The 57,671-nt window shown below is 46.3% G+C and carries 53 protein-coding genes and 1 tRNA gene (2 of these 54 running past the window's edge); 21 read left to right on the top strand and 33 right to left on the bottom strand.

The features are described 5' to 3' along the window. Window positions 1-256 carry the final stretch of a DOMON domain-containing protein gene (locus ACZ2XM_RS11000; RefSeq protein ID WP_490588828.1) on the top strand. The gene continues 671 nt to the left of window position 1, outside the view, so only the last 256 of its 927 coding nucleotides appear in the window; the start codon falls outside the window, past its left edge; it ends in the stop codon at window positions 254-256. Window positions 257-424: 168 nt separating this feature from the next. Here ACZ2XM_RS11000 and ACZ2XM_RS10995 read toward each other — a convergent pair whose 3' ends face one another. Then, window positions 425-1,138, bottom strand: coding sequence for a M23 family metallopeptidase (locus tag ACZ2XM_RS10995; RefSeq protein WP_490588829.1), 714 nt, complete (start codon window positions 1,136-1,138; stop codon window positions 425-427). A 289-nt stretch (window positions 1,139-1,427) separates the two neighbouring features. Further along, window positions 1,428-2,150, bottom strand: a complete 723-nt coding sequence (locus tag ACZ2XM_RS10990; RefSeq protein WP_490588830.1) for a CHAP domain-containing protein — start codon at window positions 2,148-2,150, stop codon at window positions 1,428-1,430. 242 nt (window positions 2,151-2,392) lie between these two features. On the opposite strand from ACZ2XM_RS10990, the gene ACZ2XM_RS10985 reads away from it, so the two are divergent. After that, window positions 2,393-2,911 (top strand): hypothetical protein, encoded by a 519-nt coding sequence (locus tag ACZ2XM_RS10985; protein ID WP_490588831.1) that lies wholly within the window; start codon window positions 2,393-2,395, stop codon window positions 2,909-2,911. 289 nt (window positions 2,912-3,200) lie between these two features. On the opposite strand, the gene lpxC is transcribed toward ACZ2XM_RS10985, so the two are convergent. From lpxC to ACZ2XM_RS10920, 13 genes are all read right to left on the bottom strand, one after another. Further along, the gene (lpxC, locus tag ACZ2XM_RS10980) at window positions 3,201-4,094 is read right to left on the bottom strand and encodes a UDP-3-O-acyl-N-acetylglucosamine deacetylase (RefSeq protein ID WP_490588832.1); all 894 of its coding nucleotides are present in this window, start codon (window positions 4,092-4,094) and stop codon (window positions 3,201-3,203) included. 330 nt (window positions 4,095-4,424) lie between these two features. Then, entirely contained in the window at window positions 4,425-5,591 is a 1,167-nt protein-coding gene (ftsZ, locus tag ACZ2XM_RS10975) for a cell division protein FtsZ (protein ID WP_490588833.1), read from the bottom strand. Window positions 5,592-6,147: 556 nt separating this feature from the next. Continuing rightward, a complete protein-coding gene (gene ftsA, locus ACZ2XM_RS10970) occupies window positions 6,148-7,425 on the bottom strand; it encodes a cell division protein FtsA (RefSeq protein ID WP_490588834.1) in 1,278 nt (425 codons plus the stop codon). Window positions 7,426-7,781: 356 nt separating this feature from the next. Further along, window positions 7,782-8,690 carry a cell division protein FtsQ/DivIB gene (locus ACZ2XM_RS10965; protein ID WP_490588835.1) on the bottom strand — a complete coding sequence of 303 codons (909 nt, stop codon included), beginning with the start codon at window positions 8,688-8,690 and terminating at the stop codon, window positions 7,782-7,784. Between the two features lie 609 nt (window positions 8,691-9,299). After that, window positions 9,300-10,214, bottom strand: coding sequence for a D-alanine--D-alanine ligase (locus ACZ2XM_RS10960; RefSeq protein WP_490588961.1), 915 nt, complete (start codon window positions 10,212-10,214; stop codon window positions 9,300-9,302). A gap of 197 nt (window positions 10,215-10,411) precedes the next feature. Beyond that, window positions 10,412-11,893: a UDP-N-acetylmuramate--L-alanine ligase gene (gene murC / locus ACZ2XM_RS10955; RefSeq protein ID WP_490588962.1), complete on the bottom strand. Its 1,482-nt coding sequence runs from the start codon at window positions 11,891-11,893 to the stop codon at window positions 10,412-10,414. A 108-nt stretch (window positions 11,894-12,001) separates the two neighbouring features. Next, the gene (murG, locus tag ACZ2XM_RS10950; protein ID WP_490588836.1) at window positions 12,002-13,093 is read right to left on the bottom strand and encodes an undecaprenyldiphospho-muramoylpentapeptide beta-N-acetylglucosaminyltransferase; all 1,092 of its coding nucleotides are present in this window, start codon (window positions 13,091-13,093) and stop codon (window positions 12,002-12,004) included. Window positions 13,094-13,471: 378 nt separating this feature from the next. Then, the gene (locus ACZ2XM_RS10945; RefSeq protein WP_490588837.1) at window positions 13,472-13,915 is read right to left on the bottom strand and encodes a DUF2147 domain-containing protein; all 444 of its coding nucleotides are present in this window, start codon (window positions 13,913-13,915) and stop codon (window positions 13,472-13,474) included. Window positions 13,916-14,361: 446 nt separating this feature from the next. Beyond that, a complete protein-coding gene (gene gshB, locus ACZ2XM_RS10940) occupies window positions 14,362-15,327 on the bottom strand; it encodes a glutathione synthase (protein ID WP_490588838.1) in 966 nt (321 codons plus the stop codon). A gap of 54 nt (window positions 15,328-15,381) precedes the next feature. Then, window positions 15,382-16,047, bottom strand: coding sequence for an orotate phosphoribosyltransferase (pyrE, locus tag ACZ2XM_RS10935; protein WP_490588839.1), 666 nt, complete (start codon window positions 16,045-16,047; stop codon window positions 15,382-15,384). 154 nt (window positions 16,048-16,201) lie between these two features. Next, the gene (locus ACZ2XM_RS10930) at window positions 16,202-17,155 is read right to left on the bottom strand and encodes a hypothetical protein (protein WP_490588840.1); all 954 of its coding nucleotides are present in this window, start codon (window positions 17,153-17,155) and stop codon (window positions 16,202-16,204) included. Window positions 17,156-17,530: 375 nt separating this feature from the next. Continuing rightward, complete coding sequence (locus ACZ2XM_RS10925; RefSeq protein ID WP_490588841.1) at window positions 17,531-18,379, bottom strand: NAD-dependent epimerase/dehydratase family protein; 849 nt, start codon at window positions 18,377-18,379, stop codon at window positions 17,531-17,533. 70 nt (window positions 18,380-18,449) lie between these two features. Continuing rightward, entirely contained in the window at window positions 18,450-20,528 is a 2,079-nt protein-coding gene (locus tag ACZ2XM_RS10920) for an Lnb N-terminal periplasmic domain-containing protein (RefSeq protein WP_490588842.1), read from the bottom strand. Window positions 20,529-20,713: 185 nt separating this feature from the next. Between ACZ2XM_RS10920 and ampD the strand changes: the two genes are divergently transcribed. From ampD to ACZ2XM_RS10900, 4 genes are all read left to right on the top strand, one after another. Next, on the top strand, window positions 20,714-21,337 hold the full coding sequence (gene ampD / locus ACZ2XM_RS10915; protein ID WP_490588843.1) for a 1,6-anhydro-N-acetylmuramyl-L-alanine amidase AmpD: 624 nt from the start codon (window positions 20,714-20,716) through the stop codon (window positions 21,335-21,337). Window positions 21,338-21,369: 32 nt separating this feature from the next. Beyond that, window positions 21,370-21,888 (top strand): hypothetical protein, encoded by a 519-nt coding sequence (locus tag ACZ2XM_RS10910; RefSeq protein WP_490588844.1) that lies wholly within the window; start codon window positions 21,370-21,372, stop codon window positions 21,886-21,888. Window positions 21,889-21,990: 102 nt separating this feature from the next. Then, on the top strand, window positions 21,991-23,541 hold the full coding sequence (gene murJ / locus ACZ2XM_RS10905) for a murein biosynthesis integral membrane protein MurJ (RefSeq protein WP_490588845.1): 1,551 nt from the start codon (window positions 21,991-21,993) through the stop codon (window positions 23,539-23,541). Window positions 23,542-23,555: 14 nt separating this feature from the next. Continuing rightward, window positions 23,556-24,146 carry a hypothetical protein gene (locus tag ACZ2XM_RS10900; protein ID WP_490588846.1) on the top strand — a complete coding sequence of 197 codons (591 nt, stop codon included), beginning with the start codon at window positions 23,556-23,558 and terminating at the stop codon, window positions 24,144-24,146. Between the two features lie 180 nt (window positions 24,147-24,326). Here the strand turns inward: ACZ2XM_RS10900 and ACZ2XM_RS10895 are convergent, their stop codons facing one another. Next, window positions 24,327-24,866 carry a GNAT family N-acetyltransferase gene (locus ACZ2XM_RS10895; protein WP_490588847.1) on the bottom strand — a complete coding sequence of 180 codons (540 nt, stop codon included), beginning with the start codon at window positions 24,864-24,866 and terminating at the stop codon, window positions 24,327-24,329. A 177-nt stretch (window positions 24,867-25,043) separates the two neighbouring features. On the opposite strand from ACZ2XM_RS10895, the gene ribF reads away from it, so the two are divergent. After that, on the top strand, window positions 25,044-26,087 hold the full coding sequence (gene ribF / locus ACZ2XM_RS10890) for a riboflavin biosynthesis protein RibF (RefSeq protein ID WP_490588848.1): 1,044 nt from the start codon (window positions 25,044-25,046) through the stop codon (window positions 26,085-26,087). A gap of 185 nt (window positions 26,088-26,272) precedes the next feature. Here the strand turns inward: ribF and ACZ2XM_RS10885 are convergent, their stop codons facing one another. The 4 genes from ACZ2XM_RS10885 to ACZ2XM_RS10870 form a co-directional block, all read right to left on the bottom strand. Beyond that, on the bottom strand, window positions 26,273-26,512 hold the full coding sequence (locus ACZ2XM_RS10885) for a DUF2789 family protein (protein WP_490588849.1): 240 nt from the start codon (window positions 26,510-26,512) through the stop codon (window positions 26,273-26,275). Between the two features lie 329 nt (window positions 26,513-26,841). Further along, complete coding sequence (locus ACZ2XM_RS10880) at window positions 26,842-27,825, bottom strand: malate dehydrogenase (RefSeq protein ID WP_490588850.1); 984 nt, start codon at window positions 27,823-27,825, stop codon at window positions 26,842-26,844. A gap of 359 nt (window positions 27,826-28,184) precedes the next feature. After that, complete coding sequence (locus tag ACZ2XM_RS10875; protein ID WP_490588851.1) at window positions 28,185-28,985, bottom strand: T2 family ribonuclease; 801 nt, start codon at window positions 28,983-28,985, stop codon at window positions 28,185-28,187. A gap of 884 nt (window positions 28,986-29,869) precedes the next feature. Next, window positions 29,870-31,936 (bottom strand): lytic transglycosylase domain-containing protein, encoded by a 2,067-nt coding sequence (locus tag ACZ2XM_RS10870; RefSeq protein ID WP_490588963.1) that lies wholly within the window; start codon window positions 31,934-31,936, stop codon window positions 29,870-29,872. 771 nt (window positions 31,937-32,707) lie between these two features. On the opposite strand from ACZ2XM_RS10870, the gene miaB reads away from it, so the two are divergent. Continuing rightward, entirely contained in the window at window positions 32,708-34,204 is a 1,497-nt protein-coding gene (gene miaB, locus ACZ2XM_RS10865; RefSeq protein ID WP_490588852.1) for a tRNA (N6-isopentenyl adenosine(37)-C2)-methylthiotransferase MiaB, read from the top strand. A 26-nt stretch (window positions 34,205-34,230) separates the two neighbouring features. Here the strand turns inward: miaB and ACZ2XM_RS10860 are convergent, their stop codons facing one another. From ACZ2XM_RS10860 to ACZ2XM_RS10845, 4 genes are all read right to left on the bottom strand, one after another. Beyond that, the gene (locus ACZ2XM_RS10860) at window positions 34,231-35,013 is read right to left on the bottom strand and encodes a LysE family translocator (protein WP_490588853.1); all 783 of its coding nucleotides are present in this window, start codon (window positions 35,011-35,013) and stop codon (window positions 34,231-34,233) included. A 164-nt stretch (window positions 35,014-35,177) separates the two neighbouring features. After that, on the bottom strand, window positions 35,178-36,419 hold the full coding sequence (gene argE, locus ACZ2XM_RS10855; protein ID WP_490588964.1) for an acetylornithine deacetylase: 1,242 nt from the start codon (window positions 36,417-36,419) through the stop codon (window positions 35,178-35,180). Window positions 36,420-36,558: 139 nt separating this feature from the next. Next, a complete protein-coding gene (locus ACZ2XM_RS10850; protein ID WP_490588854.1) occupies window positions 36,559-37,041 on the bottom strand; it encodes a nucleoside deaminase in 483 nt (160 codons plus the stop codon). A 422-nt stretch (window positions 37,042-37,463) separates the two neighbouring features. Then, entirely contained in the window at window positions 37,464-38,117 is a 654-nt protein-coding gene (locus tag ACZ2XM_RS10845; RefSeq protein WP_490588855.1) for a UPF0149 family protein, read from the bottom strand. A 430-nt stretch (window positions 38,118-38,547) separates the two neighbouring features. On the opposite strand from ACZ2XM_RS10845, the gene ACZ2XM_RS10840 reads away from it, so the two are divergent. Together ACZ2XM_RS10840 and ACZ2XM_RS10835 are read left to right on the top strand one after the other, a co-directional pair. After that, a complete protein-coding gene (locus tag ACZ2XM_RS10840) occupies window positions 38,548-38,988 on the top strand; it encodes a hypothetical protein (protein WP_490588856.1) in 441 nt (146 codons plus the stop codon). A 93-nt stretch (window positions 38,989-39,081) separates the two neighbouring features. Beyond that, entirely contained in the window at window positions 39,082-39,456 is a 375-nt protein-coding gene (locus ACZ2XM_RS10835) for a cell division protein ZapA (protein WP_490588857.1), read from the top strand. Window positions 39,457-39,609: 153 nt separating this feature from the next. Here the strand turns inward: ACZ2XM_RS10835 and ACZ2XM_RS10830 are convergent, their stop codons facing one another. The 5 genes from ACZ2XM_RS10830 to ACZ2XM_RS10810 form a co-directional block, all read right to left on the bottom strand. Next, a complete protein-coding gene (locus ACZ2XM_RS10830; RefSeq protein ID WP_490588858.1) occupies window positions 39,610-39,885 on the bottom strand; it encodes a hypothetical protein in 276 nt (91 codons plus the stop codon). Window positions 39,886-40,027: 142 nt separating this feature from the next. Beyond that, complete coding sequence (gene glyS / locus ACZ2XM_RS10825) at window positions 40,028-42,154, bottom strand: glycine--tRNA ligase subunit beta (RefSeq protein WP_490588859.1); 2,127 nt, start codon at window positions 42,152-42,154, stop codon at window positions 40,028-40,030. Between the two features lie 136 nt (window positions 42,155-42,290). Then, complete coding sequence (locus tag ACZ2XM_RS10820) at window positions 42,291-43,049, bottom strand: hypothetical protein (protein ID WP_490588860.1); 759 nt, start codon at window positions 43,047-43,049, stop codon at window positions 42,291-42,293. A gap of 99 nt (window positions 43,050-43,148) precedes the next feature. After that, window positions 43,149-44,159: a glycine--tRNA ligase subunit alpha gene (gene glyQ / locus ACZ2XM_RS10815; protein ID WP_490588861.1), complete on the bottom strand. Its 1,011-nt coding sequence runs from the start codon at window positions 44,157-44,159 to the stop codon at window positions 43,149-43,151. A 296-nt stretch (window positions 44,160-44,455) separates the two neighbouring features. After that, on the bottom strand, window positions 44,456-44,668 hold the full coding sequence (locus tag ACZ2XM_RS10810; protein WP_490588862.1) for a PspC domain-containing protein: 213 nt from the start codon (window positions 44,666-44,668) through the stop codon (window positions 44,456-44,458). 572 nt (window positions 44,669-45,240) lie between these two features. Between ACZ2XM_RS10810 and nadR the strand changes: the two genes are divergently transcribed. From nadR to ACZ2XM_RS10795, 3 genes are all read left to right on the top strand, one after another. Further along, window positions 45,241-46,383: a multifunctional transcriptional regulator/nicotinamide-nucleotide adenylyltransferase/ribosylnicotinamide kinase NadR gene (gene nadR / locus ACZ2XM_RS10805; RefSeq protein WP_490588863.1), complete on the top strand. Its 1,143-nt coding sequence runs from the start codon at window positions 45,241-45,243 to the stop codon at window positions 46,381-46,383. 138 nt (window positions 46,384-46,521) lie between these two features. After that, a complete protein-coding gene (pnuC, locus tag ACZ2XM_RS10800) occupies window positions 46,522-47,271 on the top strand; it encodes a nicotinamide riboside transporter PnuC (RefSeq protein WP_490588864.1) in 750 nt (249 codons plus the stop codon). A gap of 159 nt (window positions 47,272-47,430) precedes the next feature. Continuing rightward, window positions 47,431-47,883, top strand: a complete 453-nt coding sequence (locus ACZ2XM_RS10795; RefSeq protein WP_490588865.1) for an Mpo1 family 2-hydroxy fatty acid dioxygenase — start codon at window positions 47,431-47,433, stop codon at window positions 47,881-47,883. Window positions 47,884-48,037: 154 nt separating this feature from the next. Here the strand turns inward: ACZ2XM_RS10795 and ACZ2XM_RS10790 are convergent, their stop codons facing one another. Both ACZ2XM_RS10790 and ACZ2XM_RS10785 read right to left on the bottom strand, forming a co-directional pair. Then, window positions 48,038-48,829, bottom strand: a complete 792-nt coding sequence (locus tag ACZ2XM_RS10790; RefSeq protein ID WP_490588866.1) for a glucose 1-dehydrogenase — start codon at window positions 48,827-48,829, stop codon at window positions 48,038-48,040. A 359-nt stretch (window positions 48,830-49,188) separates the two neighbouring features. Next, a tRNA-Gly gene (locus ACZ2XM_RS10785) sits at window positions 49,189-49,263 on the bottom strand. 483 nt (window positions 49,264-49,746) lie between these two features. Here ACZ2XM_RS10785 and ACZ2XM_RS10780 point away from each other — a divergent pair. From ACZ2XM_RS10780 to ACZ2XM_RS10765, 4 genes are all read left to right on the top strand, one after another. Then, a complete protein-coding gene (locus tag ACZ2XM_RS10780) occupies window positions 49,747-50,571 on the top strand; it encodes a M48 family metallopeptidase (RefSeq protein WP_201498765.1) in 825 nt (274 codons plus the stop codon). A gap of 271 nt (window positions 50,572-50,842) precedes the next feature. Continuing rightward, window positions 50,843-51,160, top strand: coding sequence for a BolA family protein (locus ACZ2XM_RS10775; RefSeq protein WP_490588867.1), 318 nt, complete (start codon window positions 50,843-50,845; stop codon window positions 51,158-51,160). A 169-nt stretch (window positions 51,161-51,329) separates the two neighbouring features. After that, window positions 51,330-51,689: a SirB2 family protein gene (locus ACZ2XM_RS10770; protein ID WP_490588868.1), complete on the top strand. Its 360-nt coding sequence runs from the start codon at window positions 51,330-51,332 to the stop codon at window positions 51,687-51,689. Window positions 51,690-51,709: 20 nt separating this feature from the next. After that, the gene (locus tag ACZ2XM_RS10765; RefSeq protein ID WP_490588869.1) at window positions 51,710-52,120 is read left to right on the top strand and encodes a hypothetical protein; all 411 of its coding nucleotides are present in this window, start codon (window positions 51,710-51,712) and stop codon (window positions 52,118-52,120) included. Window positions 52,121-52,297: 177 nt separating this feature from the next. Here ACZ2XM_RS10765 and trxC read toward each other — a convergent pair whose 3' ends face one another. Beyond that, window positions 52,298-52,741 (bottom strand): thioredoxin TrxC, encoded by a 444-nt coding sequence (trxC, locus tag ACZ2XM_RS10760; protein WP_490588870.1) that lies wholly within the window; start codon window positions 52,739-52,741, stop codon window positions 52,298-52,300. 57 nt (window positions 52,742-52,798) lie between these two features. Continuing rightward, complete coding sequence (locus ACZ2XM_RS10755; RefSeq protein WP_490588871.1) at window positions 52,799-53,686, bottom strand: MBL fold metallo-hydrolase; 888 nt, start codon at window positions 53,684-53,686, stop codon at window positions 52,799-52,801. Window positions 53,687-54,048: 362 nt separating this feature from the next. Between ACZ2XM_RS10755 and ACZ2XM_RS10750 the strand changes: the two genes are divergently transcribed. The 4 genes from ACZ2XM_RS10750 to ACZ2XM_RS10735 all read left to right on the top strand — a co-directional run. Continuing rightward, window positions 54,049-55,791, top strand: a complete 1,743-nt coding sequence (locus ACZ2XM_RS10750; protein ID WP_490588872.1) for a SulP family inorganic anion transporter — start codon at window positions 54,049-54,051, stop codon at window positions 55,789-55,791. A gap of 147 nt (window positions 55,792-55,938) precedes the next feature. Next, on the top strand, window positions 55,939-56,265 hold the full coding sequence (locus tag ACZ2XM_RS10745) for a protein tyrosine phosphatase family protein (RefSeq protein WP_490588873.1): 327 nt from the start codon (window positions 55,939-55,941) through the stop codon (window positions 56,263-56,265). 137 nt (window positions 56,266-56,402) lie between these two features. Next, a complete protein-coding gene (locus ACZ2XM_RS10740) occupies window positions 56,403-56,735 on the top strand; it encodes a protein tyrosine phosphatase family protein (protein ID WP_490588874.1) in 333 nt (110 codons plus the stop codon). A 291-nt stretch (window positions 56,736-57,026) separates the two neighbouring features. Further along, a protein-coding gene (locus ACZ2XM_RS10735) for a glutathione S-transferase (protein WP_490588875.1) crosses the window boundary here: on the top strand, window positions 57,027-57,671 show its 5' portion. The gene runs 114 nt beyond the window's last position; only the first 645 of its 759 coding nucleotides appear in the window; its start codon is at window positions 57,027-57,029; its stop codon lies off the right edge, out of view.

Here is a 57,671-nt window from a genome sequence, read left to right as displayed (position 1 = left end):
CCGCCAACGAGCGCATATTGATTGGCAGTTCGATATGCTGCGCAATCTGAACGCTGATGAGTCCGCGTATCCTTTAGCCCATAGCCTGAGCCGACATTTTAGTCTAGAGCTAAGCCAACTACCGGTAACGCTACTGCCGCTCACTCAGCTACACCCTTGTGTCATTCTGATGCTAGGCGAAATACCACTATATTATGCTCCGCAGCACGCACAGCCAGCAGACTTCCATAATAGAGCGCATTGGCAACCGCTTTAATTTGAGAGCTAATTCTTATAACAATTAAGTAATCTGTACTATTTATCTATAAAGAATGCCCAACTGCAAACAATACCAAGTTATTAATAATACAAAGCAAAAAACACCGATATTAATATCGGTGTTTTATTATATTCAGAGCGCTAAACAGCAGTTATAGACACGAGCCTATCTGCTAGGCGCCATAGCCAAATGAATAGTAGGGTCAGTAGGCTGGCCATTTTTGAGGACTTCATAGTGGACGTGTGGCCCCGTACAACGACCCGTACAGCCCACATCAGCAATTTGCTGACGCTCAGATACCTGCTGGCCGACGCGAACGTGCAGTTTTGAGTTATGACCATAGCGCGATGATAAACCACCACCATGGTTAATCTCAACGAATTGGCCATAGCCGCTGACCCAACCAGCACGAGTCACCACACCGCTACCCGTAGCAAAGACTGGAGAGCCGGCAGGCGCCGCCAAATCAATACCTTTATGGAATTGATTCTTACCAAATATTTGGCGATGACCGTAGCTTGAGCTCACCCGATAACCATCGACCGGACGCGCGGCTAATACCCCACGACTGCGCATAGCAATGACTTCTTGCTCACGCTCAAAATTGCTATGCTTTTCTTCAAGTTGTGACGCTAAAGACGCCAAAGCTTCTTCTTTTACTTGCGCTTGACGGCTCAGGGCTTGAATGGCAGCACTGATTTCATCCGTATTGGCTTCTGTAAAGCTCAACGAAGTCTGGGCTGGCTGCGCCGCATTGATTTGTGGTAAAGCAGGAATACGGCTAGTTTCAGATAAGCTCGTTTGTGCGACGGCGTTTACGAGTGGCAACACCGATATAGCAACGACACCTACCAAAGAACTTTTTAACCATATTTGCATAATTACTCCATCTCTTGTCAATCTTAAGTCAGCTGTCCGGCTGGCGGTAACGAACGGCTAAAAACCAGCCCTTTACCAACGAAAAACTCAGCAATAAGGGCTACTTTATGCTGAGTTTGCGACGATGACGTCGATTATATAGGAATATCATCTAAAGCTGGCGATAGTAATAAAACTACCTAGGTTGCTACAGTTATCCGTAATACTGTATCGGTATGTTTATCTAATATCTAAATATATGCACCAAACTGGTGGTCATACCCCTAGCGGCAATCGGTTGCTATAAAGCTTAGTCTTCTGCCATAGCTAGGTAAATGCCACGGTTAGACGCATCGTCTAAATAACGCGAATCGCGCCAAGTGGTATAAGCATAAGAGCCGCTGTAGGGGCTGATATCATCTTGACGGAAATCTGAAACCCAGCTTGAGCCATCAAAAATTTGGATATGACCATGACGGTGCTTGCTAGAGCGATCATAGACCACGACATCGCCTACTTGTGGTGCCATGCCATTGCTGACTTTAACAAAACCAGCTTTTGCTAAGGTACCGCGGGTAGCATATTGATAAGCTGATGGGTTTGGCGTGAATTCATAACCTGCAGATTGCAGTGCTTTTCTGACGTATTGGGCGCAACGACCGGTACTGCGAGCATGGGCGGCTCTTGAGGCACGGGCTGCAGCGATAGCAGGAGCTGAGCTGCTGCTTAATACCGCAGGGGCGCTATATTGTTGAGTATATTGCTGCTGAGTGGTTAATTTTTGCGCCAAGGTCGCTAAGCGATCTTCTTTTTGTTGGGCTTGGCTGCTTAAATTCTGAATGGCTTGAGAGATTTCATCATCGCTCGAAATACGTGAGCCATTGCTACTACCGTAAGTGCTGCTATAAGAGTAAGTATTGTTAGAAGAACCAAAGTTGGCGCTAGATTGACCCAAGGTATACGATTCAGCGGCAGCGCTAGTTTGTGCCATGCCAAGTGCTAATGCGCCTAAGATTAGTAATGCTTGCTTCATAAAATATTGCCTATGCTTTATTCAAGAATATACTTTAAATCCGATGTAGGTACTGCCTGCTGCATCTGGATAAAGTCATTAAAATACTAAAATCATGGTGTACTTATAAGAAGAGCTGGCCAATTCCCTATCAGCCGTCTTACCGCTCTCTATCCGCGTTATTAATCGTGATAGACTTACTTGCACTATACTTAATTTGCTCATTAAATCGTTTATTACGTACTGGTCTATCGAGAAGCTTTATGTCTAAAATTCCCAATCATCTTGCCACTCTTATTGATCATCAATCTGCGGCTAAGAGCGCTTTACCCAGTAATCTTGCTGCCACGCTTAAGCGTCTTATGCTCGCTACCGCGGAGGTCAAAACTATTCTAGTGGACTGCTTACCAGAAGAAATTTTAGCCAGTTGCCAGGTGGTCGCCGTAACTGAAGAAGAACTGACGCTTAGTGTGCTGTCTCAAACTGCCGCTAACCATATGCGTTATTTACAATCTGACTACGTGCGCTTACTAAGTGAAAACTCGACCACTTTTGCCCGACTTCGTAAGATGCGCATCATCGTGACTGCTACTCCTACCCATCATTTAACCCAAAAAAATAACCAAGCAACACTGGAGAATTATTCTGGAGAATCTCTGCAACCCTATAGAAACAAAGGCTTCAGCGAAACGACAAGGCAGACTATAGCACACGTCGCAAGTCATGTCATCAAAGATGAGCGCTTGAAAAAAGCGCTATTAAAACTGGCAAAAGAGGACTAACAAGATTTTTTAATTGTAATCTTATGTAAACAAGATAACAAAAAAGTAGAATTATAGGCGGGTTATAGCGGATAGTTTTGTATATTCCATGCAACTGTGTTTATCAGCGAATGGGATTAGGCGCACCACCAATGCTAGGATATTGGTGGGCTTGAAAGGGATAAACGGAAGATTTGCTAGTACGATAGGTAAGCTTATGTACTTGATTTAGGCTTTATGATGGTTTATTGCATCAGTGTTACGCAGTTTTGTATTAGTAAGGCAACATTTAGGTTGACATCTGCAGTTTTTAGCCAAAGTAAGAAATTGGACATTTTACATTGTCATCAAATGTTACAACTTGAAAACATTCTGGCGAGGCCAGTACTTTATTCACCAATTGATTGTTAAGAGCATGGCCTGATTTATACGCATTAAACTGGCCTATTATCGGATAACCAATGAGATATAAGTCTCCGACAGCATCTAAAATCTTATGACGTACAAACTCATCGCTAAATCTTAGCCCTTCGCTATTCATAATGCCCGCATCATCCAATACGATAGCATTCTCCATGCTGCCACCGAGCGCTAAGTTATGCTGACGCAATTGCTCAATGTCTTTTAGAAAGCCGAAAGTTCTAGCGCGGCTGAGCTGAGAGACAAAGTTGTCACTAGAAAAACTTAACGTAGCCCGTTGGTAATCTTTGGCAAAAGCAGGATGATCAAAATCAATCTCAAAATTTAGCTCATAACCTGTAAACGGGACCAATTCCGCCCATTTGTCCTCTACCTCTACTCTGACTGGCGCCGTAATTTCTAAAAATTGTTTCAGCTCCTCCTGCTCGCTCAATCCGGCTTGCATGAACAGCTCTACAAATGGCAAAGCACTGCCATCCATGATAGGCACTTCAGGCGCAGAGACTTGAATCAATAGATTATCAATCCCTAAACCCGCCACTGCACTCAGTAGATGCTCTACGGTGCCAATGCGTACTTCGTCTTTGACCAAATTAGAGGACATCATCGTGTCCGTCACTAACGCCGCTTGCGCAGGGATGCGTGGCGAGTTTGGTAAATCTGAGCGCTCGAAGTGAATGCCTTGATTGGGCGGTAAAGGGTGAAAGGCAAGCGCAACGGTTTTACCACTATGTAGACCAATGCCACTAGTGTGAATCGACTGTTTTATCGTGCGCTGTTTCATAGGATACCTGCTAACATTTTTTGTTACATTTATCGCTAGTGTACCATCAGCTATAGCGTAAATACCATGACAACTTAGGACCTGTAAGTTAATAACTGGGTTTTATTTTTCTTATCGCTATGATTTGACTGTTTTTTAGTAAAATATATGCCCTTTGTTAGTAGTAAAGGATAGTCTCTTCTCGCATGGGGCCTATTTACCGATAAAAACCTTATATAAGCACAGCCCTATCGCCTATAAAAAGACATAAAAAAACCAGCGATTGCTCACTGGTTTAATTATTCTACTAAAACATGCTTAGCCGCTCTAAAAATTGGCTGCTAGCGGGTCTTAGTTATTTTGCTGACGTCTTAAGTAATCTTGAATACTGTTGGTTTTCGTTGCCGCCGCAGGCTGTGCTGGTGCAGGAGCTGGGTTACCGCTAGCATTTTTCTGATTGTTTAAAGCCGTAGTATGCTGGGTAGGATCGACCGGCTTAGTGCTGGTCACAGAAGGAATAGGCGCGGCCACATCTTTCTTTTCATCTAAAGTTAAGCCCGTTGCAATAACGGTCACATGCAAGTCATCGCCCATCTTTTCATCGATGACTGAGCCGTAGAAGATATTACCATCATCAATATCAGTAATATTATCAACGATTTCACTGATTTCATTTAATTCAATAAGCGATAACGTGGCTGAAGAAATAACGTTAACAATAAGGCCTTTGGCATTCTCTAAACGCAAGTCATCAAGTAATGGTGATTTGATAGCCTTTTCAGTGGCTTGACGTGCACGATCATCACCGCTAGCACGACCGATACCCATCATTGCATGACCTTTAGCCGTCATCGCCGCACGGATATCGTTAAAATCGATGTTGATAACACCATCAGTAGCGATAGTCTCAGCAATACCTTGTACGGCATGCAATAACACATCATCTGCTTTTTTGAAGGCTTCAGGCATTGAAATGTTGCCGTAAACGCTCATAAGCTTGTCGTTAGGAATGGTAATAATCGAATCTACAAAGTTGGTCAGCTGCTCAATACCCGCTTTAGCGGCTTTAATACGACGGCCACCTTCAAATTTGAACGGCGTGGTAACGACGGCTACTGTTAACAGTTCCATTTCTTTGGCAATGCGAGCGACTACAGGCGCAGCGCCCGTACCCGTACCACCACCCATACCGGCAGTAATGAAGACCATATCAGAGTTTTCTAGCAATTGGCGAATCGCTTCTTCTTCACTCTCAGCCGCTTCACGACCTACTTCTGGGTTGGCCCCAGCTCCTAGGCCACGGTTTGCTTTAGCACCCAACTGTAATTTATTTGGAGCTGATAAGCGGTCTAAAGCCTGTCTATCCGTATTGGCACAGACAAAAGTCACGCCTTTAATGCCTTGCTGTACCATGTGCTCGACAGCATTACCGCCACCGCCGCCAACACCGAACACTGTAAAGCGGGCTTGGCCGTTATTATGAGGTTGATTGTCATCTGACATGGTGTACTTTGACATAAATTTCATTCTCCAGTTGGTGATGGTCATTAGGCAACAAGGTATTATAAACTTGTGGCCTTATTGGGTATTGCCATCAACATACAATATGGTCGATAGGGATAATAATATAATTACGAATAAGCTAGTAACTGCTTAGGCAGTCTCTGATGCTATAGCGACTAGTAATATAATCGCTAATATCCAATAACGCCTTTAAGGCGACTGCACTATGCAGAGCCTTCATCATTGAGGGCATGCTGGTCAGTGGCCGCTACTATTTATCAGCTACTAGCTATAAGTAAATACCAGATGCTACAAGTCCTTCGCGGCACCTATTCAATCTTTATTAACGAATTTTTAGCTATAAACAAGCAGTTTTAACCGGTCGCTTAGCTATTTAGCGGATAGCATAATAAAATAGTCCGCATCATACAATAGCTAGCCCCGCTCGTAAGCTTAGTTTGTTGTATTTCGCAACTAATATTTAGCCTTAAAGTAGCACTATAGGCTATAAGCGCGCAAAACTGCAACGTATCATAATTTTAAGGCCAAATTAGCGCTAACGGCCGCCCCGTTATAAAACGCGTTTCAACACATTATTTAGGCGTTGCATTAACCCGGTTACTTTACTTTGGGTTAAGGCATCCGGTGAGCTCTTTTCGCTATAACGGAACTGATCGCTCTGACTATAAAGTAAGGCACCAAACGCTGTTTGTAACTCGCGCTCATTCACTTCACTGCTCAAGCGCTTAAAAATTTCATCTTCATTATGATGATAAGCACTGATAGCGTCATGCGGATTGGTCAAGTATACCGGCATATTTAACAATTTCTTGGTGAAAGGAATGATGCCGCGTATGGCACTACCGCCACCCGCCAACACCACCCCACGGTCTAAATAGTCGAATAAACCTGCGTCAATCACTTCGCCAAATACGGCTTTGAAGATTTCAACATAACGGGCGGCAATAATTTCAGCGAGGTTATGGACATTGACGGTAATTTCGTCGGTACTGCCTACCGGTCTCACCATAATAAATTGACCTGGGTCGATACTGCTCACGTCTACGGTACCATGACGTTTTTTAAGTTTCTCGGCTTCCACCATTGAGATATTCATCTCAGCGGAAATGTCCATAGTCACCATCAAGCTGCCTTGAGCAATACAGCCCGTAAAAATCAGCTTGTTTTCTTTATAAACACACACGCTAGTTGTGCTGGCACCAATATCAACAATGCAAACACCCTGCTCGCGCTCTAATGGCATCAGGCTATATTCCGCCGTAGAGACCGCATCAAAGAGGACATGGTCGACACTGACATCACACTCTTGCAGCAGCTTCTGAATATTTTGACGGCTGGCTACCGGCATCATCATTAGATGGTACATCACCGAAATTTTATTGGCATACATACCAATAGCGTCATCGACCATAGCCTCTTGGTCATCGACATAAATGCCTTGCTGGCTGTGATGCATCAGATAATAATTGCTAGGCATGTCTTTGGTCTTCGCCAAGCTTAAGGCATTGACGATATCTTTAGTTTGTACGCGCTCATCTTCAATTATGACGTTGCCCACGCTGTTTTTACTAACCAGTTCAGGGGTAGAGAGACTCAGCCACACGCTATGTACGCGGCAATTGGCCATATCTTCAGCAATTTGAATCGCCTGACGAATCGAGCTCTTTAAACGATCCCAATGGCGAATTTGACCTTGATAAAAGTCAACGCTAGCTACCTTGCCCACGCCCATAATGCGAATGTCTGACGCAGACACAACTTGGCCAATCACTGCATAGACGGCAGAGGCACTTAAGTGAATGACAACCAGATTTTCTGTTTTTTTCATTTTAAAAGGCAAACTATTACAATTAGAAGAACCAAAAGCTATCTTTAACCACCAGTAAAAATTAAACCGTTAGTGAAAAATACGCCTTAGGGCCATTAAACTCAAATTTGAAATCAGGGGAATACTTTAGTTACTTTAATAATTGACACTTAAATAATTCGAACTTTAAAACCTAAAGCTTTAATTAAAACTTTGATTGTCAGTCAGCTCGGCCCTTAACTCGCTTAGGCGTTTGCTAAGCAGCCAGCAAGGTAAGAATATAACAGCTACACCGACCCTACTACAACTGACAGCCTTGATTGTACATTTTTCCTTACATTTGACTGTGTATCTGTGCCAAACAGCCCCTATAAAGCTTAATCTAGCACCACATCCGCATCGTTGAGCGGAACGGTGGCTTCAATACGCTCTAAATCAGGAGCATCAGCCGCTTGGGCGAGATTAGGATCACTCGCTGCTGCACTACTGGCCGCTTGATCAGCATTATCATGCCAAGTAATCGTAAAGCCATTTTTATAGCGCAAATCTACGGCTTGGATATTGTCACGCTGCTGGCTCAATTGATTGCTCAACAACTGGCTTAAATTTAATAATTTCTGCGCTGTATTTTCATTATCAACAATCACACGCAAGCCATCATCAAACCGAATCAACCAAGTCATGCGCGGGGTCAAAATAATGTCCACGACTTTAATATCTAGCGGAGCAAACCACTGATTGACTTGCTGCATCTGCTGCATAATGACAGGCGCTTGGTTTTTGCTGCCTTGCAAAGTCACCAGTTGCTGCTGCTCAGTAACTATCTGCTCTACCGGCTCGACAGGCACAAACACCTGCCCTTCTGCATCCACTAAACGTTCGGTACCGAATTTCGCTACCGCTTTTTTAGGTAAAGCCGCGACCACAATACCGCGTTGCCAATCTCTCACTAGACTGACCTCATCAACCCAAGAAAGACTAAGGGCGATGTTGCGCATCGACTGGATATCAGCAATAAAATAATTGCCTGAGGCCTGCGTGCCCATGGTTGCTTTCAAAGCTTGATATTGAGCCGCAGTTAAACCGGTAGGATCGATATAAATATTGGCATTTGGCGCGTTTTGATAGCTGCGAATAGCAAAGGCAACGCTGGCAGCAACGATAATAGCCAACAGCGCATAAACCAGATAACGACCCCAACTTGGCATCACAAAATCGCCGCGGTTGTCCGTTGTATCTGAATTAGACTGTTCAGGAAGTGCTTGGAGTGTCGTGCCGTCTACCATTGATTTTTATCGCATCAAATTTTGAAATTAAATGAAAAACTGCCTTATAGCTTTGCTTAACCTAGCCTCGATTACATGGAGCATCGACGAAATCTCTATTGTTTTATGCGCCTTTTTTATTTGCCAGTACTAATAAATGACTTATCAACACCAAAAGGCTACCAGTAGGCAATAGAAATTTAAGCTTAATATTAGCTTTAGGAAGGTGGCTTACTGAGGTACTAAGGACTAACTGAGGTGCTATTAGCAAGAACTGCCAATTTTCAGACTAAAAATAGATAGGTGTCTAGCAAGATTTAACCAATTTCACAGTGTACGTTATGGCTAATAGTAAACTTTAACTCTATTTAAAGGTACTTAGCATCCCTAAATATTATCATACTACCGTATTTCCACGGCAAACAATAGTTAAACGCTATCTCGTTAAGGGGGATTTACACAATCTTACATATTAATTTACGATTGCGTAAGCTGATAACGCCTCAGCAATGCTTAAGGCAGGTTATCGTAGGGTGACCAGTAGCTATCTCAACGTTTGCAGGACGATTAGGAAAGAACTATTAAGAGAGCTACTAGCTGTCATTATCCCCTAGCAGGCGCTCGCGATTACTATAGTGTCTGCGCCAGAATATGCCAGCATAAGGCTTCAAAATCCATGCCCTTCGCTTTTGCCGCCATCGGCACTAGACTGTGATCGGTCATGCCCGGCACGGTATTAATTTCTAGCAACCAAAAGTGACCTGCTTCGTCCTGCATGGCATCAATACGTCCCCAACCTTTCGCATCGACCGCGCGGAAGGCTGATAAACTTAACGCTTGCAGATACTTCTCTTCAGTGGCAGAGAGACCGCAAGGGATAAAGTAAGAGGTATCATTGCGGTTATATTTGGCTTCGTAATCATAAAAATTGGTGATATCAGCAGGCTCTAAGCGAATCACTGGATAGGCTTCATCATCAATAATGACGATAGTAAACTCACGGCCAGTAATCCATTTTTCTGCCATGACCACATCACCACAGGCCACAGCCATCTCATAAGCACCAGGCAGCTCATCGAGATGATTGACCTTACTCATACCAATACTAGAGCCTTCGTGCACCGGCTTGATAATCAGCGGTAGACCCAAAGTATTCACAATTTGCTGCCAATCCGTATCCGCCGTTAATAAGGCGAATGGAGCGGTCGCAATACCACAGCCTTGCCACAATTGCTTGGTACGCACTTTATCCATACCAATCGCTGAGGCCAAGATGCCAGAGCCGGTCTGCGGAATCTGTAACCACTCAAGCAAGCCTTGCAGCATGCCATCTTCGCCGCCACGACCGTGCAACACATTAAACACACGGTCGTACTGCTTAAGCTCAGTAATATCATTGTGCATGGGATCAAACTGCACGGCATCTACGCCTTGGCTTTGCAGGGCTGACAATACCGCCATACCACTGTTTAAAGACACTTCGCGCTCATTACTGACGCCGCCGCAAACCACAGCCACTTTACCGAACACACTAGGGTCAGTGATATTGTGTAGGGTTTGGCCGGTGGCCTCACTATCGTTTGCAGACACTTCTGCATTATTTAAGGGCGCAGTAACGTTATCTTGCAACATCGGGGGGACAGCTACCATAGTATAAGTTCTCAATCAGTCAGTAATAAATAATGGCATAAACACACCATAGCATAAGGCAGTAAACATCGGCGTTAAAAAACCCCTAACGGTTATTTATTCACCTTTAGGTATAGGTCATTGGCCGCTAAATCTAGCGCAATCTGACCCACGTTACCTGCACCTTGGGTGATTAATAAATCGCCAGCTTGTAGCAGTCGTTGCATCACTGGAGCCAAGTGATCTTTATCTACCAAAGTGGGCTCCACTTCTCCACGCAAGCGGATACTGCGGGCGAGCGACTTGGTATCTGCCCCCATGATAGGACTCTCCCCTGCCGAATACACATCCAATAACAGCAGCTCATCGACGCTAGACAATACTGCGACAAAGTCATCATAGCAGTCACGGGTACGGCTATAACGGTGCGGCTGAAATAATAGCACGATGCGGCGCTCCGGATAGCTCTTACGCGCAGCTTTAATGGTGGCTTCGACCTCTTTAGGATGATGGCCGTAATCATCGACCAACAGCACATCGCCGTCGCCATAGCTCACACAGGCTTGATGCTCAAAACGACGACCAACACCGGCGAACTTCTGTAGTGCACGTTTGATGGCATCGTCATCCACCCCTTCGTCCGTTGCCATGGTGATAGCAGCCAAAGCGTTATACACGTTATGATCGCCCGGAATATTCAAGGTCAGCGGTAACGGCTCACGGTCTTTACGCAATACAGTAAAATGCGTTTTAGTGCCTTCCACTAAGATATCGACCGCTTGCACATCATTATGCGACTTAAAACCGAAGGTCAAGACCGGACGACCAATATCGTCAATCATGTCATACAGTTCGGTATCATCGCCACAGACTACGGCCAAACCGTAAAAAGGCATATTCTGTAAAAATTGAATATAAGCGGCTTTGAGTTTGTCAAAGCTGTTCTCATAAGTTTCCATATGGTCTTGGTCGATATTGGTGACAATAGCGGCCATAGGGTGCAACGATAAGAATGAGGCGTCGGACTCATCAGCTTCCGCTACGAGGTAACGACTGCCGCCTAACGCAGCGTTTTTACCTGAAGCATTAAGCTTGCCACCGATCACATAGGTAGGGTCTAAACCGGCTTCATCCAACATGGTCGTTAATAAGCTGGTCGTAGTGGTTTTACCATGCGCCCCAGCCACTGCAATACTGTGACGATAACGCATTAGCTCACCCAGCATATCGGCACGACGTACTACAGGCAGACGCGCTTTTAATGCGGCTTGAATCTCAGGGTTTTTACGATCGATAGCGGTAGATACCACCACCACATCAGCATTGGCAATGTTTTGTGAGTCATGACCGATATGGACTTCGATACCGACTTCACGCAACCGCTCGGTGACTGGCCCTTCTTTAATGTCCGAGCCACTAACCACATAGCCTTGGTTATGCAAGACTTCAGCGATACCACACATTCCTGAACCACCAATACCAACGAAATGAATATGTTGAATGCGGCGCATTTCTGGAATCTCAATTAGGCGTTTAGGCAAAGCTTGGGCCGCAGTTGGCTGGCCTGTGGCTGTGTCGTGGTCCGTATCGCTCATAGTCGCAAAAGGCATAGGGGTCTCTCAAAGTGAATTAGCATGGAAATTAGAAGGGATAAAACTATAAATTACAGCAACTAAATAGCCGCCAATAAACGCGGTCATTGACTATTTAGCTAGGGTATTCCAAACGATATCAGCGACTTGCTGACTTGAACCACGATGCGCATGGGCATAGCCGCGCTCGGCCATTGCCAAACACTCGCTGCGGTTAAGCTTGGCCAAGGTGTCCGCCAGACCTTGCGCGGTCAACTCGCTTTGCGGCATTAAGATAGCGGCATCAATCTTCGTTAAAGTCTTGGCATTGGCCGTTTGATGGTCATCCACCGCATGGGGTAGCGGTACAAATATGGCCGCAATACCGACATTTTGAATCTCAGTCACCGTCAAAGCCCCTGCGCGGCAAACAATAACATCCGCCCAATTATAAGCGGCCGCCATATTGTCAATGAAGGGCGCCACTTTGACTTGATGCTGACTCGTATCTACTGCGTTATATGCTGCTTGCGTGGTCTGTTCATTATTACGACCACACTGGTGATGCACTTCTAGCGGCTGCTGAATCAGGGCTAACATTTTGGGAACCGTCTCATTGAGTACTTGCGCTCCCAACGAGCCCCCCACTACTAATAGCTTAAGAGGTGCCGTACTTTGGATGTCATAGCGCTCGGCAGGCGAAGCCACCCCTGTAATGGTGTTGCGCACCGGGTTACCCACGGTCTCTAATTTGGCCGTTTTTTGGCTATCACCAAAAGTATTTTCGAACGCCTGCAGCACCTTGTTAGACAGTTTGGCTAAATAGCGGTTGCTCATGCCAGCAATAGCATTTTGCTCGTGGATGACTAGCGGCGTGCCCGTCATACGCGCGGCGATACCACCCGGTGCTGAGACATAACCCCCAAAGCCGACCACCATATCTATCTGCTGACTGCGGATAATTTTTACGGCCGCCAAGGTCGCTGCTAGCAACGTCCCCGGTAGCTTGAGTAAGCGGCCAACACCTTTACCGCGTAAACCTTGCATATTAATAGCATGAAAAGTATAACCGGTCGGTTTGACCAAGTCATTCTCCATACCCCCAGGCGTGCCGAGCCAATGGATTTGGGCACCGCGGCTACTGAGCTCTTCAGCGACAGCTAAGGCGGGAAAGACGTGGCCGCCCGTCCCCGCTGCCATCATTAAAATTTGCGGTGCTTTCATACATATATCCTAGATTTAAAACAAGATTTTAAAGGTGTGGTGACGGTTAGCAAAGTTATTTTTAAAGAGATCATTTTGCGCAATAGTAGCTTTTAGACAACCGCTACTTTGAAGGCGCTATTTAAAAAAATTATAGCAAACGTTAAGTCGCAAAATAATAGCATAATCTTACCGTACAGGCGACGCTAGATAGTAGTGATAACACGTTCACCCCTAAGGAAAGACAAAATTGTTGTAACCGTAACACTCAGTTAATAAACAAAAAAACCAAGCCGCAAAATAAGCGACTTGGTTTTTGATACAGCATTTTGATTAGCTAAAGAGGTTTATAACACTAAAGCTCGCTAACTGGGTAAATCGGTCTGATAGCGTTGCCGACTATCTGCGTTTAAGGATGCGGGTTTTACCTAGTAGCGCCACGCCTTTATAGCCCCGCAGCTTTAGAGTATCGCCATTTAACTCGGCTTTACCTGAAAAGGTCATGCCAGTCTCTGGCTCAATCCCACTACCACCACTATATTTATTAGGGTTACTAGGGTCGACTTTCATACCCCACAGTACTGTAGCCCCTTTTAAGGGTTTATTTTCGAATTTACCTTTACAAGTATCACAGACTTTTTTACCCACTGCTCGAGGGTCTAAAACTTCTACAATTTTGGCAGACAACACCCCATTATTATCGACAAATTGCAGCACTGAGTCAGGCTGGTTTTTATCGTTGTAGGTGATCCATTTGGTATTGTGCAGCTGGTCGGCCGCACTAGCCGCCATGCCAATCGTTAAACCAGCGGTCAATAAGAGTGACTTTGCAAAAATATTCATAATACATCCTTGTATCTAATTAAAAGAATTGTCAGCCACTATAGCTTAGCTAAACCCTAAGCTGCCTTAATTATCAAACCAAAATTAGCCATCCAGAATTAACAATTTAAAATTAATAATAATGAGCCCAATTAAGGTTTTTAACCTAATCAACAACTTCGATGGAAGGCATAACTGACAGTTGTTGAGTTCATATTACAAGGATTTTACAAAAATTCAAGTTATGGTTACTACCTTAACGTATAAAATATTTGTTGTTATATTACCTATTTGTTGCTTATTTTAAACAAATGTCACTTTTTTATAGCGGGATATCGGTACAGAATTCAGAGGCAAAACCTAGGACAAGGTTAGAAAAAGACCACTAAAAAAGCCACCTGTCACGGTAGCTTTGATAATTTTAGCTAAATAGGTCGTACAACAGCACTAGTGTTAAATCGAAATGACTATAGCTTAAGCTTATTTTCAATAGCAATAATAAAGTCAGTAGCGATGTCCGTACCACATTGATCGTCGATCTCACGCACACACGTGGGACTGGTCACGTTAATCTCGGTAATACGCGCGCCAATCAGGTCTAAACCTACAAACATTAGGCCTTTTTCTTTGACGATAGGAGCGACTTTTAAGGCCACTTCGCGCTCAGCATCCGTCAAGGGCATAGCCACACCGCTACCGCCCGCCGCTAAATTACCACGGGTCTCTCCTTTCATCGGAATGCGCGCTAACGAGTAATCGACCACTTCGCCATCAACGATCAGCACGCGCTTATCTCCCGCAGAGATTTCAGGCAGATAACGCTGTGCCATAATAGGCAAAGTCTCAAGTTCGGTCAGCATCTCAAGGGTAGCACCAATATTCGGGCTGCCTTCTGTCAATCGGAAAATCCCGGTGCCCCCCATGCCATCTAACGGCTTAACGATGACATCTTGGTGCTCGGCGATGAATTTGCGAATATGGGCTTGTTTGCTGGTCACAATGGTGGGGCTCATATACTCACTAAACCAAGTCGCAAAGAGCTTTTCATTACAATCACGGATACTCTGTGGATCATTGACCACCAACACGCCAGCGGCCTTGGCATGGTCTAACATATAAGTCGCATAGACAAAGCGCATGTTAAACGGAGGGTCTTTACGCATTAAGATAACGTCATAATCCGTAATAGGCTGGGTAACGCTAGCCGCCAAGCTATAGAAATCTTTAGGGTCGCGGCGCACAGTAATCGCTTGCGCATCCACCATCAACTGTCCCTTATCCAACCATAAATCATGCTGCTGGCAGTAGCCTAGTGTATGACCGCGATCTGACGCTGACCACATCATCGCTAGGGTCGTGTCTTTTTTATAATTGACGTATTCGATCGGATCCATAATAACCAAGATGTTTAACGACTTAAGATCTGCACTCATAAAAGACTCTTGCAATCAGGTGGATGGGATAAAGGAAATTAGAATATTTTTCTATTAAACGCCGTATTGCTCACGGTAGTGACGCATCTTGGCCAATTGGGTCGCATCGCCGCTAGTCTCGATATAAGCAATCAAATCATCGATATCGACCAACGCTTTAACCGGTACGTCTAACTGAGCCGCCAGCTCTTGGATAGCAGATTGCTCTTGCAGGCCTTTTTCTTTACGGTCTAAGGCCACAATGACCCCAGCTACCGTAGCGCCCGCTCCTTGCAACAGCTCAATCACTTCGCGCATCGCAGTGCCAGCAGTGATGACATCGTCCAATACCCAGACTGCTTTGCCGCTGACATCCGTACCGACCAGATTGCCGCCTTCGCCGTGGGCTTTGACTTCTTTGCGGTTATAGCCCCATTTGGCATTGATGCCGTGGTTAATCCATAACGCTTGTGCAGTAGCGGCCACAAAAGGAATTCCCTTGTAAGCGGCGCCAAAGATAACCAACTCCTGCGGGCTATCCGTCAACTGTACTTGCTCGGCTAGCGCTTCGGCATAGCCATTGGCCAATAACGACAGCATCTCACCACTCGCCAGCAAGCCTGCATTAAAGAAGTAGGGGCTAATACGGCCAGACTTTAGCACAAATTCACCGAATTTTAGAACCTGATTGTCGAGGGCTAGACTGATAAATTGATGAGAAGAAAACAAAGCCGTTTGCATAGACTGTCCTATGATGAAGGGGAAATGAGTAGAATGAATTTGTGCGGTATTGTACGCAACTTTATGAATATTGACCAATACTTACTACGAGGCTGCGCCTGTCTCGCTGGCCCATGTATATATACTTATATATACAGTCATTCAGGCTGACTGACTAAGTCATCCAACCATTAATCGTATACTCGCTCATATTGGGATAGCGCGAGAGCAGCGAACAGCGCGATGATAAATTAAAATGGCAGTCACCCTCCTCGCTCACCTGTATCAACCAGCCTAAATAATGGGCCGCTACAATCACATGGCCAGGGAATAGACGAATCTGCCGATACTGCTGACGACGCAGCGGGACAATCTGCAATTGGCTTAGTAAATAACTGCGCAAATACTGACAGAGGTCAGCGGCACTATAGCTCGTATTAATAGTTTTACGAGTCTCGCACTGGCTGAGCGCATGTACGGCTACGCTACACGCAATAATATCGGTGCCTAGACTGCCCTCGCCACTATCGAAACGCTCGGGATAAAGTAACAGCTCCCAATCATCCGCATAATCCCCATTCAATAATTCGTCGGCATCATAACGGTGGCTGGATACGGCGCGCTCATTGGCGCTCGCCATACCATAACGCGTCAACAAGGGATAAGCTCGTAACGCCGCCTGAATATCCGCCATATCCAATAAAATCATATTGGCCAGCGACAGCAATAAAGGCTGCTCGCTATGGTTGTGATAGAAACTGGCGGGTAACTCCATTAAATGCGCTGCAGACATTAAGGCCAGATGCTCTGCTAAGGGCTCTGATTCAATCAAGGCCCATTTCGACAGTTTGGCGGCTATCTTGGCGCTATCTTTGCGAGGGATAGGAGCGGCCTGCTTATAAATTTGCCGCAACTGACGATTGCTGCTGGGCACCGGCTCCGGAATATCGGTTAGCGGCCGCGCAGGATCAATGGGAGTCTTGGCGGGGTCAAAGTTTGGGTGACGAATGGCGGGAGACTGCGGCAATTGCCGCGCCTTATTCAGCTCAGAGGCCGTGGCATCCTCGGCGGCACTATCGGCTACTACTGCAGGCTGTACTGAAGTGGCCGAGGTAGAGGACTGCGTCATGATATCTTTCCATTAAAATCAGCGATTAAGATTATTCATTAACATGAGCCATCAGTATTATCGAACTTTAAGCCGAACTTTATAAAGTCGCGGCAACTATACTGTTAGCTCCTTAACACTTTAGATAATACCATACGCTATCCTGAGATAACTGAGTGGCTTAGTGACAAAATCTGTCAGATTACTAAACGTAGCACTGCATTCTCGTCCCTAGGGATTGAGAACGGACCGCTCACTCTATTCTAGCTATTTTCTAACAGCGTTTATAATAGCGGCTGTTTTGTAATGGCGTCCACAGTCTCTGTACAGCGTAAGCAATGCCGTGAGCTACTTTTAAGCTGGCTGCTAAATAAAATGACTGCTATCAAACCATCTTTAAAGGTGTTGTAAAATATGCTGATAACCAGACTGCCAATCGGGGTAAGTTAGCCAAGCTAAGGGAATATTGCTGTGTAAACGCTTACCAGATACCGTCGTCGTATCGTCAATCTCAGGAATGGTGGTATCAAGTTTTTCACATAACCACTGCGCCATCTCATAAGAGGTCACAGGAGCATAATCGCTTGCTAAATAAACAGGCTGTACCTCTTCATCAGCGAGCGTTAATACGTTAGTAATAATCGTAATCAAATCGGTATCCATAATGCGATTGGTCCAAGCATATTTCGGCATAGAGGACTTCTCCGCTTCTTGCGCCTTACGGACGCGCATTAAACGCTCTTCTCCATAAATGCCACTAGGACGAATAATTACCGCTCTGTCACCATAGGTTTGCTGCAAGACTTGTTCGGCTTTGAGAATATAGACGGAAGCTCCGCGCTTTGGCATGATAGGTTGTACGCTAGCATCTATCCACTCACCATCATCTTGACCATAGACGCCTGTTGAAGAGATAAACACCACGCGCTTAAGTTTCGGTAAATCATCCGCTAAATCTGCAATATGCTGTGCAATGCCAAAATAAGTATTTTTATAAGCCTCAACATCATATTGATCAGGCGTAACGATAATGGCAATGTGCGTAAATTCGCTAATCTGCTCAGCCGTAAGCTTCAGGGCGTCCTCTTGCAAAAAGCCCACTTTATCGTCTAAGCGATAGTTGCTGCGCTCGCGGCGGGCAAGGCCGGTTACCTGCTGGTTTTGCTGCGCCAATTGATTGGTCACAGGATTGCCAATATCGCCTTGACCGATAACTAGAATGTTGGTTGGGTTGGCTGCTGTCATGCTATGTCCTTATTAGTATTATTAATAGTCGTTTTAATCATTCTGTCCTAGTGCTACTGCTCAGCCTATCCTAAAAATACTTCACATAAGCCAATTGCACATCATCTTTATCGCGCACTCTATCTTGAAATTCGTAGTTGCCTTGCAAACGTATGGCTTGGTTGCGGTCAATATCGTATTGCACGCCTAGAGTAGCGATGGGTTGCCAATAATGACCCGTGCCACGCTCGCCAGTATTCGCATCTACATCAATATCGCCATGATACCAGTAAGGCACCTGTACTTCAGCCTGAGCGCGCAACTTGGGCGAGACTTGATAACGACACCCGAGATTGGCTCCCACCCCGACCCGCCAGCCATTGTTAACTCCTTTACCCACTTGGGTCATCCCCGTGCCGAGCGCATAGCACAGTTGTGACGGTTGTTGTACGGAACCCGCTTTAGCCCCGCTAAAACCTACCGACACCCCTTGCTCATAAGCAGCATTCGCCACCAAATGGTCGCCACCAGCGGGCTCTGAACCATCATTTACCCGAGTAGCGCCTAGATTAAGCCCCCAAGTCTTGCCGGTCTTCGCACTGTTAATCGGATTAAAAGAACGACCACGAATCAAGGTTAAATCTTGTAGCACGACACTTTTTTGATTAGGGCGATAGCTATCGTTGTCATCGTTATCGTAGACGCGAAAAGACAGAGCTGCGCCCTCTAAAGCAAAATTCTCTGGATAGCCATCTGGGCGGTCTAATAAATCATGAAACCCAGCTCGGAAGCCTAAAGTTAAATAACCCAAGTCATTACGGCTGCCGACCCCGACCATAGCCCGTTGCAGCAGATGAGCGTCATTAGGATTATTATTAGCAGGCAGTACAGGCGTAGTCAGGAGCTTATTGTCCTTACTAATTATACTTTCCGGTAAGTTTAATAAAGTGGACTGCGCAGCTGTAGTGCCTGTATCCATGCTTGTGTCCGTATTATTACTGGTCGCTACAGTCGCCATGTCATTACTAGCTTGTGCAGCTAGCGCATTTATTTTAGCTTGGCGTAAGCTGTCATCAGCAGGCAAATAAGTTTGCTCAGTAATCAGAGCTTCATCGGTTAATAGTCGCACCACATCTGAGGGCACCACCACATAAGGCAGTTGACTGAGCAGACTGCCCTCAGGACGCACTATATCGATATAACGGAGGATTTCTGAGGCGCAGTTATCAGTCGTAAAATAATACGGCAGCCCCAAGTCTTTAGTTTCCCAAACGTGGCGCATAATCTGCTGAATCTCAGCCTGGGTCAGCTGTAAGGGGTACTGCCAAACATCACGCTCATCCCCTTGTAAGTAATAGGCTAGCTTTTCAGGATAAGGATCGATAGTGATGTCATTAGGATATAGACCGGTCATAGATTTGACGGCATAGAGGGCAAAGTTATCATCGGGGTTGCCCGCAACCGTATCATTCAGCGCATGCGCGTGGTCGATAGCACTAGGGTCAGCGAGACTCTTGGTAGAGTCAATCAACATGAGCGTATGACCAAAAGCGGATAACGGATTGTCCAAGTACTCTTCGGCAAATATCACGGACAACCGCTGCGGGTCTAATTTGGCCATCCAAGCATCAAACTCGCCACAATCAATAGCGGCCAGCTCGGCATCAGGAATAGCAAGCTGTTGTTGCAACCAATGGATACGCGCTGGAAAGCGGCATAGGACCGCCTGATTTTGGCTTTGCTCAGCGGCTGAGAGGTGGTTCGTCGTCATCATTTTTAACAAGGCCAAGAGCTCAGCTTCTGGGTCGGTACGCCCCGCCGGACTGACAAAAAACTCAGCATTTTTGACAGGGCTAGTATTGGCTTTAGCGTTTTTCGTCTGACCCGGCTTGCTGTCTTTAAGATAGAGCAGGCGGCGCCAAGTGGTTTGTTCTGCTAAGTTTAATGCGAGCGCCTGTTGGCGGTACTGCTGGTAAGGGGTCGCCGATTCAGTGGCAACAATGCTAACCGCCGGTGAGCTAACCGACGTTTCTACAGCCTCTGTTGCCTGAGTAGCGGCTGCCATAACGGTGCTACTGGCAAGCGTCATTAGCGCAAGACCTGCCATTTTCGCTACAGACATAGGAGTTAACAGCACATAATCGGTCGACAGCACGGGCGAGAGTCGCATAATATCCTCAGCAGCATCACAGCAGGTTATAGAATCAGGGTAATGGGTATGGCTATTATAGTAGCCCCTGTCAGTAGCGACCATGCCACAATTGTAGTCCGCACCGATAAAATCATGCCGCCCCCTTGCATCCCTTTGCAAACTCGCCTAGGCTATGATTTTCAGTTATTTATCGTCTTCATATTATGCCGACTACTGCTCCCACGACTGCCCAACCTGCTGCCCAACCTGCTGCTGACTTTACTATTGCTGCCGGTCGCTTAACCCCTGCCAATTGGGTCGCCTCCCCCAACTTTAATCCCCGTCCCGATAACACGGCAATTAATGCCATTGTTATTCATAATATTAGCTTGCCGCCCGACGAGTTTGCGCAGCACGATGCTAAAGGCAACCATTATGTCGAAGCTTTATTTACCAATACCTTAGACTGGGACGCCCACCCCTACTTTAAAACCATCGAAAGTATGGAAGTGTCCGCGCATCTCTTTATTCAGCGCGATGGCCGGGTCACTCAGTTTGTGAATTTTGCTGAACGGGCTTGGCATGCGGGCCGCTCGAGCTATTTAGCGCAACCAGAATGCAACGATTATAGTATTGGCATTGAGCTGGAAGGCTCAGACTTTCAAGCCTTTACCGAGGCGCAATATGCCGCCTTGGCGCCGGTCATCGCCGCTATTTATCAAGCCTACCCACAGACCCGCCGGCACCTAACCGGGCACAGCGACATTGCTCCAGGCCGAAAAACCGATCCTGGGCCTTTTTTTGATTGGGCAAAATTACGCGAAATGGTGGCAAATTTAATAGCTTAGTTTATTTTTTATAGCTTAATATTTGGATAATCATGAATTGGATAGATATAGTTGATTCTGCAGTTAAAATTGGGCTAGGCGCACTCATTTCAGGTATTACTGCTCTTGTGTTGACTTCAACTCAACATCGTAATTCGCTCGAAAAATCTAAAGTGGACCGTGAGTTTGAAATGCTGAAAGAGGTTGCCGAAAAAATAGAAGCTTTTAATCAAGTATCTCTGAAATATTGGGCACTTTCTACTGATTGGCGCAGACGATGGGCAGAAGATAATACAGTTGTCCAAACTAAAATGTTAAAGGATTCTTATCTCGACCTATTTAATAGTTTTAGTGAACTTACTAAAGCTGAATCTTTATTATTGTTATTCGTACATGAAAATGCCCAACTTAAACTAAGAGAATATGGTGAAGTGGTCATCGATTTTTACAAGACCGTTAAATCTACAGATATTACTTTTGATAGTGATGATTCGGTCAAATATAGAGAATCTATTGTTCTCAAGCGCTCAGAAATTTTTTCAATATTACATAACATTTATAAAACTATTTAGACCTAATATCGTCCAATCTCATTCCATCGTAAATTCATGTTGCGGTAAACAGATAATGCTATAATCCGACCCATTTAGAATGGTTAAAGGCATTGATTCTCCATGGCAAAAAGTAAACTGTTCCGCTCCACCATGGTCGTCAGCTCAATGACGATGATGTCACGTATTTTAGGTCTAGTACGCGATATGGTGCTTATGAGCGTTTTTGGCGCCGGCGGTCTCATGGATGCCTTCTTGGTCGCCTTCAAGATTCCCAACTTTTTGCGCAGACTGTTCGCCGAAGGGGCTTTTAGCCAAGCCTTTGTCCCCGTCCTTTCTGAATATAAAGAGCGCTTTACTATTCAAGAAGTGCAGATTCTCATTAGCCGTACCTCAGGTGCTTTGCTAATGATTTTGTCGGCACTTACCGTGGTGGTTATTCTCGCCGCGCCTTGGGTAATTACCTTATTTGCCCCTGGTTTCGCGGATAGCCCTGATAAGTTTGGCACCGCCAGCGACTTATTGCGACTGACCTTCCCTTACTTACTATTTATCTCCATGACCGCATTTGCCGGTAGTGTCTTGCAAAGTTATGGTCGCTTTGCCGCCCCTGCCTTTGCGCCAGTCCTTCTCAACCTGTGTATGATTGGGGCCGCGCTTATTTTTGCCCCTATGTTCTCTAAACCTATTATGGCATTAGGCTATGCCGTCGCCATCGCAGGTTTGCTACAGTTCCTGATTCAGCTGCCACAGTTATGGCAACAAAAACTGCTGGTCGCTCCTAAGGTAGACTTTCAACACGAAGGGGTACGCCGTATCCTCAAGTTGATGCTGCCGGCCATTTTTGGGGTGTCGGTCACTCAGATCAACCTATTGCTTAACACTGTCTTTGCCTCACTCATGATAGGCGGCTCCGTATCTTGGCTATATGCTGCCGAGCGCCTAAGTGAGTTGCCATTAGGACTAATCGGGGTCGCTATCGGTACGGTTATCTTACCGAGCTTATCGGCCAGTGAAGCCAAAAAAGACGACGTCACTTTCCGTAAGACTTTAGACTGGGCATCACGACTGATTATTATGGTGGGCTTGCCGTCCTCTGTGGCGTTGTTTGTGTTGTCTGATGTGTTGATGCAGTCGCTGTTTATGCGCGGTGAGTTTTTAATGCGTGATGCTGAAATGAGTGGCTTAGCGCTGCGCAGTATGTCCGGCGGTATCTTAGGCTTTATGCTAATTAAAATCTTTGCCCCAGCTTTCTTTGCCCGCCAAGATACTAGAACGCCCGTGAAAATTGGTATTATTGCCGTCATTGCTAACATGGTGTTTAGTGTTATCTTTATCGGTATCTTCTACTTCTTTAAATTGCCGCTACATGGTGGCCTGGCCCTCGCTACGACAGGCGCCTCGTTCGTCAACGCGGGTTTGCTGTACTACTTCTTGCATAAGCGCGATTTATTCCGTTTTGGTCCGCATTGGAAAAAGCTATTTGCGCAGTTTGGCTTTGCCAGCGCCGTTATGGTCGCCGCTTTATACGCCATGTTGCCTTACTACCCGGTCGAGTCAGCCCAGTGGCAACGCATTGGTGCCGTAGGCATTATTTGTGTGGTAGGCGCTATGGTCTATGGCATCGTATTATTGGCGACTGGCTTCCGACCACGTCAATTAAAACATGGTTAATTAAGGAACAAAATATGACATTTTTCGTGAAAGCTCTACCGCTAGGTGCCGCATTGGCCGCTGTACTTTTAATCTCAGGGTGCGATAAAAAAGAAGCTGCTGTGGACGAAACGCCTGTTACTAATAGTGACTCTGCTACAGAAAACAGTACTGCAACAGAAGCTAATACGGTTGTAGTTGATAAAGAGACTGCCGCTAGTGACAAACAAGCGACTGAGTCTAATGGCGCAGTGCTGCCGACTACAGCAGGTGCAGAGGCCAGTGCAGGCACCCAAGCTCAGCCTAGCTTGATGAGTAATCCTGTCGAGCCGAATACGCCGGAAGCTACGGTAAAAGCCGCCATCGATACCTTGTATTACGGTGACGCTAAAGAAGCGGCCAGTTATTACTATGTCGACATGAAAGACTTCGCAGACGAGCTGGCAAAGACCCAGTATGCTTTTCAGCAAACGGTCACAGGCGTTACCATTACTAAGACGACATATAGTGACGATAAAACTCAGGCGAATGTCTTGGGTGAAATTAGACTAAAAGGGCAAACCGAACCGGCCCCTCTAGCTTATACCTTGCAGAAGATGGATGGTAAATGGAAGATATTAGGGTAATTAATGGCTTTAAAGCCACCTAACCTATCTGTTAGTTAGGAGTCCTAGTTACTTACACATTCAGTTAAAACACTTCTTGAAACCTCCCTTTTAAGGGGAGGTTTTTAATGCCTGATGTTTTTTTAATGCCTGATGTTTAATAAATGATGTTTAATAACTAGCCCTTTAGGCCACGCAAAATCAGTGATTAGCTGGGTGCACCGCTTTACCTAGCATCACTACATCCGCTATAAACCCTTCCATATCGCAGACTTGCGGCATCCGTCCCCACTCGCTAAAGCCTAATTGGGCAAATAGCGCTAGGCTTGCCATATTATGGCCAAAGACTAATGCGACGACATTATTGATGCCCAGCTGTGGAGCTTGAGTTAACATCCAGGTGGCGAGACGTTTGGCGAGACCTTGGCGCTGATATTCTGTAGCGACATAGATACTGATTTCACTGCTAATATGATAGGCGGGCCGATCGTATATATTGCTAAAACTGCCCCAAGCCATAAGGGCCCCTGCCTCATTTTTAACCACATAAATGGGACGTTTACTATCGCCAGCATGGGCGTCAAACCACTTTTGCCGCATCGCCACCGTAACGGGTCTAAGATCTGCCGTAGCGACTTTGCTATCGATACTCTGATTATAGATTTGTACAATAGCTAGCAAGTCGCTAGGGGCCGCTAAAGACACGTGCTGACCCGCGGATAACTCAACCAATATAGCCATAGAAATGCCCGTTACCTTGTTCGTTAATAGCGTAAATAATCCGTCCAATATAGCCCAACATAATCTTCACGGTAATTGTGCAAAGCTACAGCGTATTTTACTTTATAATGATATCCTTAAACATACTCTCCTCTCTTAACTCTCTGTTTTTCTTATTGAGCTGTGCCTACTTTGCTTATGAACACCTATTATCTTGATGATCTATTGCAGACCCAGTCTGACGCGACTACGCCTGCCCCCCTTTTGCCTGCCAGTGTGCTCACGATTGGTAATTTTGATGGTGTCCATCGTGGCCATCAAGCCATGCTGAGCGAGACCTTAGCGCAGGCACAGCAGCAAGGCCTTGGCAGTGCGGTTATGATATTTGAGCCACAGCCTAGAGAGTATTTTGCGGCCTTAAAAGGCGAGCCGATGGCTGTCCCTGCTCGCTTGACGAGCCTGGCAGAAAAGCAATCCTTGCTTGCCCATTACGGCGTAGACACCCTTATCGTCGCCAGTTTTGACGATGCCTTCCGCTCACTATCCGCTACTGAATTTGCCGATATTTTAGCGCAGACGCTCAGTGTCAAAGCCCTTGTGTTAGGCGATGACTTCCGTTTTGGCCATGACCGTACCGGCGATAGTGAGTTTTTACGGCACTATGGTTTACCGGTCACGACCTTAGATACGGTCACCGACAATACGCTATTAGCCGACCGTATCAGCTCTACGCGCATTCGCCAATTATTAGCGGCAGGAAAACTAGAGACAGCCAACCAATTGTTAGACCGCGATTACACTATGACCGGGGCGGTCGTACCCGGTGATCAAATTGGTCGTACGCTGGCTTTCCCTACGGCCAATATCAGCTTAAACCGTTTAAAGCCCGCATTGCATGGGGTGTTTGGCGTCGATGTCGTTATGCTCGATGACCAAGGTAATGTCGATGCGAAGGGTTGGAAAAAGGCCACTGAAGGTAAGCACAAAGGTATCCCTGGTCTGCGCCCTAACAGTCTATTTGGTACTGCTAATATCGGCACGCGGCCTTCAGTAGATAAGCCCGCTGACTGGCGGTTAGAAGTCTATTTCCCAGATTTTAAAGGCGATTTATACGGTAAAACTTTGCAGGTGCGGTTCTTGCATTATCTGCACGCGGAACGTAAGTATGATGGTCTTGATGCTTTGAAAGTCGGTATTAATCAAGATGTGGTGGATTTGCGTGATTGGCGGACTAAGCAGTAGAGCTACTTGTTAAACAGAGCCGCTGGTTAAATAGTACTGCTGATTAAATACAGCCGCTTGTCAGCCTATAGATTTCAGATAGTTTATACCTAAAAACTTAGACCTAAAAAAACCTGCTAATTAGCAGGTTTTTTATTGAACTGTACTTAATAAAAAATGACTTAAGAATCAAAATATTCTTAGAATTAGGCAGTCGGGTGCAGACGAACGTTAAGCTCATCAATGATTTCTACCCAAGCAGCGTCCTGCTTCCACTCTTCTTGTAGGAACATACGCTGTTTTTCAGACCAAATAGTAGACTCAGTTAGCTTTTCTTCTTTAGCCAATTGGTTATTTTCGATAAAAGTCTCAATAGCCTCATCCGAGCTGTCTAGTCCCAATTGAGCAAACAAATTGTTCATGGTGTATTCGTTTTCACCTAACATACAGATACTCCTAAAATTAATATAATAATGACTCTACTACTGAGCTTATATGGTTTTGCTTTATTTAACTCAAACCAGCGTGAGTTTGTTTTAATGACTTATTAACTATAGCAAACTGCTATAAAAATGCTGTTATTCATCGTAACGGGTCGTAGTTTCTGCGTATCTAAATTTACCTTTAGCTAGGTCTTTTTTTATACGAGCCTGCTTTTATATAAAAATTAACCTAAAAAAAGTCCCCTATACGCAATGTATAGAGGACTTCTTTATTACCCTAAAAGCTCAATAGCTTTCAGCATAACTGTCTTTAAGCACAATTGGCTTTAAGCTTATGGTAGTAGGTGTGCTACGCCATCACGCTCTTCAGTCAATTCTTGCTCAGTAGCGGCCATTTTCTCTTTAGAGAAATCAGATGAAGTGTCTACGCCTTCAACGATTGACCAGTCGCCATTGCTGCAAGTACAAGGGAATGAGTAGATTAGGCCTTCAGTGATACCGTACTCACCGTTTGAATAAACGCCCATTGATACCCAATCGTTCTCATCAGTACCTAGTGCCCAAGTACGCATGTGCGCGATAGCAGCGTTGGCAGCTGAAGCGGCAGAAGAAGCGCCACGAGCTTGGATGATAGCTGCGCCACGTTTTTGTACGCTTGGGATATAGCTGTTTTCGTACCAATCACGGTCCACCAAATCAAGAGCAGGTTTACCTTCAACAGTAGCTGCAGTCAGGTCAGGGTACTGAGTTGATGAGTGGTTGCCCCAGATGATCATTTTCTTCACATCATTAACGGTAGTTTTGGTCTCTTCAGCCAACTGTGCCATAGCACGGTTGTGGTCCAGACGGGTCATAGCCGTAAAGTTGCGTGGGTCTAAATCAGGCGCATTACGCTGAGCGATTAAAGCGTTAGTGTTTGCAGGGTTACCTACAACCAATACTTTTACGTCACGGCTAGCGACAGAGTTTAGCGCTTTACCTTGCACTGAGAAGATCGCAGCGTTTGCTTCTAGTAGGTCTTTACGCTCCATACCAGGGCCACGAGGACGCGCGCCTACTAATAAGGCATAGTCAACATCTTTAAAAGCAACTTCTGCATCATCAGTCTGTACAATGCCGGCTAGCAATGGAAAAGCACAGTCTTCAAGCTCCATGACCACACCTTTTAGTGCATCTAGTGCTGGTGTAATCTCGAGTAATTGTAAGATAACAGGCTGATCGTTACCTAACATTTCGCCTGCAGCGATGCGAAATAACATGGCATAACTAATATTACCAGCAGCACCAGTGACGGCAACTCGAATTGGCTGTTTCATATAACTCTCCGATTTAATTAATATAGATTATGATGACGACGGATTGCGACTGTTCATGGCGAACATACGGCTCGTGTCATGAGGGCAGGCCGACCCTATAGTAAATTAGGTCGTTATAAAAGGGAATAATAAGCAAGATAACAAAGTTGGCTACCCGTATTGGCCACCTGTTATTTTGTGCTCTATATAAAGTCACTAATAACTTATATCGGTGAAAATCACTTAAGATAGCAATGGACTGGGACAGCGGCAGAGACTAATGTCACCCGCTCGGCTTGGTCACCTTTCTTATTTTTCGAGAGGTAGTGTATCACCTAGTTTGCGCAAGCGTCTAGGTAGAATTTCAAGGTTATCTTAGCTTATTTGCCGCCTGAAATGATAAAGTTGCTGCCACAGTTATCCACTACAGAGGGACAACGGCCAAAGCTATTGCCTTGATAGCAAATATGAATCTCAGTGAGGACAGACTGACGGCGACTGGCATCTTGGCAGATTAGGTCTACCCCAGCGGCGCTCATACCTGGATTTAAGCGGAGTAATTGGCTTAAGAATCTTGATTTCGAGACCGTATAACTGTTGCCTGTATTCAACTCACGTGGTAGCTTTAATTCACTCGCATGGCTAACAATTTGCCGGAAATAGAAACTTGAACGCAGCGGACTACAGGCCCCATAACGACGCCATGCTTGATCGCGGACGGTAGCATCGGGCATCACTTTATTAACGACGCGCAATTGTAGCGGGGTCAAATCTGCTCTGCCGCCCCGACCACAGCTATCGCCATAACCTAAATCCAGACCCGAAACTGTCAGCGAGTAACCCTCTAAACATTGACGCATCTTTGCTCGCGTCGGATAGATGCTACACAAGGCAGGCGCCATCTCAATCATTAAGATACGCTGGCCCACTTTAGCATTGCCCGCAGCATAGGCGGGAGTCAGCGCAATACTGCCCACTAGTAAAGTGAGCATTACTATAGCTTTAATCATAAAGCTAGGCATCCCTTGACCCCCAGCTGTAGTCGATGAGTGTCGCGCAGATAAGGCGCTATTTTTTGCAGACTCACGACTCGCAAGGCGGAGTAGAAAAGACTTGAGAGTGGCTGCATAAGCCTGATGGTACGATACCAAAGAGTTATCATTAAGTTCGCTCACACTCACAGAAACATCCTACTGGCTAGCAATTTTAGTAACTAAAATATAGTGAATAAAAGAAGAGAGGCTCAATTTATACAGTGTTAATTATATAGTGCTTATTGGGTCTATTATTAAGCGGTTTAACGGGTCTATTCTCAACAATATTTATCTTTACTTGCTGATTGACTGCTGCTGATTTATTACTAAAGAACAAAGCTTTGTTTATTATCTAGCTACCATCACCTACTTGCATCGCCTACGTTGGTTTAGCAATGATCTGTGTTTATTGAGCTAATACTAACGATTATCGACCCTGAAAATGCTAATAAAATCATTAATTATCAATTATTTATAAATTAATTAACGACTACTGCACGACTATTTTCAGCGAATGCTTACAACTTTTTTATTCAGATAAGCTGTCTATACTCTTAATAGCTCGTAACTAAGGTATACAAAGCCTTAACTATCAGTATTATTGAGGATTTACATTTTAAATACCATATGCGAAACGTACATTTCACGTAAATTAGGTATTTCTTTAGCAATTAGCTGGCTAGGCTTTAAATTTTCTTAGACCCTTATTTATTGATAGTAATGAAAAATAAAGGTCTGCTATAGCGCTTTTTTATGCGCTAGCTGCCCTACTAATGGTCGCTACAGGCCCTCCTATTTAAAGAGGGTAAATCACCAGTCACTAATACAAATTTTCTGGCTAAAAGTCATTATATGAGGCGGGCGCAATTTTATACCGGTGACTCTAGGGCAGATACTGATTGCACTAACGATATTAAGACCTCTTACCGGGCCACGCCGCTATCGTTAGCACAAAAAAAACGACACCCTTAGGTGCCGTTTTCAATAAGACGCTGCTGGACTGCTTTTGATGGAGTGCTAAAAGCCGACGCTTAATAGCCTGCGGGCACTGTGCCCATACGCTGAGTAATAGACTGCGGCTGACCTAACAGGCTGCTGTAAATCGTAGCGTTTTCCATGACATTTTTGACATAGTCGCGGGTCTCAGGATAAGCAATCGATTCCACATACTGGTCGGCAGCTAGACTACCGTACACCGGCTGCCAACGTTTGGCTTTGTTGGGTCCTGCGTTATAGCCGGCGGTCGCTAGCACGGGTTGGCCGCCCAGTTTTGATTGGATATCACCCATATACCAAGTGCCATAGCGGATATTGGTATCACCGCTATTGGCCCGGTCTGAGCTGTAAGACTCACCAAGATTACGCGCGATATACTTGGCGGTATCCGGCATGATCTGCATCAGACCACTAGCGCCCACGTGCGAGCGTGCTGAGGTCACAAAGCGGCTTTCTTGACGCATAATGCCATAAGCCCAGGCGGGATCAATACCGGCTGAGCGGCTATACTGCACCACTGAGCTTTGATGCGGCATCGGGTGTGAGAGTCCATAGCTGACGGCATTGCTAGAGTTATCAATCGCATAGATTGCACGGTCTAGCCAGCCTATATCATGAGCTTGCTTTGCAGCCGCAATGATAAGCGCATCATCACGATTGTCACGGGCTTTTTTCACCGCCCAGTTCCACTCACGGTTAGAATAGGCACTGCTAGCTGGTGAGTTATAAAGGGCAAAAGCTCGAGCGAAATGCGGGTCTTTCATTACGCGGGCTTGGTCATAACTGCTCACGTTAGGTAGCGCTGACCCACCTAAACTGCGGGCATCAAAACGTTGACCGACTTTGTCTTTGGCTAGGAAACCATAGTAATTGTTCTTATTGGCTAAGCGCTGGTAGATTTGCTTGGCTATGCCTCGTTTGCTGGCATCACTGCCCTGCTCATAGGCACGTGCCAACCAGTACTGCCAGACGTCTTCTTTTTGTACCTGCGCATCCATACTACTGATGGCTTCAACCACATCATTCCACTCACTAAAGCGAATGGCAGCGACTGCATAATCGCGAGCTTCTTGGAAGTTAAAGGTCTCGCCTACACTCTTGCGAAACCAATCTACTGCCTCACTATTAAAGCCATCGTCCGTGTTATGACCCATACGCTCTACCCCGAGAATACGATAGGCGAAACGACGGGTCTCATCCGATAATAAATGACTGCTACGCTGATTGTCTTGATTAATATCGTAGTCGAGCTGCATGGCGGCTTCACGATAAGACTTATTCGCTAGGCGGCCTATAGCATAGAGGTAAAGGTATTGATTGGCCTCGCTATACGGTTGGCTAGTGAAGCGGGTCATAAATTGGGTGGGGCTAAGTTGAATCTCACTCAAGGCAGAATAAGCAATCGGCGTGCCAAGACGGCTCGACAACGCCATGATATCGCCCGTCCTACCCGCTCGCAGCATCCGCTTTAAGCGCTCTTTACGATCTTGATTGGTAATGAGCGGGTTGTGCGCTAAAGCCAACGCCAATTGATTACAAAGTTCCGGCTGCTTTAAGGTAGTGAGCCAAACATCAGGCTTTTCTGCCAAGGCACGCATCACATCGCTACCATGGGTAAAGCCCAAAGCTACTGCACAGCGCTCGCTGCGATCCCCATTAGTGACCATGTTCGCCACTTGTCGTACCGCTGCATAATCACCTGAAGAAGCCTTAGCCTCGGCATAGTCCGCTACCAGTTTCTCTGCCATCACCGACTCTGGATACTGACGAGCAAACTGCAGAATGGTGGCTGGGCTCTGACTATTTAAGTCACCACTTAAGCGCCAATACGCAGGGTACATAGCGAATAAACCGCCATTCATCATCTGTTCGTAATTATAGAGCGCCCCAGTATCGCGGCGGTCCGCAGCAGCAGCAGCTTCCATGAAATAGTCAATGCTAGTATCGCTTTGATAAGCGCCGACTTGATAGCTGCTGGGTTCGGCACACGCGACCTGTGCTATACCAAGCGCCCCCATCGTGCCGACTACGCTGGCGGTACTCAATCGTAGCGTACGCGAGCTCAGCCAATTGCTGGATAACAGCTTATCTTTTAGCTGCATTTGGGCAGCGTTTTTTTGCAGCGAAGAAACTAAGTTACGGCGTATAAATCTCACTAGAGAACCTTTTCTTATTAATAATGAATAATAGATGTACTACTTTACGGTTTGGCAAATTCTAGCCAGTCTCACTTTGATAGCTTTCATTGCGATAGCCTTTATTCCAATGGCCTTTATCGCTCTAATTACCGTTAGTAGCTGCTTTAGATTGTAGCAAATAAGCGTAGAATGATTGGCCTTTATCCGCGCCTAGACTTCTCAAAGCGCTACAAATGCCAATTTACTTTGTAACAGCATCATACTATACCCCCGATAATCGGCCTAGTGCCCTTACCATTTCTTAATTTTCTGCAGGGTGGGAGCAACACGTTACGCGGCTGCAAAACTATAAAAGGCCGCCATCAAGCTTTATGGCTCAGATGCTTATTACTCAGATACAGTTTGCTGAGTAGCGCCGCAAAAGTAGCGAATTGCACAGGCATAGAATCTCACGGGATGACTATGATAAAATAGAGGGTTATAACGATATTGCTAAGCCATGTTATGGTCACTAGCGGTTAGATTACTCTCCCTAGCCGCTCGGTACAAATAACCGATAGTCTTGAGACATTTGCACCTTGCTATCGTGCTGATAACTGCAATATCCCTCCTATTTTATAAGTTTAGCGCCTGTTCCTAGATGATAAAAGCCCCTTAGTTTCGGTCATCTGCCTTAGGGTATTGACCGCATTAAGTGGCTAAATTTATAGCCTGCCGCCAACGACTGGATCGCTCATGACCGTTACTATATTTACGCCTGAACCCACAGATACTGCACAAGCCACTGCGGATAAGACGCCCCTGGCCCACTCGCTATTGACGGCTAGCCAGCCTACTTTAGCGGCGGGCGACGGTGAAGTACGCCGCAAAAAAGTCTTTATCGCCACCCAAGGCTGTCAGATGAATGTCTATGACTCGCAAAAGATGGGCGATGTCTTGGGCGACTCGCACGATATGGAAGTGACCACCAACATTGATGAAGCCGATGTGTTGTTGATGAATACCTGCTCTATCCGCGAAAAAGCGCAAGAGAAAGTATTTTCAGAATTGGGCCGCTGGCGCAAGCTAAAAGAGAAAAATCCAGAGTTAGTAATTGGGGTGGGCGGCTGCGTAGCGTCGCAAGAAGGCGATAATATCCAAAAGCGCGCGCCTTACGTCGATATGGTATTTGGACCACAAACGCTGCACCGTCTACCAGAATTGTACGACCAGTCAGCGACTCAGCAGCATATCTCACCGAAAAATCGTATCGGTATCGTTGACGTCTCCTTCCCTAGCATTGAGAAGTTCGACTTTTTGCCTGAGCCCAAAGTAGAAGGCTACCGTGCCTTTGTCTCGATTATGGAAGGTTGCTCAAAATATTGCTCGTTCTGTGTCGTCCCTTATACTCGCGGTGAAGAGTTATCACGGCCGCTAGATGATGTGTTGGCTGAAATTGACAGCTTAGCGGAGCAAGGTGTGCGCGAAATCAATCTATTGGGTCAAAACGTGAATGGCTATCGCGGTGAAAAAGACGATGGCAGTATTTGCCGTTTTGCCGAGCTGCTGCATTATGTCTCACACATTGATGGCGTTGAGCGTATCCGCTACACCACCAGCCATCCGCTTGAGTTTACGGATGATATTATCGATGCCTACGCTAAGTTACCCAAGTTGGCTTCGCATCTGCATTTGCCGGTACAAAGTGGCTCCAACCGTATCCTTGCTGCGATGAAACGCAACCATACCATTGATGTCTATATTAACCAAATTGATAAACTTAAAGCCGTGCGTCCCGATATTCACTTATCGAGTGACTTTATCATTGGTTTCCCAGGTGAGACCGACGAGGACTTTAATGACACGCTACAATTGGCGAAAGATTTAAACTTCGACCATTCTTACAGCTTTATCTACTCTAAACGTCCGGGTACACCAGCGTCAGAGCTGCCCGATGATGTTAGCTTAAAGACTAAGAAACAGCGTCTAGCCACTTTCCAAAAAGTGATTATTGACTCAACCTTGCAAAAGACCCATGAGATGATTGGCACCACCCAGCGGGTGCTGGCTGAAGAAGTAGCCAATCGCTATCCTGACCATCTTATTGGCACGGCAGACAATACCCGCTCGGTATTGTTTGCGGTCCCTAGCGAGGAAATGGAAACTATGAAAGGTAAAATCGTCAACGTGCGCATTACGGACTATATTAGCCCGCATATGGTCAAAGGCGAATTGGTCGAAGTGGTTGGCTAGCAAAACCAAAGTCAAAAAATACTGGGTTAAAGACTGGTCGCCACTTCCCCAATCAGCGCCACAGCGATAATTAAGAAGATAATGCCGCAAATGCGATTTAGCCAAAGTAGCCGTGAGCCACTACCGAGCCAATTGGCTAATTTCGTACCGCCAACGGTATAAATCATTTGCCAAGTAGTCTCGCTAACAAACAGCGCTAAGGTCAATAAAACGTACTGCGGTACGAGTGGTATATTGAAATCAATAAACTTTGGGAAGAAAGCGGCAAAGAATAAAATCGCTTTTGGATTAGATAGTGACACCCATACGCCTTGGCGAAATCTTTGCCAAGGCGTTTTTATGGCCAAGGCAAAAGTAGCGGTATTGCTGCCAAGAGACGGTGTTGCCATACCTGCTAGGGCCGGCTCGCCTGCGGGATGCACCGCATAGCTAGCACTAGCCCCATAGCCATCATCATCGTGATGAGTGGCTTGCACTTTACCTTTATTAGGCTTAGCAGAAGCTTGTTTAAACTCAGCCGTATCATCGGCATGGCGCCAAGAATGCACCCCCAAGTAGGCTAAATAGAGCGCGCCTACCACTTTTACTACCGTCAATAGCCAAGGCATCTGCTTACTGATAACATCTATCCCTAGCAGTACCGATAACAACAGTATTAACAGACCAAAACTCAGCCCAGCCAACACCCATAGCGTCTGCCGTACCCCATAATTAAGCCCTTGCTGAAAGGCTAACAACATATTAGGACCTGGGGTCGCAGAGATAAGAAAAGTACTAAAAAAGAAGAGTAGAAAGTTAGATAAGCTCACAAGGTGCTGCCTTTATCAGGACGGTTATTTAAAAGATAGGGTAAGTAGAAAAAACAAAAAAACGAACCAAGCCCATGACCAAAGTCACTGGCTTATTTCGTTTTAATTGGCTGATTTTCTATTAGCTCAGCCAGGCATGGTGTAACGGGTTAGCTCGTCTAAACTTAGATTTCGACAGGCTCGCCTGCGCTACTCAGGCTTAGCAAGAGCTTATGTAAAAACGCATCGCATTGGCTCAATTGCTCAAGCGCGACAAACTCATCCGCTTTGTGGGCCTGCTCAATACTGCCGGGGCCACAGATAATCGTAGGAATACCGGCTTGGGTAAACTGTCCACCTTCAGTCGCATAGGCCACTTTGGTAACTTCTTTTTCTGCGACCAATCCGGTGACTAGTGCTTGCAGTGCGGCACTGTCGCTATCGGTCATGGCTGGTACGTTTTCTTCGCGCAGTAGCTCGATACCGGTATTAGGGTCTACCGCTTGCATCCGTGCTTCTAACTGAGCAATTTTTGTCTCAATCGGCGCTAAGATATCGGCATGAGTCATGTGGGGTAGATTGCGATAATCAAAAGTAAATTCGCATAGGTTGGGCACGATATTGGTGGCCGTGCCACCGTGGATAGTGCCTACCGATAAGGTAGAAAAAGGGATATCAAACAAAGCATCACAATCGTCACGCTCGCTTAATTGCTGGGCTAAATCATCTACATAGTTGATCAAGCGACTGGCATAACTAATGGCATTTACCCCTTGCGGAGTCAATGACGAATGCGCGGATTTACCATGCACACGGCAGCGATAGACCGAAATACCTTTATGCGCGCTAACCACTTGCATGAGGGTGGGCTCACCCACAATGCAGTAATCTGGGTTGATACCCCGCGCAGCTACATCTGCCAGCAGCAGCGGTGCGCCCAAACAGCCGACCTCTTCATCAAAAGACAAGGCAATATGCAGCGGACGCGCCAGCTCACCGGCGGTAGACTTAGCGACGGCTAACGGCAGCACCGTCAAGGCACAAGCAATAAAGCCTTTCATATCACAAGCACCGCGACCGTAGAGCTTATCGCCGCGTATCTCAGCAGTAAAGGGATGAGACGACCACTCTTGTCCATCGACGGGCACTACATCGGTATGACCGGACAACACAATACCGCCAGACTGCTGCGCTTGCTCTTTGCCAGCCGGCACCGTGACAAATAAGTTGGCTTTACTCGCATCTTCGCTAAAGGTCAGGTAAGGCGTAAGCCCCAATTGCTGACAATAGGCCTCGACATCTTGAATCAGCGCTAAATTAGAATAGCGGCTTACCGTATCGTAACCAATCAGGCGGTTGAGCCAATCGATACTCGTCACAGGGTACTTAGACTTAGCTGCAGCGCCTACCCCATCATAGGCCGTCATTGACTGGTCACCATGACTCGCCGTTGCAGACTCAGTACGGGTCACATTGCTGTTGGCTACTGTGTTAGCGCTCATTAGATACTCCTACTACTGCTGCGAATTAAGTTAACCTATTCATCAAGTTAACCTTGCCATTAAGCTAACCTTGCTGATGCGCCCGACGATGCAATTGCTTAATCTCGTCTTCTAGCTCAGGAATGGGGCCTTCGACTGGGATGTTTGGCGCGACGTCTTGGATAGCTAGTGCCGTCACCGGAGAGTCGTTGCTCACCCCCATCTCCTCTAACCACTCAATCAATTGTTTGGAGGAGCTGATGTAGACGATACGGCCTAATCCCGCCCAAGCATGCGCGGCTGAACACATCGCACAATGCTCTCCTGAGGTATAAACCGTTGCGGTACTGCGCTCATCCAAGGTCATATTTTTAGCGGCCCAACGAGCGACCGCAATCTCGGGGTGGTAGGTAGCATCTACGGTTTGATTGCGATTACGGTCTTCACGGAGCACATTACCTGCGCTATCGACCAACACGCTACCAAAAGGCTCATCGCCCTCGCGTAAAGCCTCTTCTGCCAACTCAAGACAGCGGCGTAAATGGGTCATATCGGTATCAGTAGTCATCATCACTCCTTGATGTTGAGGGGAGGCAGCAGGATAGCCCTGCCCTAGTCTTATCTTAATAGGTTTGGGCAAGCTAGGGCGTATCCTCAATTGAATCATGAGGCTAAAAGTGAGATAGATTTTTGTCAGTCCATGGAAATTTTGCAGAGAATATAAGTATATTGTCTAGAAATTTTCGCAGAGTGACGAAAATATAGCCAGTTTTAGTCCATTACACGCTAGTGTTGTTAATTGAGGACACGCCCTAGTATGGACTTAAAAGGTAACGCTTAACTTAACACCCTTTGCCCGGCTGCTCAACTTCTACCCCCCTTAAAATCAGCAGCGCCCCACTAAGCTCGACCTTCACATAGCGCCCTTAGCAAAAGCTATCTGCCGCTTTATGAGCTAGCTTGCTCTCAGGCTAGCGCAGCAAAGACATTTTAAGACGGACGGTTTTGATTCATGGCATCGATTACAGGAGGCATCGGTTTTGGGGTCTTGCCTTCCGCTTGCAGCTCAAGCGCAGTTTTAGCATCTATAGACAAGCCCGAGATCAGCGATAACTCTTTTACCGGCTTACGTTTTCGGGTAGAAAAGCTGACCGGCACCATGCGGGCAAACTCATAAAGATGCAGGTAAGACTCCTCGCCGCCTTCAAACTCATCGTCTGGACTCACCCGGATACCGCCAATTTTTGATAGCGTATTGAGCTGCTCAGTTTCTTCAGCAGTGATACGACAATCGGTAATACCGAAACCGGTAAGGAAGCCGTTCGCCCAGTGTTTCAAGGCCATTACCCGCTCGTATAAGTCATGTTCATCATCAGGGACTAGCGGGGTATAAGCGTAGGCATCATCTTTGTCTTTGAGCTGAAATACGGTATCCTCTGCTTCATCGGTCAATAGTGTTAAGGCTGCAGGCTCTGGGATAGAAAAGCTCAGCTCGGTCAGCAGCTGTATCCAGTCTTCCTCAGAAGGCGGCTCACAAGCGGTCATAATACCGGTCATTAAGCCATGCAACTCACTAATGGTAACGTCGGTCCAATCGGCAAAGGCGACGTTCCAATCATTCCAGCCAGAGATATTGTCATTCATAATCGAGATCCTATTTATAGAGCTTGTGGAAAAAATTTATTAAGAAAGTAGCGTCATACAGAGTAACTCAATGACATACAGAGTAACTCAATGAATAGTTACTTATTACACAACTGGCTATTATGACCCTAAGGCGCTATGAGCCATATGAGCCGCTTGCTCAGCCCGGCAGCCTTCCTTTATCCAAGAGTCGCCACTATTAAAATAATACTGGGCTCGCTTGAAAGGCAATATGGCAAATTTTGAGCAGCACTAGCGCAAATCTTCAGGGACACTAGGGCAAATATAGTGCGGTTATAGACTTTGACGTCAGATGAATTATTGTCTTACCATCGAGGTATGGATATTATGCGGTCACCTGTGGCATTATTAAAGTATCTCCTCACAATAACTACGCAGCTAGACATTAGCATAAGGTAAAGCACTCACCATGATTGAGCAATTAAAGACCCTCGAAACTATGCTTACGACCATTCGTAAGCAATATCAGCAAGCTACTGAGGAACTTCTGGCCATAAAAAAGTCGCCACAAATCGATCCTGCAGTGCATAACACGTTAAAAGCCAAGCTTGAAGCCTTTAGCAAAGAGCGCGACACCCTAACCAAAGAGCGGGATACGCTAAAGAGCAACCTCAATGAGCTCGATCGTCGCTACCAGTCTTTGGCTGAGGCACACCACCTGATTGGTGAAGAGCAAGATAAATTGCAGCAGCAGATCGATGAGCTTACCGAACACAATACGCTACTTACGCAACAAAACGGCGAGCTGAAACAACAAGTCGACAAGCTAGTAGAGAAAAACCGCGTCGCCGCTGAACACACGCAAGTGGTCTTAGAGCGCCTGACCCAAATCGACCAAATGGAAGAATAATCAGACTACAACCGGGGGCAATAATCATCGGCCAAACCCATGATTCTCCATTGTATGGACACTAATATTTACTACTTGTAGGACTTTTTATTTATGACTATTATTAGCAATCCCGCCAAAGACGCCGTACCTGCGCAACCTGAAGCCGCTACCACTCCTGTGGTGGAAGAGCCGCAGTTTAAAAAGGTCGCTATCGCTATTGCTGGCAAAACTTACCAGGTCAACTGCCCCACTAGTGAAGAAGAGGCGCTGCGTAAATCTGTCTCTTACATTAATACTTTTGCGCTAAACCTAAAAAGCGATATGCCGCGTATTGGTCAAGAGGACTTATTGGTGCTGTGCTGCTTAAACCTATATGAAAAATTACAAGAGCAAAAAGCCTCTAATACTAGTGAGCTCTTGCTGAGCCAAGAAGCCGACGCTTTGCTTGAAAAGATTATCAAAGATGCTAAATCGATGCTCAGTTAGCCGTTATTAAAAAACCCGCTAGCCCTAAAGAATACAAAAGGCAGTGAGCTAACTCACTGCCTTTTTTTGCGCCATTACGCCAAGCTATTGCTAATGCCTTTTTACACTTGCTGGCTAAACCTGCGAACTTAACTTACTGACTAAAATTGCTGGCTAAAGCTGCTGATTAGCCGAGCGATAGACTTTACCCGCATGAAAATCGGCTTGATGCTCGTAGTTGCAAAAGAACCACTCGCCTGCGCTGTCCGGTTTTGGCTCTAGCACCCCTCGATATTCCGCCAATTCATTATGGCAGAAGTCACAGGCACGCGGCGTCAGCACATCACCCTCTTGCGGATAGTAATGCGCTGGCGGTTTGGGATACATCACCTTGTAGAATATCCACATCACTATCCAAATAATGATGAACGTCATAATTACAGCAAACAAGAGCAGCTCCTTAGCGCTTAGCGAGGACTAGCAAAGTCTGTATCTGCCAACCCTCGTTGCGAATATCTAGTATAACCGGTGGTACTCGTGCAGTCGCCAGTAAATTGAGGGACTCAACACCTACCCCCTGCGTAAAACCAGCTTAAATTTGCAGCTCACCAATATCGGCAACGGTTAGAAACAGCTCACGCACTTGCTTTAACAGCGCAAGACGGTTGGCTTTCAACGCCGCATCTTCTGCATTGACCATAACGTGATCAAAGAAGTCCGTCAATGGCGCCTCAAGCGTGATGAGCGCTTGCAAGATTTGCGGGTAATCTGCAGTAGCCTGTAACGGAGCGACCGTTGCTTTTGCAGTATTTACTGCCGCATTTAGAGACTGCTCTGCCGCTTCTGTTAGTAGCATCGCATCCACTTGCTCGGCCACATCACCATCAGATTTAGCTAAGATATTGGCAACACGTTTATTAATCTCTGCCAAAGTTGCCGCTTGTGGCAAGGCACGGAAGCCCGATACCGCACGGATACGCTGATCAAAATCAAGCGGCATATGCGGGTTGATAGCCAAGACCGCTTGAATAGTGTCAACGCTGACACCCTGCTCAGTGTACATAGCACGGTAGCGAGAGTTCATAAAGTCGATGACTTGGGTAAAGGTATCGCCCATCTTCGCGACTTTATCAGCGCCATCTGCATTGTAATTGCGGATAGCTTGCTCAACCAAGCCAATCAGGTTAATAGGTAGCTGCTTTTCAATCAGAATTCTGAGCACGCCAATCGCTGAACGACGTAGGCTAAACGGGTCTTTTGAACCGGTTGGCGCTTGGTCAATACCAAAGATACCCACTAGCGTGTCGATACGATCGGCTAACGCTAAGCAGATACCGACTGCCGTCTTAGGTAAGACATCACCGCTAAATTTAGGCAGATATTGCTCTTCGATAGCCGCCGCTACGGCTTCTGGCTCACCATTTAGACGCGCATAATAAGTCCCTGCCACCCCTTGTAGCTCTGGAAACTCACCCACTAAAGTACTGGCCAAATCGGCTTTTGATAAGATAGCCGCGCGGGTAGCTTGCTCGATATCGATGTCTTTAAAGGCCGCTAGACTTGAACTTGGGTTACTTTCTGCTTCCCCTTTTAATTGAGAGGCAATAAAGGCGGTCAATTTGGCAACACGCTCAGATTTCTCCCAAATGGTCCCTAACTGGTCTTGGAATACGCGATTTTTAAGATTTTCTGTCAACGTGAATAACGGCTGCTTTTGATCTTGTAAGAAGAAGAACTCAGCATCGGCGAGACGCGGGCGCACCACTTTTTCGTTACCGCTGATCACTTGCTGCGGGTCTTTTGACTCAATGTTGCTAATAAAGATAAAGTAAGGCTGCAATTTACCATCGCTATCGGTCAAGCAAAAATACTTTTGGTCCGCTTGCATGGTTGAGATAAGGGCTTCTTGTGGCACTTGTAAGAAACGCTCTTCGAAGCTAGCTCGTAGCGCAACCGGCAAATCCACCAAAGCAGTGACTTCATCGAGCAAAGCTTGGGGCACGATAGCGCTAGCATTGACTTCACTAGCCAATGCCGCGACTCGCTCGCTGATTAGCGCCTGACGCTTATCAAAATCAGCAATAACTTTGGCGTCTGCGAGCAAGCTTTCATAGTCGCTAGCCTGCGGGATGGTCATAAAATCGGGAGAGTGGAAGCGGTGACCACGGGTCTGATTGCTGCTCTGTAAGCCTTGCACTTGCGCGTCAATCACTTGATCGTCTTGCATTAACACCAACCACTGCACCGGACGCACAAACTCTTCACGGCTCGCGCCTGAGCGCATACGTTTGGCGATAGGCAATTTATCTAACGCGGTTTGGAAGATAGCTGGTAAGAGCTCAGTGACCGGTTGACCGGTAATCTTTTGCTCATAGCCAATATAGTCGCCTTTATCGGTTTCGATAGTCATCAATTCGCTGACATCGATACCTAAACCCTTGGCAAACCCTTCTGCTGCACGGGTAGGCTTACCCTCAGCATCATAAGCGGCTTTGATAGCGGGGCCACGCTTTTGCTCGCTACGGTCCGGTTGCTTATCCGCAATCCCTTCGATTTGAATGGCTAAGCGACGCGGTGCGGCAAAGGCTTTTAGGCTGTCATAGCAGATCTCCGCCTCTTTTAATTGGCTCTCCACACTGCTTTGTAGCGCATCACGCAGTGGCTTTAGGCTTTTTGGTGGCAGCTCTTCGCAACCGAGTTCAAATAAAATAGTGGTCATGGGGCTCTCTGATTATGAAGTCGTTTTAAAATTTTTAGCAATTATGAATGGTATGGATTATAGCAAAATCAACCGGCCATCAGGCGGGCTATTGCGCATTGGCTCTGATAGCTATTAACGCCACACTTACTCTACCCTAAGCTATCTTAACCATTTTAGATTTATTGCATAACGGATAAGTGCTGACAAAAGGCTCGATACGCTTGACCATTTGCTCGTAGCTGTCGCCATACATATACAGGGCCGTCTCCGAATAGCCTTGCCAATAGCTATTCACCATCCCTACTCCTTTGAGCAGGCTGTTGCACTTATCAAAGACATGGCGAATGTCATACTTTTGATAGATTTTGGGGGCCAAGTCTTTACCATTTAGATAAAGTCCTAAGCCTTCTTGATGACCAAAATGAATTTTACGGCACGGGTTAATTTCCGCTTCTGCTTCACTGTCTGTTGCCGCATTTTCAATAGCTGTATTTGCAATAACGGCCCTTTCAATACTGCTATCTGACGGCTCATAAATGGTTAAGCTTGAGCCTTTGGGCGCCAATGTCGATTCAAAAAAACCGATGATATGGTCGATAATAGTGTCGTTGCACTCTGCTAAAGCAATCTCGATGACGCTCTCAAAGCTTTCGCCATTATCGTCTAACAAGCTACCGCCGCCGACAATATCAGCCTGTAGGTTTAACTGCTCACAAACATCAAGAAAGGCATCTTCGAGCTCCCCTTGATCTTCTGGACGCAGTTTGGCCTTTAGATTGACCACTACCAGCGTCTCATCATTAGCCACTGTAGCGTCTGCTTGAGCGGTAGTCGGGTTTTGCTTAGCCACCACGATTTCTAGATTGTCTAGCATGGCGGCGGGGTCATTCACACTAGCGTCTTGGTTATTCATATCAGGTCTCTTAGCCGTCATAGCGGCCAATACTGCTGGCAAATTATTAATAAGCGCAGCGAGCGATTACCCGTGCGCTATTACCCTTTATCTTAGGATTTATTTTTTCTTTGGCTGGTCTTTGGCAGTATCTTTATCAGCGGTATCTTTGTCAGTGTCTTTTTTAGCACTGTCTTCTTGCGCAGACGCTGCTTTCGGCAGATATTTTTTCAAAGCCGCCTCTTTGTGGGCTTCGTCCGCTAACGGGAAGCCTAATTTAGCTCGCGCCTCAACATAGCCTTGGGCGACCTTACGGGCTAAAGTACGCACGCGTAAGATAAAACGCTGACGCTCAGTCACAGAAATGGCACCACGGGCATCGAGTAAGTTAAAGGCATGCGAGGCTTTTAGCACCATTTCATACGCGGGTAATGGCAGACCGGCCTCCGCTAACTTGTCGGCTTGCTGCTCATAGAAGTCGAACAGCTCAAACATTTTCGGCACATCAGCGTGCTCAAAGTTATAAGTCGACTGCTCTACTTCGTTTTGATGGAACACATCGCCGTAAGTGACGGTGCCAAACGGGCCATCGGTCCAGACCAAGTCATAGACGCTATCGACGCCTTGGATATACATGGCCAGACGCTCAAGCCCATAAGTAATCTCGCCGGTCACTGGGAAACACTCGATGCCACCGACTTGCTGGAAGTAGGTAAACTGAGTCACTTCCATACCGTTAAGCCAGATCTCCCAACCTAGACCCCAAGCGCCCAAGGTTGGCGACTCCCAGTTGTCTTCTACAAAGCGGATGTCATGAGTCAGCGGATCGACACCAATCGCCTTCAGCGAGTCTAAATACAGCTCTTGGATATTGGGTGGATTGGGCTTGAGCACCACCTGAAACTGATAATAATGCTGCAGACGGTTGGGGTTATTGCCATAACGGCCATCGGTGGGACGGCGCGACGGCTGCACGTAAGCTGCGTTCCAGACTTCAGGCCCTAGTGAGCGCAAAAAGGTAGCGGTATGAAAGGTACCTGCGCCCATCTCCATATCATAAGGCTGTAGCACAACACAGCCCTTGTCTGCCCAGTAGGATTGCAAAGTTAGAATGAGGTCTTGGAAAGTCATAGCGTCGCCATTGTTAGGTAATCGTGGTAGCAATTATAAGATAAATTATAGGTAAATAAGCCGAAGAAATTATTTTAAGCCAATAACTGGCTTTTTAGGCCCTCACCTTACTAAAAAACGGCAATTTTATCCATAGTCTGCCAACGGATAGACAAAAAAATACCTAGATGGCGAGCCACCTAGGCAGGAGGAAAAGCATGTTCTAATTATAATTAATACAATTTATTGTTGATAAAGATAAAGCAGTAGTTCAAATAAAAAAAATCATTAATGCAGGGATAGTTATGACCCGTTACTTAGCGGTAAGACTCCGCGCTAGCGTTAGGCATTACCAACCATAAAACCAGATAAACTAGGATACCCGGTACCGCTACACTGGCTGTCGATACGATGACAAACAATATTCGCGTTAACATGGGTGACCAGCCTAGATATTCAGCAATACCGCCCATTACCCCACCGATCATACGGTGTTGACGAGAACGATGTAACTTAACCAATTTGGCCAAAATTAACTCCTTAAGTAGGGAAAGGTCAGCTTAAGTATAGTGTAATACTACTAAACTATGTCATCTAGCTACTGACTACCGCTTAATTGATAATCATTATAGCCTCTCTATACCTGAAAGACTGTAGCCCATCTAGTCTTGCTTTGTGAGTTTTTGCTACATAAGCTTACACTACCTTGTCTTGAGTATATTTAAGTCATTGATTACGTAAAATTATTTCAAAATATTTCAAAGAATGTTTAGCGTGCTATTATTACCCGTTTGCAACTGCTAGTCTCTTTAACAGGCCACGTAATAGCTTTTAAAAGCCACTATAGGGTTATTTTTGCTCAGTTATTTTTAGTTGCTGCGTCGGTTTAGCCGCTGTGTGATGGGTTACTGACGCCGCCTTTTATTGATTATGTTAGCCCCTATTACCGCTAAGCTCACTTAAACAGTAAACAGGCTCTCTTACTATGGCCATGTCATCCTAATATCAAGACCTCTCTGGACAAAAATTATAAATAACTATTTAATAGCTTTATTAAATCCCCCCATTCTTTTCTTTTATTTATCGCTTGCTAGGAGACGTCATGCACGACTCAGGACTTATGATTGGTCATTTTGAGCCATTACATCTCGGCCAGATGCGCAGTATCCTGCACGCAGCAGGGCAAGTGCGCACGCTGCATATCGTCATTACTCAGCATCCAAGCCCCAACCCTGATTATCTAGTGACCTTGCAGGATAAAGCCCGTTGGTTACAGATGGCCTGCCGTGACCTGCCTTTTATTCAGATTCATACCACCGACGAGATTCAATTGCCGGTGCATGATAATTTTGATGAGGTGTTGGTCGATATTCACGCCACCAATACCAAACTGCAGTTGCTACTAGAGCGCTTAGAGATTGTCCCTAGCAGCCAGAATAATCATAGCGACGTCGTTACTGACATAGTTACTGACACCGTGGCGGTTAGCCATACTGCCGACAGTGCTGGCGACCTGCCCTTTTTATTTGTCGCAGAAAACCACCCGTTGGCCCAACCCGCTCTGTATGCGCAAATGCGTCTGCCTATCCTGACTACCCCAGAACAGCCCGGCTACCATTCGGCCGATATTGCCCGTGATCCGATTGCCCATTGGCCGGCTATCCACCCTGAAGCGCGTGGCAGCTATACCAAGACCGTCGCTATCGTGGGCGGTGAGAGCTCAGGCAAGACCACGCTAGTTCACAAATTAGCCAACTATTATGGGGCCAGTTTTGCGCTCGAGATGGGGCGCTTATATGTCGGAACCGATTTGGGCGGCTCAGAGGTCGGGCTGCAATATAGCGATTATGGGCCTATCTCACTCGACCATGCCGAGGCCATCCGGGTGGCGACTTATCGCGCGCCTGCTCCCGTAACCTTTGTGGATACTGACTTTGTGACCACCCAAGCTTTTTGTGAGGAGTACGAAGGCCGCACCCACCCTTTCGTCGCCGCCTGTATCGATGAGGTGCGCTTAGACCATACCTTATTTTTGGCCAATAATACCCCGTGGGTAGACGATGGCATGCGCTCGTTGGGTACTGAATCAGCACGCGACCGCTTTGAGCAGCGACTCACCGACATCTTTGCCCGTCATCACATTGAGCCGCATCGCATCACTGATCCGGATTATGACGAGCGTTATCAGCAAGCGATTGCTTATATTAACCAACATATTTATGGTGGCCTGCCTCCTAAGTTTTAGTCGCTTATGGCTTAGTAGATTTCGTTAAATTATAGGTTTCGCTTTGCGGGACGAATCTTTCAGATACTGTTTTAGGTCATCAGCTTATAAGGCTGGGTATTTGAGACTCTTTATTTTTGGTTTGCTTTAAGGACAACTATGCGCATTCAATTATTAGACAACATCACAGGGAAGTGGTCCATGCAGTGGATCATCAGTTGGTTCATTTGCGGGGTCTTAGCCTTATCCTTGGGGTTTTGGAAGTTCACCGAGCATCAAACGCTAGATTGGTTTTATCTGGGGGTGTCGTTAGTCGGCTTGGTATGTGTGGTGTCGCTCTCTTTCCGTAAAAACGTCATGGGCAACGGATTGGGCATGGCCGCTACCGCCGGTGAGGTGGTGGTGCAGGCCACTTCTGGCGCGGTAGGCTTAATGCTCGCCCCTTTATTCAACTTCTTTACTCACGTTTATGGTCTGTTTTACTGGTCAAAGAACACCGACCCTGATGGCGATATGGTGCCAAAATCCGCTAGCAAGTGGATCTGGATGCTGACCATAGCCTTTATTGCCCTAGGCTTAGCGCTGTTCCCTATCGTCAATGAGTGGCTGGCACAAAAAGGCTTTGCGGTCGTCGATAATGATGGCAGTAAGTTCTTAGGTATGATTGATTTCTACTGGATTAACGTCGCAGCATTTGTGCTATCGATTACTGCGCAAGCCACCATGATCCTGCGTTATTCTTTTAACTGGTGGATTTGGATTGCGGTCAACTTCGTCTGGCTCATCGTCAACTTAATGACCGGCAACTACATCTTTGCTATTCAAACCATGGTCTATCAAATCAATGCTTTTGTGGGTCTATATGAATGGCACCGCAGCGAGCAATTGGCCAAAGGCAAGCTGGGTTGATATAAACGCTGCCACTGTTTTTAATGAGTAAGCCTTAAAACCGGTATGTTGCCCCTTTTCAGTCAAACTAGGGTGGGCACGCTGGTTTTTTGGTTTACAACCCGCTAATTACCTGTTAAAACTATAGCTATAGCAATTAATACTGACAGGGAGGTTAGTATGATCCGCACCCGTAATAAAAACAAACGCTCTCTTGAGCAATGGCTCGCCGAATATGCCGTTAGCCACCAAAACCCTTTAAATAAAAAAATCCATTGGCTCTGTGTGCCCACTATCTTTGTGAGCATCCTTGGCATGGGCATGTCGCTGTCGGTGTGGTTTACTTTAGTCGCCACGGCGCTGGTAGGTATCTTTTACCTTGGTCTGTCGAAGCAGCTGTTTTTTGCCATGGGCATCTTTACCCTACTCTGCTTGTCCGTGATGGCTTTTATGCCATTGGGCTTTAAATTTTGGGCCTTAGTGTTTGTCGTCGCCTGGATTGGGCAGTTTATTGGCCATAAGGTTGAGGGCAAAAAACCGTCTTTCTTTGAAGACCTACAATTCTTATTAATTGGCCCGGCTTGGGTGGCCAATAGTCTCACAGGACGCAACATTAAACCGGCTACTGAATAATGAGTCTGCCAAAGTAATTTCCTACCCTTTATTTTGCATATCATCCATTTTGCGCAATCCTAAAAAAACCGCTACTGTCATAGAGACTATAGCGGTTAGACAAAATAGCGATTAGGCCAATAGCCCTCGCCAATACTGCCTATTAGTCTAGCTACTAATCTAGAGTCTGTACCCCGCCACCGTTTACAAAGATGGTCTGACCACTGACCCAAGTCGAGATTGGCGCGGCAAAATACAGCATAGCGCCGGCGATATCATCGGCTTCGCCCAAACGTTTAATCGGCGTATGAGAGAGCATGCGCTCCTCAATCTCAGGGGTGAGCACGCTAGCTAGAGCATCGGTACGTGTCGCACCAGGACCTACCGCATTGATACGCACCTCAGGACCAAAGTCATGCGCTAGGTTGGCCACCATATGATTGACCGCCGCTTTTGAGCCGCCATAGCCGCTCATATTTGGGCTCTTATTAATGCTCGACATTGAGGTGGTGAAGACGATGGAGCCATAACCCGCCGCTTGCATATGCGGCGCGCACAATTGCGATAAGCGCCAGCCACTAAATACGTTTAATTCAAAATCGCGACGAATATCGTCTACGGAGATCTTGGTCGGATCTTCTTTACCGCCACCACCGCCGCCCGCGTTATTGATCAAGATATTAATCTTGCCAAACTCGTCCATTACGCTATCGACCAAAGCGACTAAGCTGTCATCTTTTAGGATGTTACACTCTACCGCGAGACCTTTGACACCATAAGCTTCGATTTCTTTTACCGCCGCTTCAGCGTCTGCTTTTTTTAAATCGGCAATGACGATATCAGCACCCGCTTGTGCTAAGCGCAAAGCTGTGGCTTTACCAATACCGTTAGCACCGCCAGTGACGATAGCGACTTTCCCTGATAAATCGAACAACTCTTTAAAACTTTTTTCTTGATACGCAACCATGGTCTTATCTCCATTTATTAAGCACTGGCTAGACGCTCTATAGCGCTATTAGCCCTAATAATCTCACTTACTAAGATAGGCCGATAAGTCTGGTTAGTCCACTTAGGTTATCCCTAGAGCTGTATCGACTGTGTGCTATTTTGCAGCGTATTGCACGTTGTCTTGTCAGGGGTTTTGAAAGCTGCTAACTGATTTGGGGTTAGCATTGGTATTACGAACTTTTTTAGTATCGTTTTCACTAGCATCAGGCATTAAGATAAGTGTGCGTTCGTAAAGACAAGTAAAAAACACACGCATAAAAAAAAGCCCCACAACTCCTAAAGAGTTATGGGGCTTTCCGCTGTATTTCAAGCCATATTTGGAGCGGGATAAGAGATTCGAACTCTCGACCCCAACCTTGGCAAGGTTATGCTCTACCACTGAGCTAATCCCGCATTTAATGTTGATAATCTTCTTTACTAAATCTTAGTAAGTAGTGATTGTCCTCATTAGGTTGGCTATTCTAGCAACTTTCTGACGTGTGTCAACGGTTTTTTTAAAAATTATTAAAATAATTACTTTTGCGCGTTTTTATAGACAGTGCAATCGTGTGATTTTAGTGACTGAACCCTCGCGCAAGTGGTTTTCCCTAGAGTTACTTATTATACTAAATGCCGACATACTAAATGCCAAAAAATTTTGAACATTCTGAGCCTTATTAGGTAGGGTCAGTAAAATTTAGCATTATTTTTTTATTAATCATCTTTTTATTAATCATCCTGGTATTGATTCGGATGATACGTTTCTTAGCACTCGTACTTAATGCTTAAAGGTTGGGCAGCGTTCTATAGTAAGGCTGCTACAAAAATCCCTCTAAGATAGCGACGAGGATTGCTATATTTAGGTGAATTAATATTTATTGGACAGTGAGGTCTTTTATGAAAAAATTACTATCGACGGCCGTATTAGCGGCTAGCATTACCACTATGGCTGGCGCAGGCGCGCTTTCTGGCTGTTCTAGCACAACCGGTGGCGGCGCTATTGGCGTGGACCGTCAGCAGCTCCTCTTAGTCTCAAGCGAAGAAGTCTTGCAGATGTCAGCGCAGAGCTATAATAAAACTATCGCTGAAGCCAGATCTAAAGGCGTTTTAGATACCAACGCCGCTATGCGCTCTCGACTCCAAGGCATCGCCAATAGATTGGTAGGTCAAGTGGGTGTCTATCGCCCTGATGCTGCCCGTTGGAATTGGGAAGTGCACACTATCAAGTCTAATGAGCTGAATGCTTTTGTCATGCCCGGTGGTAAAGTGATGTTTTATACCGGTATCGTGGACCGTCTGACGCTCACCGATGATGAGATTGCCGCTATTATGGGGCATGAGATGGCGCATGCGCTACGCGAGCACTCTCGTGAGCGTCTATCGCGCGAAGTGGCCACCCAAACGGGTATTGGCCTTGCTGCCAGCGTCTTTGGCCTGTCACAGGGGCAAGCACAGTTAGCTGGGGTCGCTGGTGATTTAGGATTAAGCCGTCCGCACAGTCGCACGCAAGAAAGCGAAGCCGATCAAATCGGTCTTGAGCTTATGGCCCGCGCTGGGTACAACCCCCAAGCTGCCATTACTTTGTGGCAAAAAATGCAGCGTGCTAGCCAAGGTGAGCCACCACAATTCTTAAGCACTCACCCTACGAGCAGCAACCGTATCGCTCAGATGCAAGCCTTACTGCCAAAAGTAACACCGCTCTATCAACAAAACCGCCGTTAATGATAGCCTAGCCATTATTGAGCACGAGCTAGACGATGTAGCAGTAACAGCCGTTTATTAACTGTAATAACCAGCTATGCCTCGTCTTATACTAGGAAAGCAGCCAGTAATACTCGATAATGGGTACTGGCTGCTTTTTATATGGGGCTATTGTTTAGAGTATAAGCATTGACTACTATTAATAGGGGCTCTATAGACTCCCAAACATAGAAACAGAAATAGCCACATAAATAGCAATAGCAACTTGATAACAAAACCATAAGGATAGACTATGAGTACCGCAGAGCAACTCACCGAATATCTACAAGATTTAAACCCCTCGCATCTGGCGCTAGAAAATGAATCTATGCAGCATGCAGGCTATTTTGAAGGTAAAGAAAGCCACTTTAAGCTGACTATTGTCAGTGACGCTTTTATGGGTAAGCGCCCAGTCACCCGTCATCAGCAAGTGTATGCTTTAGCAGGACCACTATTGACCAGTGCTGGCGGCACAATCCATGCGCTAGCCATTCACGCCTATACGCCTGATGAGTGGGCAGCGACCGAGGCAGCACCGGACAGCCCGTTATGTGCGGGTAAAAATAAATAAGTCGCTGATAGGCGCGTATGTTGTACGCTGATATTGAGCTATAGCCGCTAGAGCTTCGATTACTAAATATTGCCAGTCTTATTACCTCGCCTGCAGTCTAGAAAAGTGTAGTCGCTTATCTTCCGCTTACCTCCAGACTGCTGAGTAATATCACCCGCTAAGGATCCCTATGAAACACTTACATATGCTGATGGCGGTCATCGTCATTGTGCTATTTATTTATCAAAGCTTTGTCGCACTAACGACCCGCCAGCCGGCACCTAGAGTCGTCAAAATCTCCACTCATATTACTTATGCTCTAATCATCATATCGGGTGGCTGGATGCTGATGCAATTGATGTCGGTCAACGCCCCTGTACAATGGGTGGTAGCGAAGATTGTACTGCTCATAGCGGCAATTAGTGCTAGTATAAAAGCATTCAGAGCCACCGCTACTCCTGCGCAAACCAAGGCCGGTGTCCTCATCGCTGCGGCAGCCTATGCAGGTATCGTGTTCCTTGCTGTAGCCAAACCTGCTAATTTTTTCTAGCCCGCTGTATTGGAGTTATTATGCGCCCTATTACTTCACGTCTATCTGCCCTCTTAGCCCTTACGGCAAGCGCAGCGCTACTGTCTAGCTGTGCCAGCACGGGTAATATTAGCCCGCAGTATATTCCGCCCAGCAATTATCAAAGCTATAACTGTAGCGCGCTTGGCCAAGAATATAACCGCATCAATACTTATGTTAAACAAGCCCAACAGCAGCAGTCTACCCTATCGACTACGGGAGTTGGTGTAGGGGTCTCAGCTGGTCGTTGGGGCATCTCGCCAAACATTAGCTTTGGCTTGGGCAAAAGTGGCAACACGCAAGCGCGTGATGCGAAGTTATCTAGACTGTATGGCGAACGCGATGCTGTGGTGCAATCGGCCCGCCTAAAACAGTGCGACTTTGCTACAGGCTTAAAAATCTACGGCGAATAAGTGAATAACGTAACTTAAACTTGGCAGCCGCTGACTTAGTGGCTCAATGGCCTAGATTTCTGAATTAGGTTCCTAATTTGGCTTTCTGGTTTAAGTTAGGGCACGCATAAAAAAAGCTGAACATCCTGTGTTCAGCTTTTTTATGGTCTGCGAATCGGTAAAAATAATCACTTATACTTAGCGCAAGCTCTGTACCCACTGCACAATCTGACTGCTAGGCAATGCCCCTGACTGGCGTGCCACCTCTTTACCGCCACGGAAAGCGACCATAGTCGGCAAACTACGGATGCCATAGGGAGCGGCAGCCTGCTCATATTTATCGGTCTGCAACTTCGCAAACACCACTTGCGGCAATTGCTGGGCTGCCGTAGCAAACTGCGGCGCCATCATTAGACAAGGCTGGCACCAACTCGCCCAAAAATCGACGATGGTTAGCACTTCATTTTTTTGAATAGTCTTACTAACCGTCTGCTGGGTCAGCTCAATTGGCGCTGCGGTCAATAATGCCTGCTGACATTTACCACAAGTCGGCTGCTCGCTCAGACGCGAGGCTGGAATACGGTTGGTCGCCTGACACTGCGGACAAACGAGATGTAAGGAGTCAAGGTTAGTGTTGCTCATATCAGGCCTTCCTAATTATAAAAACAGTAGCAAAAACTTATTATGCAGCGCTTCTCTCTAACTGCCCAAATGGTTTAAAGGTACTTTCAAATAGCGCACGCCATTGTCTTCTGGCTCGGGCAGCTTGCCGGCATCGATATTGACCTGTACCGCAGGAATAATCAGGCGCGGCATCTCTAAGGTCGCATCACGGCGCTCGCGCATCTGCACAAACTCTGCTTCGCTAATACCATCTTTCACATGGATATTGCTCATCTTCTGCGCTTTGACCGTCGTGGTCGGGCAATACTTACGACCTTCCCCAGGATAGTCGTGACACAGATAAATCATCGTGTCTTCTGGCAACGCTAGGATCTTTTGAATCGACTGGTATAACTGCGCAGCATCACCCCCTGGGAAGTCGCAACGAGCCGTACCCACGTCTGGAGCAAATAGCGTATCCCCTACAAATACAGCGGTCTTTTCCGCACCTTCTGCACCCGTAGCACGCGCAATATAAGCCATATCCGCTGGGGTATGACCCGGCACATGCATAGCGGTGAGCACGATATTACCTAAGAGCAGCTCACTACCCTCTTCGGTCAAAATATCAAACTGGCTGGCATCGGCTTTAAACGCCGCGTCAAAGTTAAAGACCTTCTTAAAAATTTCTTGCACCTGCGTGATGTATTTACCAATCACTAGCTTGCCGCCGAGCGCAGCTTTGACATCCGGCGCTGCAGACAGATGATCGGCATGCGCATGGGTCTCAATAATATAGACGGTCTCCCACCCATGCTCTTTGACAAAGTCGATTACCTCATCAATACTTTCGGTACTGGTATGGCCCGACTTATTATCAAAATCCAATACTGGGTCAATAACCGCACATTGCTGGCTGCTAGCATCTACTAGCACATGTGTATAAGTCTCGGTATCGTTGTGTAAAAAGGAATAAACATCCATAATTGCCTCATTAGCGAAAGAAGTTGCTTATCATATTAATAGCATTATAATTATGTTAATAATATTATAAGATAAAATATTATATAATAATGTATATTGTACTTTAAAAGAAAACTTCAACCCATTCAAGCCATTTTTTTGTAGGATCTCTCAAGTCTGTCGCTTTCCCTAGCTGTCGTTACTATGAATAATAGACGCTATAGGGGCTTTGAGCAAAGTATACCTTGGGTTTCTGTACTAGGAGGCCTGATATAGCCTGAACAAAGCTATGCTAGGCGGCTATGCACAACAAGCAAACGACCAGCCGCTGAGAAATCAGTGACCAGCAAATTGAGACGGCACCAGTAAGGGCGAGACCAGTAATGACCGGGCAAAAAACCTCACATAATCTTCTACATTGGTTGCTACCCGCTTGGGTCCGCAGCTATACGCCTGCCCGTTTACCCGCTGATATTATTGCCGGTTTAGTGGTTGGGGTGTTGGTCATTCCGCAGAGTCTTGGCTATGCGGTACTTGCCGGCTTGCCGCCCGTCTATGGGCTTTATGCGGCCATAGTGCCCGTATTGGTCTACGCTTGGGTCGGTGCTAGCAATGTGCAAGCTGTAGGTCCCGTCGCTATTACAGCGATTATGACGGCCAGTAGTTTGCATGGCTATGCTGAGGCAGGCGCTGACACTTACGCCTTAATGGCCAGCCTCTTAGCCGTCATGATGGGACTGATGCTTTGGGTAGCCGGTAAATTAAAACTCGGCTGGGTAATGCAATTTATCAGTCGCGGGGTAGCAGCAGGCTTCGTCAGTGGCGCAGCCGTACTGATTTTCGTCAGCCAGCTGAAGTACTTGTTGGGCGCCTCAATGTCCGGCAACACCCTTATCCAATATATCAGCTCTCTTACCCACAACCTCAACACCATTCATTTGCCAACATTCCTGGTAGGCGGCGTGACCCTAGGCTTATTTTTAATCAATCGCTATGGCGGTAAATGGCTCTGGGAAAGCTGGCTGCCCACTTCCTCAGCAAAATGGGCTGCACGCTTATTTCCCCTTATTTTAGTGGTCGCCGCCATCGTCGCGAGCATGCTAGGTCATTGGGGGGCACTAGGTATCCATGTGATTGGCGAAGTGCCCAGCGGCTTGCCTAGCCTGCAACTGCCCATACCTAGCCCTTTGCCGAGCGTAGAGGCGATATTGCAGTTGATCCCCACCGCAGCCTTGATGGCGTTGATTGTCTTTGTCTCTAGCAGCTCGGTCGCCAGCACTTACGCCCGCCTGCGCGGGGAGCGTTTTGAGGCCAACGATGAGCTCAGAGGTTTAGGCTTGGCCAATATGGCTGGGGGTTTCTTCCAGAGCTTCCCGGTCGCCGGCGGCTTTTCTCGTACAGCTATCAACGTCGACTCAGGGGCCAAATCACCGCTAGCTAGCCTAGTTACCGTGGCGGTCATGGTAGCGGCATTATTGGTGCTAGGCGACCTTATTGCGCCCCTACCCTATGCTTTATTAGGCGCCATGATTATGGCCTCGATTGTCAGCTTGGTCGATGTCACCACTTTTAAATCGGCTTGGCGAACCGACCGTTTGGATGCCTTTAGCTTTGGCGCGGCCTTTTTAGGGGTATTAGCTTTTGGTCTAAATACTGGGCTGGTGATTGGCCTGATCACCTCTTTTGCTGGGCTGATTTGGCAATCGAGTAAGCCGCATATTGCCGTCGTTGGGCAATTGGCGGGCAGCGGACACTTTCGTAATATTAACCGTCACGATGTGGTCACTTACCATAACCTGCTCATTGTGCGCGTGGATGAGAGCTTATTTTTTGGTAATAGCGAGTCGGTCTATCGGCAACTGCAGCTGGCTATCGAGCGCTATCCAGAAGCCAGCGAACTGGTGCTGATTATGTCGGCGGTCAACCATATTGATTTGACCGCGCAAGAGATGCTACTCAGCCTTAACCAAACGCTAGTTAGTCAAAATAAACGCCTACACTTTAGCTTTATTAAAGGCCCTGTCATGGATGTCATTGAGGATACGCCCATCATTCAGAATCTATCCGGACAAGTCTTTTTAAGCACGATGCAGGCGGTAAAGACTTTAACCGAAGATGAGGCATAAAACCGCTTGGATAAGTTAAGCTTTAGTTAGCGAATTAGGCAGTCTGTGTAATAAGATAGCGAAGTTTTTTTAACAGAGCATGGTGTAATTCATCGATTGTCGTTATCATAGGGTTTCATTTAACTTTCATAAGTTTATTGACCCAACATGACCGACACTATTACCATCTATAAGCAAATTTATCCGCAGCAGTGTCCGCAACTGTCTGCCCTAGGCTATCGCTCTTTGATTAACATTCGTCCCGATGCCGAGACCGAGCAGCAGCCCAGTAGTGATGCCCTAAAACAAGCGGCTAACGACGCAAGCTTAGCTTATGTCTACCTGCCTTTTGACTGTGAGCGTCTGAGTCTAGCGACTATTGAGAGCTTTGCGACGTACTATCATGAGTTGCCCAAGCCTATCATGCTGTTTTGTGGCTCTGGTAGCCGTGCTAAGCTGCTGTATCAAAGCGCCTTGATGCAAGGGTTGCTATAAGACGACTAGGGCTTGTAGCCGCCAGTATTATCCCTATATTTATAGCTTTTATATTTATATAGTCTGTATGCATGTCCCCTATACTTGCCCAGCCGCACTACCCTTTACCATTGAATAATATAATAAGGAAAATCAGTATGAGTCATCAAGTTAGTTTTGCCGGACAAATCACCCCTGACCAAGTTCAAGCTGTCGCCGACGATGGCTTTAAAACCATCATTAATAATCGTCCAGACGGGGAAGAAGCCAACCAACCGCTAAATGCTGATATCGCTGCGGCTGCAGCTGCGGCGGGCGTGACGTATAAAGAGATTACCTTTGCTGGTAATGCCTTAACTCAGCAACGTGTGGAAGAATTCGCCGATTTCTTTAATCAAGCCGAGCAGCCTATTCTGATGTTTTGCCGTACGGGTAACCGCTCAAACGGTCTTTACGAGACTGCTAAGCAAATGGACTTATTAGACGACTAATTTAGTCTAATCGCTACTTGTTCTTATATCTACTCACATCCTATAAAAATTGCCCTTCCCGTATTTGGAGGGGCTTTTTTATGCTAAAAAATCTATTCTCGCTGCCATTGTTTTTTGCCTAGCAGGCTTAATTTACGTTTTGGTCTACGCCTTTGATAAGGCAACTAATCTACCGTAAAGGCTCTTACCATTCATGTTAAATGCCATAGTTCTATGATAATCAATGCTAGTGAATACTAAAACGGTGCTGTATATTAAATTTTCATAATATCTATAACTAGAGCTCACCTTATGGCAAAGCCCCTCCTTATCATTGGTAATAAAAACTACTCCACTTGGTCACTGCGCGCTTGGCTATTGCTCAAAGCCTTCGAGGTAGATTTCGATGAGCACCCTATCGAATTATTTGATTCGTCTGCCATACCGATACTGAAAGCCCACTCCCCCACGGGCAAAGTCCCCGTCCTCGTTCATAAGGCAGATGATGGTAGCGCTAATAATGATAAAGCCACGGTTTGGGACACGTTAGCCATTGCTATTTATGCCAACGATTACTTAACGAATAAAGACATTTGGTCAGGGAAATCTAAATCTGAGGTGAATAATAGCAGCGCTACTCTGAATAAAGACCGCGCTTATTGTCAAAGTATCGTAGCGGAGATGCATTCGGGACTGATGGGCGTACGGAGTGAAATGCCGATGAATATTCGCGCAACTGCTCGTATTAAGCCTAGTAAAGCTTGCCTTACTGACCTAGCACGAATTGAAGCAATTTTTGTAGAGTGCCTGCAAAATAGAGCGACTGATAGTTATTTATTTGGCGCGTTTACCGCTGCCGATGCTTTCTTTGCGCCTGTTGTATTGCGGCTACAGACTTATGCTGAAGCTTCAGGAATAGCATTACAGCCGATTACTGCCCAATACAGCCAGACGATA

The sequence above is a fragment of the Psychrobacter sp. CoH-33_TS_01 genome, from assembly GCF_058189395.1.
Note: the sequence above shows the minus strand (reverse complement) of the source record. Positions and strands in the feature narration are given on the sequence as shown.

Coding starts and splice junctions, on each gene's coding strand:
- argE (WP_490588964.1), bottom strand. CDS start 36,419: ATGACGGCCTATGATGGGGTAGGCGCTGCAGCTAAGTCTAAGTACCCT.
- ACZ2XM_RS10870 (WP_490588963.1), bottom strand. CDS start 31,936: ATGCAGCTAAAAGATAAGCTGTTATCCAGCAATTGGCTGAGCTCGCGT.
- ftsZ (WP_490588833.1), bottom strand. CDS start 5,591: ATGTCAAAGTACACCATGTCAGATGACAATCAACCTCATAATAACGGC.
- ACZ2XM_RS10930 (WP_490588840.1), bottom strand. CDS start 17,155: ATGACGCAGTCCTCTACCTCGGCCACTTCAGTACAGCCTGCAGTAGTA.
- ACZ2XM_RS10965 (WP_490588835.1), bottom strand. CDS start 8,690: ATGGTAGACGGCACGACACTCCAAGCACTTCCTGAACAGTCTAATTCA.
- ACZ2XM_RS10770 (WP_490588868.1), top strand. CDS start 51,330: ATGAAACACTTACATATGCTGATGGCGGTCATCGTCATTGTGCTATTT.
- murG (WP_490588836.1), bottom strand. CDS start 13,093: ATGAAAGCACCGCAAATTTTAATGATGGCAGCGGGGACGGGCGGCCAC.
- ACZ2XM_RS10775 (WP_490588867.1), top strand. CDS start 50,843: ATGAGTACCGCAGAGCAACTCACCGAATATCTACAAGATTTAAACCCC.
- ACZ2XM_RS10790 (WP_490588866.1), bottom strand. CDS start 48,829: ATGGTTGCGTATCAAGAAAAAAGTTTTAAAGAGTTGTTCGATTTATCA.
- ribF (WP_490588848.1), top strand. CDS start 25,044: ATGAACACCTATTATCTTGATGATCTATTGCAGACCCAGTCTGACGCG.
- ACZ2XM_RS10755 (WP_490588871.1), bottom strand. CDS start 53,686: ATGGATGTTTATTCCTTTTTACACAACGATACCGAGACTTATACACAT.
- trxC (WP_490588870.1), bottom strand. CDS start 52,741: ATGAGCAACACTAACCTTGACTCCTTACATCTCGTTTGTCCGCAGTGT.
- gshB (WP_490588838.1), bottom strand. CDS start 15,327: ATGAGTGCAGATCTTAAGTCGTTAAACATCTTGGTTATTATGGATCCG.
- ACZ2XM_RS10780 (WP_201498765.1), top strand. CDS start 49,747: ATGAAAAAATTACTATCGACGGCCGTATTAGCGGCTAGCATTACCACT.
- ampD (WP_490588843.1), top strand. CDS start 20,714: ATGCCGACTACTGCTCCCACGACTGCCCAACCTGCTGCCCAACCTGCT.
- ACZ2XM_RS10985 (WP_490588831.1), top strand. CDS start 2,393: ATGTCTAAAATTCCCAATCATCTTGCCACTCTTATTGATCATCAATCT.
- ACZ2XM_RS10945 (WP_490588837.1), bottom strand. CDS start 13,915: ATGAATATTTTTGCAAAGTCACTCTTATTGACCGCTGGTTTAACGATT.
- miaB (WP_490588852.1), top strand. CDS start 32,708: ATGACCGTTACTATATTTACGCCTGAACCCACAGATACTGCACAAGCC.
- ACZ2XM_RS10850 (WP_490588854.1), bottom strand. CDS start 37,041: ATGACTACTGATACCGATATGACCCATTTACGCCGCTGTCTTGAGTTG.
- glyQ (WP_490588861.1), bottom strand. CDS start 44,159: ATGACTTTCCAAGACCTCATTCTAACTTTGCAATCCTACTGGGCAGAC.
- ACZ2XM_RS10900 (WP_490588846.1), top strand. CDS start 23,556: ATGACATTTTTCGTGAAAGCTCTACCGCTAGGTGCCGCATTGGCCGCT.
- ACZ2XM_RS10990 (WP_490588830.1), bottom strand. CDS start 2,150: ATGAAGCAAGCATTACTAATCTTAGGCGCATTAGCACTTGGCATGGCA.
- ACZ2XM_RS10925 (WP_490588841.1), bottom strand. CDS start 18,379: ATGACAGCAGCCAACCCAACCAACATTCTAGTTATCGGTCAAGGCGAT.
- ftsA (WP_490588834.1), bottom strand. CDS start 7,425: ATGAAAAAAACAGAAAATCTGGTTGTCATTCACTTAAGTGCCTCTGCC.
- ACZ2XM_RS10740 (WP_490588874.1), top strand. CDS start 56,403: ATGAGTCATCAAGTTAGTTTTGCCGGACAAATCACCCCTGACCAAGTT.
- ACZ2XM_RS10820 (WP_490588860.1), bottom strand. CDS start 43,049: ATGAATAACCAAGACGCTAGTGTGAATGACCCCGCCGCCATGCTAGAC.
- pnuC (WP_490588864.1), top strand. CDS start 46,522: ATGCGCATTCAATTATTAGACAACATCACAGGGAAGTGGTCCATGCAG.
- glyS (WP_490588859.1), bottom strand. CDS start 42,154: ATGACCACTATTTTATTTGAACTCGGTTGCGAAGAGCTGCCACCAAAA.
- ACZ2XM_RS10765 (WP_490588869.1), top strand. CDS start 51,710: ATGCGCCCTATTACTTCACGTCTATCTGCCCTCTTAGCCCTTACGGCA.
- ACZ2XM_RS10920 (WP_490588842.1), bottom strand. CDS start 20,528: ATGCGACTCTCGCCCGTGCTGTCGACCGATTATGTGCTGTTAACTCCT.
- ACZ2XM_RS10895 (WP_490588847.1), bottom strand. CDS start 24,866: ATGGCTATATTGGTTGAGTTATCCGCGGGTCAGCACGTGTCTTTAGCG.
- ACZ2XM_RS10840 (WP_490588856.1), top strand. CDS start 38,548: ATGATTGAGCAATTAAAGACCCTCGAAACTATGCTTACGACCATTCGT.
- pyrE (WP_490588839.1), bottom strand. CDS start 16,047: ATGCAAACGGCTTTGTTTTCTTCTCATCAATTTATCAGTCTAGCCCTC.
- lpxC (WP_490588832.1), bottom strand. CDS start 4,094: ATGAAACAGCGCACGATAAAACAGTCGATTCACACTAGTGGCATTGGT.
- ACZ2XM_RS10845 (WP_490588855.1), bottom strand. CDS start 38,117: ATGAATGACAATATCTCTGGCTGGAATGATTGGAACGTCGCCTTTGCC.
- ACZ2XM_RS10910 (WP_490588844.1), top strand. CDS start 21,370: ATGAATTGGATAGATATAGTTGATTCTGCAGTTAAAATTGGGCTAGGC.
- ACZ2XM_RS10795 (WP_490588865.1), top strand. CDS start 47,431: ATGATCCGCACCCGTAATAAAAACAAACGCTCTCTTGAGCAATGGCTC.
- ACZ2XM_RS10745 (WP_490588873.1), top strand. CDS start 55,939: ATGACCGACACTATTACCATCTATAAGCAAATTTATCCGCAGCAGTGT.
- ACZ2XM_RS10835 (WP_490588857.1), top strand. CDS start 39,082: ATGACTATTATTAGCAATCCCGCCAAAGACGCCGTACCTGCGCAACCT.
- ACZ2XM_RS10885 (WP_490588849.1), bottom strand. CDS start 26,512: ATGTTAGGTGAAAACGAATACACCATGAACAATTTGTTTGCTCAATTG.
- ACZ2XM_RS10880 (WP_490588850.1), bottom strand. CDS start 27,825: ATGAAACAGCCAATTCGAGTTGCCGTCACTGGTGCTGCTGGTAATATT.
- ACZ2XM_RS10750 (WP_490588872.1), top strand. CDS start 54,049: ATGACCGGGCAAAAAACCTCACATAATCTTCTACATTGGTTGCTACCC.
- murJ (WP_490588845.1), top strand. CDS start 21,991: ATGGCAAAAAGTAAACTGTTCCGCTCCACCATGGTCGTCAGCTCAATG.
- murC (WP_490588962.1), bottom strand. CDS start 11,893: ATGAGCGATACGGACCACGACACAGCCACAGGCCAGCCAACTGCGGCC.
- nadR (WP_490588863.1), top strand. CDS start 45,241: ATGCACGACTCAGGACTTATGATTGGTCATTTTGAGCCATTACATCTC.
- ACZ2XM_RS10995 (WP_490588829.1), bottom strand. CDS start 1,138: ATGCAAATATGGTTAAAAAGTTCTTTGGTAGGTGTCGTTGCTATATCG.